The 57,671-nt window shown below is 59.5% G+C and carries 50 protein-coding genes and 1 tRNA gene (2 of these 51 only partly in view); 38 read left to right on the forward strand and 13 right to left on the reverse strand.

The features are described 5' to 3' along the window. The 19 genes from FY152_01145 to FY152_01235 form a co-directional block, all read left to right on the forward strand. Positions 1 to 885 carry the 3' portion of a flagellar hook-length control protein FliK gene (locus FY152_01145; GenBank protein ID UXS30759.1) on the forward strand. The gene continues 468 nt to the left of window position 1, outside the view, so 885 of the gene's 1,353 nt are visible here — the last part of the coding sequence; the start codon falls outside the window, past its left edge; its stop codon occupies positions 883 to 885. Further along, a complete protein-coding gene (locus FY152_01150) occupies positions 833 to 1,399 on the forward strand; it encodes a lytic transglycosylase domain-containing protein (protein UXS30760.1) in 567 nt (188 codons plus the stop codon). Before FY152_01145 ends, FY152_01150 begins: the two co-directional genes overlap by 53 nt. A 281-nt stretch (positions 1,400 to 1,680) precedes the next feature. Continuing rightward, complete coding sequence (locus FY152_01155; protein ID UXS30761.1) at positions 1,681 to 2,352, forward strand: response regulator transcription factor; 672 nt, start codon at positions 1,681 to 1,683, stop codon at positions 2,350 to 2,352. A gap of 104 nt (positions 2,353 to 2,456) precedes the next feature. Further along, a complete protein-coding gene (locus FY152_01160; protein UXS30762.1) occupies positions 2,457 to 3,752 on the forward strand; it encodes a flagellar hook protein FlgE in 1,296 nt (431 codons plus the stop codon). Between the two features lie 22 nt (positions 3,753 to 3,774). Then, complete coding sequence (flgK, locus tag FY152_01165) at positions 3,775 to 5,253, forward strand: flagellar hook-associated protein FlgK (protein UXS30763.1); 1,479 nt, start codon at positions 3,775 to 3,777, stop codon at positions 5,251 to 5,253. A 3-nt stretch (positions 5,254 to 5,256) separates the two neighbouring features. Continuing rightward, entirely contained in the window at positions 5,257 to 6,360 is a 1,104-nt protein-coding gene (locus FY152_01170) for a flagellar hook-associated family protein (protein UXS30764.1), read from the forward strand. A gap of 34 nt (positions 6,361 to 6,394) precedes the next feature. Beyond that, the gene (flaF, locus tag FY152_01175; protein UXS30765.1) at positions 6,395 to 6,739 is read left to right on the forward strand and encodes a flagellar biosynthesis regulator FlaF; all 345 of its coding nucleotides are present in this window, start codon (positions 6,395 to 6,397) and stop codon (positions 6,737 to 6,739) included. Then, on the forward strand, positions 6,736 to 7,185 hold the full coding sequence (flbT, locus tag FY152_01180) for a flagellar biosynthesis repressor FlbT (protein ID UXS30766.1): 450 nt from the start codon (positions 6,736 to 6,738) through the stop codon (positions 7,183 to 7,185). The genes flaF and flbT overlap by 4 nt, the downstream gene beginning before the upstream one ends. Next, positions 7,176 to 7,646, forward strand: a complete 471-nt coding sequence (gene flgD / locus FY152_01185; protein ID UXS30767.1) for a flagellar hook assembly protein FlgD — start codon at positions 7,176 to 7,178, stop codon at positions 7,644 to 7,646. The genes flbT and flgD overlap by 10 nt, the downstream gene beginning before the upstream one ends. A gap of 49 nt (positions 7,647 to 7,695) precedes the next feature. Beyond that, positions 7,696 to 7,962, forward strand: a complete 267-nt coding sequence (gene fliQ / locus FY152_01190; protein ID UXS30768.1) for a flagellar biosynthesis protein FliQ — start codon at positions 7,696 to 7,698, stop codon at positions 7,960 to 7,962. A 158-nt stretch (positions 7,963 to 8,120) separates the two neighbouring features. Beyond that, complete coding sequence (gene flhA / locus FY152_01195; GenBank protein ID UXS30769.1) at positions 8,121 to 10,208, forward strand: flagellar biosynthesis protein FlhA; 2,088 nt, start codon at positions 8,121 to 8,123, stop codon at positions 10,206 to 10,208. Further along, entirely contained in the window at positions 10,205 to 10,960 is a 756-nt protein-coding gene (gene fliR, locus FY152_01200; protein ID UXS30770.1) for a flagellar type III secretion system protein FliR, read from the forward strand. The genes flhA and fliR overlap by 4 nt, the downstream gene beginning before the upstream one ends. A gap of 12 nt (positions 10,961 to 10,972) precedes the next feature. After that, positions 10,973 to 11,392, forward strand: a complete 420-nt coding sequence (locus FY152_01205; GenBank protein UXS30771.1) for a hypothetical protein — start codon at positions 10,973 to 10,975, stop codon at positions 11,390 to 11,392. A 113-nt stretch (positions 11,393 to 11,505) separates the two neighbouring features. Beyond that, positions 11,506 to 12,063, forward strand: coding sequence for a rod-binding protein (locus FY152_01210; GenBank protein ID UXS30772.1), 558 nt, complete (start codon positions 11,506 to 11,508; stop codon positions 12,061 to 12,063). Between the two features lie 29 nt (positions 12,064 to 12,092). After that, positions 12,093 to 12,461 carry a hypothetical protein gene (locus tag FY152_01215; GenBank protein UXS30773.1) on the forward strand — a complete coding sequence of 123 codons (369 nt, stop codon included), beginning with the start codon at positions 12,093 to 12,095 and terminating at the stop codon, positions 12,459 to 12,461. Beyond that, positions 12,461 to 13,003, forward strand: coding sequence for a flagellar basal body-associated FliL family protein (locus FY152_01220; GenBank protein UXS30774.1), 543 nt, complete (start codon positions 12,461 to 12,463; stop codon positions 13,001 to 13,003). Before FY152_01215 ends, FY152_01220 begins: the two co-directional genes overlap by 1 nt. 202 nt (positions 13,004 to 13,205) lie before the next feature. Continuing rightward, on the forward strand, positions 13,206 to 13,880 hold the full coding sequence (locus tag FY152_01225) for a teichoic acid biosynthesis protein (protein ID UXS30775.1): 675 nt from the start codon (positions 13,206 to 13,208) through the stop codon (positions 13,878 to 13,880). Positions 13,881 to 13,993: 113 nt separating this feature from the next. Further along, positions 13,994 to 15,781, forward strand: a complete 1,788-nt coding sequence (locus FY152_01230; protein UXS30776.1) for a hypothetical protein — start codon at positions 13,994 to 13,996, stop codon at positions 15,779 to 15,781. Between the two features lie 77 nt (positions 15,782 to 15,858). Further along, the gene (locus tag FY152_01235) at positions 15,859 to 16,758 is read left to right on the forward strand and encodes a bifunctional methylenetetrahydrofolate dehydrogenase/methenyltetrahydrofolate cyclohydrolase (protein ID UXS30777.1); all 900 of its coding nucleotides are present in this window, start codon (positions 15,859 to 15,861) and stop codon (positions 16,756 to 16,758) included. A 93-nt stretch (positions 16,759 to 16,851) separates the two neighbouring features. On the opposite strand, the gene FY152_01240 is transcribed toward FY152_01235, so the two are convergent. Continuing rightward, the gene (locus FY152_01240; GenBank protein ID UXS30778.1) at positions 16,852 to 17,877 is read right to left on the reverse strand and encodes a LacI family transcriptional regulator; all 1,026 of its coding nucleotides are present in this window, start codon (positions 17,875 to 17,877) and stop codon (positions 16,852 to 16,854) included. A gap of 276 nt (positions 17,878 to 18,153) precedes the next feature. Here FY152_01240 and FY152_01245 point away from each other — a divergent pair, with 276 nt between their 5' ends. The 6 genes from FY152_01245 to FY152_01270 all read left to right on the forward strand — a co-directional run bounded on the left by FY152_01245 (position 18,154) and on the right by FY152_01270 (position 25,195). Beyond that, positions 18,154 to 19,515, forward strand: a complete 1,362-nt coding sequence (locus FY152_01245; protein UXS30779.1) for a carbohydrate ABC transporter substrate-binding protein — start codon at positions 18,154 to 18,156, stop codon at positions 19,513 to 19,515. Between the two features lie 105 nt (positions 19,516 to 19,620). Next, a complete protein-coding gene (locus FY152_01250) occupies positions 19,621 to 20,634 on the forward strand; it encodes a sugar ABC transporter permease (GenBank protein UXS30780.1) in 1,014 nt (337 codons plus the stop codon). 1 nt (position 20,635) lies between these two features. After that, positions 20,636 to 21,796: a carbohydrate ABC transporter permease gene (locus tag FY152_01255; GenBank protein UXS30781.1), complete on the forward strand. Its 1,161-nt coding sequence runs from the start codon at positions 20,636 to 20,638 to the stop codon at positions 21,794 to 21,796. Between the two features lie 37 nt (positions 21,797 to 21,833). Further along, on the forward strand, positions 21,834 to 23,489 hold the full coding sequence (locus FY152_01260) for an alpha-glucosidase (protein UXS30782.1): 1,656 nt from the start codon (positions 21,834 to 21,836) through the stop codon (positions 23,487 to 23,489). 20 nt (positions 23,490 to 23,509) lie between these two features. Beyond that, positions 23,510 to 24,598, forward strand: coding sequence for a sn-glycerol-3-phosphate ABC transporter ATP-binding protein UgpC (ugpC, locus tag FY152_01265; protein ID UXS30783.1), 1,089 nt, complete (start codon positions 23,510 to 23,512; stop codon positions 24,596 to 24,598). A 183-nt stretch (positions 24,599 to 24,781) separates the two neighbouring features. Beyond that, positions 24,782 to 25,195, forward strand: a complete 414-nt coding sequence (locus FY152_01270) for a hypothetical protein (GenBank protein ID UXS30784.1) — start codon at positions 24,782 to 24,784, stop codon at positions 25,193 to 25,195. Positions 25,196 to 25,217: 22 nt separating this feature from the next. On the opposite strand, the gene FY152_01275 is transcribed toward FY152_01270, so the two are convergent. The 6 genes from FY152_01275 to FY152_01300 form a co-directional block, all read right to left on the reverse strand. Then, the gene (locus FY152_01275) at positions 25,218 to 26,582 is read right to left on the reverse strand and encodes a bifunctional metallophosphatase/5'-nucleotidase (protein ID UXS30785.1); all 1,365 of its coding nucleotides are present in this window, start codon (positions 26,580 to 26,582) and stop codon (positions 25,218 to 25,220) included. 216 nt (positions 26,583 to 26,798) lie between these two features. After that, positions 26,799 to 28,619: a phosphogluconate dehydratase gene (gene edd / locus FY152_01280; GenBank protein ID UXS30786.1), complete on the reverse strand. Its 1,821-nt coding sequence runs from the start codon at positions 28,617 to 28,619 to the stop codon at positions 26,799 to 26,801. A gap of 124 nt (positions 28,620 to 28,743) precedes the next feature. Next, a complete protein-coding gene (gene pgl, locus FY152_01285; protein ID UXS30787.1) occupies positions 28,744 to 29,442 on the reverse strand; it encodes a 6-phosphogluconolactonase in 699 nt (232 codons plus the stop codon). Positions 29,443 to 29,452: 10 nt separating this feature from the next. Continuing rightward, on the reverse strand, positions 29,453 to 30,928 hold the full coding sequence (zwf, locus tag FY152_01290; protein ID UXS30788.1) for a glucose-6-phosphate dehydrogenase: 1,476 nt from the start codon (positions 30,926 to 30,928) through the stop codon (positions 29,453 to 29,455). A gap of 136 nt (positions 30,929 to 31,064) precedes the next feature. After that, positions 31,065 to 32,351: an FAD-binding oxidoreductase gene (locus tag FY152_01295; protein ID UXS30789.1), complete on the reverse strand. Its 1,287-nt coding sequence runs from the start codon at positions 32,349 to 32,351 to the stop codon at positions 31,065 to 31,067. A gap of 12 nt (positions 32,352 to 32,363) precedes the next feature. Further along, positions 32,364 to 33,800 (reverse strand): glutamine synthetase, encoded by a 1,437-nt coding sequence (locus FY152_01300; GenBank protein UXS30790.1) that lies wholly within the window; start codon positions 33,798 to 33,800, stop codon positions 32,364 to 32,366. Positions 33,801 to 33,923: 123 nt separating this feature from the next. Between FY152_01300 and FY152_01305 the strand changes: the two genes are divergently transcribed. Beyond that, positions 33,924 to 35,108, forward strand: a complete 1,185-nt coding sequence (locus tag FY152_01305; GenBank protein ID UXS30791.1) for an NAD(P)/FAD-dependent oxidoreductase — start codon at positions 33,924 to 33,926, stop codon at positions 35,106 to 35,108. A gap of 313 nt (positions 35,109 to 35,421) precedes the next feature. Here FY152_01305 and FY152_01310 read toward each other — a convergent pair whose 3' ends face one another. Further along, positions 35,422 to 35,769 carry a hypothetical protein gene (locus FY152_01310; protein UXS30792.1) on the reverse strand — a complete coding sequence of 116 codons (348 nt, stop codon included), beginning with the start codon at positions 35,767 to 35,769 and terminating at the stop codon, positions 35,422 to 35,424. An 85-nt stretch (positions 35,770 to 35,854) separates the two neighbouring features. On the opposite strand from FY152_01310, the gene FY152_01315 reads away from it, so the two are divergent. Next, complete coding sequence (locus FY152_01315) at positions 35,855 to 36,727, forward strand: LysR family transcriptional regulator (protein UXS30793.1); 873 nt, start codon at positions 35,855 to 35,857, stop codon at positions 36,725 to 36,727. Between the two features lie 13 nt (positions 36,728 to 36,740). On the opposite strand, the gene FY152_01320 is transcribed toward FY152_01315, so the two are convergent. Beyond that, positions 36,741 to 36,998 (reverse strand): hypothetical protein, encoded by a 258-nt coding sequence (locus tag FY152_01320; GenBank protein UXS30794.1) that lies wholly within the window; start codon positions 36,996 to 36,998, stop codon positions 36,741 to 36,743. 84 nt (positions 36,999 to 37,082) lie between these two features. After that, positions 37,083 to 38,372, reverse strand: a complete 1,290-nt coding sequence (gene aceA / locus FY152_01325) for an isocitrate lyase (GenBank protein ID UXS30795.1) — start codon at positions 38,370 to 38,372, stop codon at positions 37,083 to 37,085. 254 nt (positions 38,373 to 38,626) lie between these two features. On the opposite strand from aceA, the gene FY152_01330 reads away from it, so the two are divergent. From FY152_01330 to FY152_01350, 5 genes are all read left to right on the forward strand, one after another. After that, a complete protein-coding gene (locus FY152_01330; GenBank protein ID UXS30796.1) occupies positions 38,627 to 40,042 on the forward strand; it encodes a helix-turn-helix domain-containing protein in 1,416 nt (471 codons plus the stop codon). 152 nt (positions 40,043 to 40,194) lie between these two features. After that, positions 40,195 to 41,292, forward strand: a complete 1,098-nt coding sequence (locus FY152_01335) for a polyamine ABC transporter substrate-binding protein (GenBank protein ID UXS30797.1) — start codon at positions 40,195 to 40,197, stop codon at positions 41,290 to 41,292. Between the two features lie 174 nt (positions 41,293 to 41,466). Beyond that, positions 41,467 to 42,624 carry an ABC transporter ATP-binding protein gene (locus FY152_01340; protein ID UXS30798.1) on the forward strand — a complete coding sequence of 386 codons (1,158 nt, stop codon included), beginning with the start codon at positions 41,467 to 41,469 and terminating at the stop codon, positions 42,622 to 42,624. An 11-nt stretch (positions 42,625 to 42,635) separates the two neighbouring features. After that, entirely contained in the window at positions 42,636 to 43,544 is a 909-nt protein-coding gene (locus FY152_01345) for an ABC transporter permease subunit (GenBank protein UXS30799.1), read from the forward strand. Positions 43,545 to 43,548: 4 nt separating this feature from the next. Continuing rightward, positions 43,549 to 44,361: an ABC transporter permease subunit gene (locus FY152_01350; protein UXS30800.1), complete on the forward strand. Its 813-nt coding sequence runs from the start codon at positions 43,549 to 43,551 to the stop codon at positions 44,359 to 44,361. Between the two features lie 311 nt (positions 44,362 to 44,672). On the opposite strand, the gene FY152_01355 is transcribed toward FY152_01350, so the two are convergent. Next, a complete protein-coding gene (locus FY152_01355) occupies positions 44,673 to 46,337 on the reverse strand; it encodes an iron ABC transporter permease (GenBank protein ID UXS30801.1) in 1,665 nt (554 codons plus the stop codon). A gap of 77 nt (positions 46,338 to 46,414) precedes the next feature. Further along, positions 46,415 to 50,233, reverse strand: coding sequence for a PAS domain S-box protein (locus FY152_01360; protein UXS30802.1), 3,819 nt, complete (start codon positions 50,231 to 50,233; stop codon positions 46,415 to 46,417). Between the two features lie 353 nt (positions 50,234 to 50,586). Here FY152_01360 and FY152_01365 point away from each other — a divergent pair. From FY152_01365 to FY152_01375, 3 genes are all read left to right on the forward strand, one after another. Continuing rightward, a tRNA-His gene (locus tag FY152_01365) sits at positions 50,587 to 50,663 on the forward strand. A 219-nt stretch (positions 50,664 to 50,882) separates the two neighbouring features. Next, complete coding sequence (locus FY152_01370) at positions 50,883 to 52,514, forward strand: Ppx/GppA family phosphatase (protein ID UXS30803.1); 1,632 nt, start codon at positions 50,883 to 50,885, stop codon at positions 52,512 to 52,514. Then, complete coding sequence (locus FY152_01375; GenBank protein UXS30804.1) at positions 52,511 to 53,251, forward strand: RlmE family RNA methyltransferase; 741 nt, start codon at positions 52,511 to 52,513, stop codon at positions 53,249 to 53,251. The genes FY152_01370 and FY152_01375 overlap by 4 nt, the downstream gene beginning before the upstream one ends. Here FY152_01375 and FY152_01380 read toward each other — a convergent pair whose 3' ends face one another. Continuing rightward, on the reverse strand, positions 53,252 to 54,649 hold the full coding sequence (locus FY152_01380) for a multidrug efflux MFS transporter (GenBank protein ID UXS33175.1): 1,398 nt from the start codon (positions 54,647 to 54,649) through the stop codon (positions 53,252 to 53,254). It abuts the gene before it with no gap. 210 nt (positions 54,650 to 54,859) lie between these two features. Here FY152_01380 and FY152_01385 point away from each other — a divergent pair, with 210 nt between their 5' ends. The 3 genes from FY152_01385 to FY152_01395 form a co-directional block, all read left to right on the forward strand. Then, entirely contained in the window at positions 54,860 to 55,861 is a 1,002-nt protein-coding gene (locus FY152_01385) for an MBL fold metallo-hydrolase (protein UXS30805.1), read from the forward strand. Between the two features lie 179 nt (positions 55,862 to 56,040). Continuing rightward, positions 56,041 to 57,546 carry an IMP dehydrogenase gene (guaB, locus tag FY152_01390; GenBank protein ID UXS30806.1) on the forward strand — a complete coding sequence of 502 codons (1,506 nt, stop codon included), beginning with the start codon at positions 56,041 to 56,043 and terminating at the stop codon, positions 57,544 to 57,546. Between the two features lie 112 nt (positions 57,547 to 57,658). After that, on the forward strand, positions 57,659 to 57,671 hold the start of the coding sequence (locus tag FY152_01395; protein UXS33176.1) for a hypothetical protein. 389 nt of this gene lie beyond the right edge of the window; only the first 13 of its 402 coding nucleotides appear in the window; the start codon lies at positions 57,659 to 57,661; its stop codon lies off the right edge, out of view.

The raw sequence follows: 57,671 nt of genomic DNA on the forward strand, positions 1-57,671 counted from the left end.
GCGAAGACCCCGCTTGAGGAAATCGCGCAGGCCATTGCCGGCAAGGCAGATGCCGTCAAGTCGGACAAGGCCGATATGCCTCGGGGAAAAACGGAGCCTTCGCTCAAGGACATGCACACGGGCATGGAGCCGGCCGGAAACGACGCCGGATCGGGTGCGGACAACGGCAACGATGCCTCGGCATTCCGCTTTTCGTCGCCGCGATCCGGTGCGGCCCGCGGGCTCGATATGAGCACGGTGCAGCGTGATGGCCGTGTTGAGTTCGATACCCGGGAAAGCACCGGAAAGGCGACCGATACGATAACGGTTCTCGATTCACGGCGGTTCATCGGTCTGGCGCCGTCGACCAACGCATCGGCCCTGACCGGCCTCATCGCCAATGACCCCGAATGGGTCAGCGCCATGCAGCCCGGTTCGTCGCTCTCCAACGCAGCGGCGCAGAGCAGCACTGGCAAGGTCGTGCATACGCTGAAGCTGCACATGACGCCGATCGAGCTTGGATCGGTGACGATGTCGCTGCGTCTGGCCGGTGATGAGCTCGCCGTTCACATGACGGTGGAGAGCGTTGCTGCCTATAAAAAGCTCCAGGAAGACAGCAAGAGCATCCTTGATGGTCTCAAGGCGCAGGGTCTGACGGTCGATAACATCACCATCAGCATCGCTTCTTCCGACAAGAGTGACCAAACGGGCACACAGGGCAACAATCAACAAAATCAGCAGGCGCAGCAGCAGGGCCAGCAGGCCGCGGCGGGGCGCAACCGTGACGAGTCCGGTGCACGGGACGGCCGACAGGGCAATGGTGAGAATTTGGGGGTGCATAATGAAGGCATGGATGGTGCTCTTGGCTCTGCCCGTTCTTCTGCTGACAATGGCGTCTACCTCTGAAAACGCCTCGGCTTCGGCAACATCAGGCGTGTGTGAAAGGGAGATCCAGTCCGCTGCCCGCAAATATGGGGTGCCGGAGGGAATTCTCTATTCCGTCGGCCTGACCGAGACGGGCCGCAAGGGGCGGCTCGACCCCAATGCCATGAATATCGAGGGAAAACCGGTATTTGCCGCCTCCACCGAGGAGGCATTGACCACTTTCGAGGCGGCAAAACGCAACGGCGCCAAGCTGATCGACCTCGGCTGCATGCAGATAAACCATTATTTCCATGGCGAAAACTTCACATCCGCGCGCGAAATGTTCGATCCGCGCCGCAATGTCGAATATGCCGCCATGTTCCTGCGCAATCTCCACAACAGGCATGAAACCTGGACCATGGCGGTCGCCCGCTATCACGCCGGCCCCAACAATGACCCGGCCCAGAAGAAATATGTCTGCCGGGTCATCGCCAATCTGGTGGCGACGGGCTACGGAAAATGGACTGCCAACGCGAAAAACTTCTGCGATGGGTAGCAATCTTTGGTTGTGCAAACGTGCCTGAGACTCGCAATTTGAAATGTGGCGATAGATTGATTGAAAAAAGGCGCTTCAAGCGATTTTTTCGGAATTTTGAAATTTTTACACAAAAATTTTGTACCATATATGGTTAACAACCACTATATGTAGATCAAATCGGCACAAAATAGTTAATCAATTATTAATAACTATCGATGATTTCCTACAGTTGTCGCTGAATCCTCCGATTCGTACCAATGCCACATTGGAAAACACCACAGTGATTCGGAGGCGGACGAATGATCGTAGTGGTTGATGAGCGCGAGCTCGTTAAAGACGGCTATACATCTCTATTTGGGCGTGAGGGCATCCCCTCGACCGGTTTCGATCCGGTCGAATTCGGGGAATGGGTCTCGACGGCGGCGGACAGCGATCTTGCGGCGGTGGAGGCCTTCCTGATCGGTCAGGGCGACCGGAGCTTTTCATTGCCGAAGGCGATCAGGGATCGCACGACGGCGCCGGTTATCGCGGTCAGTGACCAGCCCTCGCTGGAATCGACGCTTGCGCTGTTCGACAGCGGCGTCGACGATGTCGTGCGCAAGCCGGTTCACCCCCGAGAAATCCTCGCACGTGCGGCGGCAATCCGTCGCCGGCTGCAGGTCATTTCTAACTTCACCGACGCGGGACCGATCCGGGTTTTCTCCGACGGCCGTGATCCGGAAGTCGGTGGTGAGGTATTTCCCCTGCCGCGCCGCGAGCGCCGCATCCTTGAATATTTGATTGCCAATCGCGGACGCCGCGTTTCCAAGGCGCAGATTTTCAACGCGATCTACGGCATCTTTGATGATGACGTTGAAGAAAATGTCGTCGAAAGCCACATCAGCAAGCTGCGCAAGAAACTGCGCAAGAAGCTCGGCTACGACCCTGTCGATTCCAAGCGTTTCCTTGGCTACAGCATTGATTGGCAATGATCTTCATTGACCCGCGTGGTCTTTTTCAAACGCGGTATTTCAGACAGCTTCACGCAAGCCAAACGCTTTACCTTCTCCCTGAAGATGACCACGAGGGTTTTTGAATGAGTATTTTCGGCACTATGCGAACCGGTGTGTCCGGCATGAATGCGCAGGCGAACAAGCTGGGAACCGTTGGCGACAACATCGCCAATGCAAGCACCACCGGCTACAAACGCGCATCGACGTCGTTCTCTTCGCTCGTCCTGCCCTCCTCGTCGGGCAGCTATGCGTCGGGCGGCGTGCAGTCCAACGTTCGCTACAGCATTTCGGAGCAGGGCAACCTCTCCTACACCACCTCGAGCACCGACCTTGCCGTTCAGGGCAACGGCTTCTTCGTGGTTCAGGATGGTGCCGGCACGCCTTATCTGACAAGAGCCGGCTCTTTCCAGAAGAACTCGGAAGGGTATCTGGAGAATGCAGCTGGTTTCCTGCTGATGGGTTACCCCTATGGTACCAACCCGCCGGCAGCGGTCGTCAACGGATTTACTGGCCTTGAGGCCATCAACATCAACGACTTCGGCCTGACGGCATCTCCTTCCACGCAAGGCAGCTTCCCGGCCAACCTCAATCGTGACGAAGCGATTGTTGCGGCGGGCTCGCGTCCGAGCGACAACGTCGCCACCTCCAAGGTTGGCGCCAAGACCTCGCTCACGGCGTTCGACAGCGGTGGCGCTAAGGTCCTCTACGACTTCTATTACACGCGTATCGACAATGATGCTTCCGGCAATCCCCAGTGGGAAGTGAGCGTCTATCGTCAGGATCAGTCGACCGATGGCGGGTTCCCGTATACGGCAACTGCCCCTGCAACGCTCGTAAAAGAGACGGTTACGCTGGCCTTCGATCCGGCCACGAACAAGCTCACGACGGCGTCGCCCAAGGCTATCACGATCAATGACGACAACAGCGGCGTGGCGCAGGCGATCGAGATCGACCTGTCGCAGATGACGCAGTTCTCGTCGAAGTTCACGCCCGGCACCGCGGTTCTGAACGGTAACGGTCCGAGCCAGATCAAGGACGTCGAAATCGGCAAGGACGGCCTGGTGACGGCGGTTTATCAGGATGGCGGCCGCCGCAACATCTACCAGCTGGCGCTGGCAACGGTGCCGAGCGTCGACAATCTGAGCCCGCAAAACGGCAACGTCTATCTGCCGAGCAATGAATCTGGTGTCGTTACCATCGGCTTCGCGCAGACGGGCAGCTTCGGTTACATCCAGAAGGGCGCGCTCGAAGGCTCGAACGTCGATATCGCCAGCGAACTCACCGACATGATTGAATCTCAGCGAATCTATACTGCGAATTCGAAAGTCTTCCAGACCGGATCGGATTTGATGGATGTCCTGATCAATCTGAAGAGATAAGAATTCTCACGAGGACAAATGAATGTCGCTCACGTCAGCAATGAATACTGCGCAGTCGATTTTCAATAATACAGGTAAGCAGACTGACGTTACTTCGAAAAACATTGCCAATGTCGGTAATGCGAACTACGTCAAGCGAACCGCCATTCTCGGCACGACCATGGCTGGAGCGAGTATCGTCTCCAACGGTCGTGCCCAGAATGATAGCCTTCTCAGGCAGACCATCTCCAGCGCTTCGCTTGCTTCCGGTCAGAGCACCGTTCTGACCGGTCTCCAGGAGATGAAGAGCCTTTTCGGCGGCAATGATTATGAGAGCTCGCCGGCAACCTACATGAAGGAATTGCTGAAGAGCCTTGACGGTTACGCCGCCAAGCCGAGCGATGCTGCACTGGCCGCAACGGCAGTGACTGCGGCCAGTGACGTTGCCAATTCCCTGAATACGGCCTCTGCCGAACTGCAGGCCATGCGGCTTCGTGCCGACAAGGAAATTTCCCTCCAGGTCGACAAGCTGAACGGCCTTCTCGCAAAATTCGAAGAGGCCAATAACGAGGTCAAGGCGCAGACCGCGATCGGCGGCGATCCGAGCGATGCGCTTGATCAGCGCGAGACGCTGCTGAAGGACATTTCCTCCATCATCGGGATCAATGTCGTCAGTCGTGAAAACAACGATGTGGCGCTTTATACGACAGAAGGCGCAACGCTGTTCGAGGTCGTGCCGCGCAAGGTGACCTTCAAGGCGCAGCCCGGTTATGATGCGACAACCACCGGCAATGCGATTTATGTCGACGGCGTGGCCCTCAAGGCAGGCAGCGGCAGCAATTCGACGGCGGCAGGTTCGCTTCAGGGCCTGATGCAGGTGCGCGATGACCTGGCGCCGACGATGCAAAGCCAGCTCGACGAAATCGCGCGCGGCCTGATCACCATGTTTGCGGAAAAGCCTGCGGATCCGGCAAGCGGTCTGCCGAACATGCCGGGTCTGTTCACCTATGGCTCACCGGCGGCGACCACCATTCCGGCGGCCGGCGTTGTCTCTCCCGGGCTCGCAGCCAGCATTACCGTCAACCCGGCGTTAATTATTTCCAAAGGTGGCAACCCGGAATTGTTGCGCGATGGCGGCATCAACGGTACCGCTTATGTGATCAATACCACAGCGACGGGCGGAACAGGCTTTTCCACCCTGATACGCAGCTATGTGACCGCATTCGACGCGCCCATGAGCTTTGACGCGTCGACACGTATCGATACGAATACCAGCATCCTGAAATACGGCACCAACTCCATGGGTTGGCTCGAACAGGAACGCTCCGGCGCAACGTCGGCAAACGAGGCGAAAAGCGCGCTCTACGAGCGCTCCGCCGCTTCCTATTCGAACAACACCGCCGTCAGCCTGGATGAGGAGCTTTCGCTGCTCATGGACATCGAGCAGTCCTACAAGGCGGCTACGAAGCTGGTGACCACCATCGATGAAATGCTCAAGTCGCTGATGGATATGGTGAGGTAACAGATGAAAACGTCCTTCATTTCATCGCTGGCGATGCAGAACAGCATGCGCAGCACCATCCTGAAGGCTCAGCTTGAGATGACCAATCTCAACACCGAGCTGACGACCGGCAAACACGCGGATATTGGCGCCACGCTCGGTGCCAACACGGCCCGCAGTCTCGACCTCAATCGCGATATTGACCGCATCACCTCGCTTGTCAGCGTCAATTCCATCGCCACACAACGCCTCAAATCGTCCCAGACGGCACTTGATGGCATGGCGAAGGCGGCGCAGGAAATCCAGAAGGTTCTTGTTCCCAATACGAGCAGTGAAGCGCCGACGCTGACGACAGTTGCCAAAACCATCTCGAATGCGTTCAACAATTTTACCAGCTTCGCAAACACGGCGGTCAATGGCGAGTTTCTGTTTTCCGGCATCAATACGGATGTGAAGCCGGTTGACGACTACTTCGCCGAAGGCTCGACGCTGAAGGCAGCCTATGAGGTGGAACTGAACGCATTCATGGCGGCGCAGACGCCACCGGTCGGCAATGTCGAGAGCCTGTCGAAGGATCAGGCCGCGGCGTTCATGACCCATATTGAAGGTGTGTTCAACGGCACCACGACCGTGACGAACCCGCCGCACGCCGACCTGACGGCTGGCCAGAACTACGATTTCTGGACGACCTACGGTTCCAAGGCGAGCGACACGAACATGACGAGCCGCATCAGCCAGAACGAGGTGGTCGAGACATCGACCAACAGCAATTCCCAGGGCATGCGTTATTTCGCGATGACGGCCATGACGGCGATGACCTTCCTCGACGAAAAGGTCAGTAGCGACGTTCGTGAAATGGTGGCGACCAAGTCGGTGACCAATATCGGCACTGCCATCAGCGGCCTGAACCAGCAGCAGAGCCAGCTTGGCCTTTCCGAAAGCCGTGTTTCGAAAGCCAATGATTCACTGGCCGCGCAGAAAAAGATCATCGAAACCCACCTGCTGGATATCGAGGGGATCGATACCTACGAGGCGAAGACCCGTCTCGATCTACTCCAGCAGCAGATTGAAATCGCATACAGTCTCACGTCGCGTCTGCAAAAAATGAGTCTGGTGAACTACCTCTGATGAACAGAGGTGGCGGCAGATAAAGGATACATGAATGTACCAGTTTTCCTACGCCGAAATCATGGAGGATGGTGTCGCCAACGCGAAAGATCGCGAGCGGCAGGCGTTGACAAAATCGATCGAACTTCTGGTGGAGGCAAAGGATTCCTCTTCCCAGCGCCATACGATCGAAGCGCTTTTTTACACTCGAAGGGTCTGGATCCGCTTCATTGAGGATCTGAAGCAACCCGACAACCAGCTTGCCACGGAACTCAGGGCCAACCTGATTTCGATTGCAATCTGGATATTGAAAGAGTGCGAACTGATCCGGAAACGTCAGTCGACGAATTTCCAGGGCATTATTGACGTGACAACCATCATCAGGGATGGACTGAAATGAAAAGTACACTTCGAATTTCGCTGAAATCGGGCGAAAAGATTTTCATCAACGGCGCGGTCTTGCGTGTGGATCGCAAGGTGGCGCTCGAATTCCTGAACGATGTCACGTTCCTGCTTGAGAACCACGTGTTGCAGCCGGAGCAGGCGACGACGCCGCTCAGACAGCTTTATTTCATCGCGCAGATGATCCTCATCAACCCGGAAGGGCGCGAACAGTCGACCAACATGTTCCGCAAATCCGTGAGCATGCTGTTGAACTGCTTCCAGCATGATGAGGTTCTGGCCGAACTCAAGCGGATCGACGGGCTGGTTGCCTCCGGCAAGGCTTTCGAAGCGCTGAAGGCCATTCGCGGCCTCTATCCGCTCGAGGAGAAAATCCTCAACAATCAGGAAATGACCCCGGCAACGATCGAACACATTCGCAAGGAGATAGCACCATGGCGGTAGATGCAGTCAGTTCGGCAGCGTCAAATCCCTGGGCCAATGCCGGTGCGAACAGCACTGACGGTAACGCGGCATCGTTAAACTATGACAGCTTCCTGAAGCTCCTCATCGCCCAGATGAAGAACCAGGACCCGACCAGCCCGATGGATGCCGGACAGCAGATGTCGCAGCTGGCGAGCTTCTCGCAGGTCGAGCAGACGATCAAGACCAACACCCATCTGAAGAGCATGTTGCAGGCTGAAGCCCTGACGCGCGCTTCCGATCTGGTCGGCAAGACGGTCAAGAGCGCTGACGACAAGGTCACAGGCGTGGTGAAGGAAGTCGAAGTTTATTCGGATGGCGTTGTCGCCATCACCGAAGCTGGTGACAAAGTGCTGTTGCAGGCCGGCGTGACCTTCTCGAACGGCCCGATCGCGACTACACCTGATAGCGATACCGATTCGAATACGCCTGCCGATTCGTGATAGTGAAGGGGCGGTATGATGCCGCCCTTCCGGAATAAAGGATGCGACGATGAACGAGGCCGATGCGCTTGATATCATGCAGGCTGCAGTCTGGACGGTTCTCGTCGCGGCCGGTCCGGCGGTTCTCGCCGCCATGGTCGTGGGTGTCGCCATCGCCTTCATCCAGGCCCTGACCCAGGTTCAGGAAATGACCCTGACCTTTGTCCCCAAAATCGTGACGATCATGCTCGTCCTTGGCATCGCCGCTCCTTTTGTAGGCGCGCAGATCGCCCTTTTTTCCAATCTCGTCTTTTCGCGCATTCAGTCCGGATTCTGACCTCCATCCGGGGCAGATGCCACCCTCGCGCAAGCTTCAGCGGCTAGGGATAGGCTGAAGCATCGGACCGAACTGCGTTTATATCCTTGCGATCCGGTGCCGCGAACCGTGCGGCGGCTTTTCCGTCGCCCTTCTCATGAAGAGACAGGACGATTTTTATGGCGCAACCACCAGTCATCTCCTTGCCCAAGGTAACCCCGAGCATGCGGGATATCGGTTTCGCCCTGGGCATCGTGGCGATCCTCTGCGTTCTGTTCCTTCCCATTCCGGTCGTTCTGGTGGATATCGGCCTGGCGTTTTCGATCGCGCTTTCGGTCCTCATCCTCATGGTGGCGCTGTGGATCCAGCGCCCGCTGGATTTCTCGTCTTTCCCGACCGTGCTGCTGATCGCCACCATGATCCGCCTGTCGCTGAACATTGCGACGACACGTGTCATCCTTTCGCATGGCAATGAGGGGCCGACGGCGGCGGGCGGCGTGATCGCCGGTTTCTCCAGCCTCGTCATGTCCGGCGACTTCGTCATCGGTCTGATCGTCTTTCTGATCCTGATCACCGTCAACTTCATCGTCATCACCAAGGGCGCGACGCGTATCGCTGAAGTCGGCGCGCGCTTCACCCTGGACGCCATCCCCGGCAAGCAGATGTCGATCGATGCGGATTTGTCCGCGGGCATTATCGATGAAAAGGAAGCGCAGCGCCGCCGCCGCGAACTGGAAGAGGAAAGCTCCTTCTTCGGTTCGATGGACGGTGCCTCGAAATTCGTGCGCGGCGACGCGATTGCCGGCCTGATCATCACTGCGATCAATGTTTTCGGCGGCATCATCATCGGTTACTTCCGCCATGGCATGCCGATCGGCGAAGCGGCCGATGTCTTCGTCAAGCTTTCGGTCGGTGACGGTATCGTTTCGCAGATCCCGGCGCTTATCGTCTCACTGGCGGCCGGCCTTCTGGTGTCGCGCGGCGGCACTGCCGGTTCCACCGACCAGGCGGTCGTCAACCAGCTGAGCGGATATCCGCGGGCGCTGATGGTCTCGGCCATGCTGATGGGCCTGCTGGCGATTATTCCGGGCCTGCCCTTCCTGCCCTTCATCATGCTGGGCGGCATCATGGCTTTCGGCAGCTGGTATATTCCCCGCCAGGCAGAAGCTGAAAGCACGCTGCGCCGCCAGGAGGAAGAGAACAAGGTTCTCCAGACCACCGAAGCCGAAAAGGATTCGGTCAAACAGGTCCTCAAAACCTCCGAAATCGAGCTGGCCCTCGGCAAGCAGGTCTCGACCCGCCTTCTCGGCGCACATCAGGAACTGGCTTTCCGCGTCGGCAAGATGCGCAAGAAGTTCGCGACCCAATATGGCTTTGTGGTGCCGGAAATCAAAGTCTCCGATGACATCATGATACCGGAAAAAGCCTACCAGATCCGCGTCCACGGCACGACGATCGCGTCAAGCAACCTGCGTGTCGGCGATGTCCTTGTCGTAACGGGGGCAGGGCGCAAGCCAAGCATTCCGGGCGACGAAATCCGCGAACCCGCATTCGGCATGCCAGCAGTCTCCATTCTCGAGACCTTTACCGAGGATTTGAAGCGCGAAGGCTTCCACCCGATCGACAATGTTTCGGTGGTACTGACGCATCTGAGCGAAGTCATCCGCAACAATCTTCCGCAATTGCTGTCCTATAAGGACGTCAAGATTCTCATCGACCGGCTCGATCCCGAATACAAGAAGCTGGCCGATGAAATCTGCTCGTCGCATATGTCCTATTCAGGCCTGCAGGCGGTCCTGAAACTGCTGCTTGCCGAACGTGTGTCCATCCGCAACCTGCATCTCATTCTCGAAGCGGTCGCCGAACTTGCCCCGCATGTGCGCAAGACCGAGCAGATCGTCGAACATGTGCGGGTGCGCATGTCGCAGCAGCTCTGCGGCGATCTTGCCGACAATGGCGTGTTGCGTGTGCTTCGCCTCGGCAACAAATGGGATATGGTCTTCCATCAGGCGCTCAAGCGCGACCAGAAGGGTGAAATCGTCGAATTCGACATCGATCCGCGTCATCTCGAGGAGTTCTCAGAGCAGGCATCGAAAGTTATCCGTGAATTCATGGATCGCGGACTGCCCTTTGTCCTTGTCACATCGCCGGAAACACGGTCCTATGTGCGCATGATTATCGAGCGACTCTTCGCGACCCTGCCGGTTCTTTCGCATGTGGAACTTGCCAAGGGGCTGGAGATCAAGATCTTGGGCGCCATTTCATGATAACCGACCCGCAAGGGACAATTATCGCATTGTTCCTTGCCATTTGCCGTATCGGCGCCTGTTTCATGACCATGCCGGGCTTTTCCAGTTCGCGCATTTCACCGCAGATTCGCATGTTGCTCTGCGTCGCGGTGTCCATGGCGCTCCTGCCGGTGCTGTGGGACGGAATTTATCCGAAAGTCTCCGGCTCAAGCCAGGGCACCGTCGTCGGCCTTATCTTCACGGAAATCGCCATCGGCGCCATGTATGGGCTGATCGCACGGTTTTACACCCTCGGTTTCCAGTTCACCGGTGCGCTCATCGGCTCCTCCATCGGCCTGAGCGCTCCGGGTGGCGCGGATGTCATCGAAGACGTGCAGGAAAACCAGATATCCAACTTCATCACCTTCGGTGGTCTGCTGGTGCTGTTCATGCTGGATTTCCACCATATCGTTCTGAAGGCGCTGGTCGATTCCTACACCGCGACGCCGGTGGGCGCGCTCATCAGCGGCCAGAAGATGCTGATTACGCTCACCGACACGCTGCGGGCGTCCTTCTCCATCATGCTGCGGCTTGCCAGCCCTTTTGTGATCTACGGGTTGATGTTCAACGTTGCGGTCGGTCTCATCAACAAGTTGGCGCCACAGATACCGGTCTATTTCATCTCGACGCCCTTCGTTCTGGCGGGCGGTCTTTTCATGCTCTATTTGTCGATTGCGGCCCTCATCCGCCAGTTCGTGGATGGTTTCGGCCCGGTCTTCATCGGTTTTTGATCTGGAGAAACCATGGCTTCGGACAAGCGCTCTGCAAAACTGAAACGCCTGGTAACGGTCCAGCGCCACATGGAAAAAATGGCCGAAGTGGAACTGGCCGACACCACCCGCGTGCGAACCGAGGTGGCCCAATCCATGGACAACGTGCTGGAAGCCATGAGCTCCATGGAGCCGGTCCATCAGATGTTTTCCAAGCATTATTCGGATCGTTACGGCCGCCTTGTCGTCAAGGATCGCCAGCTTGCCGGCGTGCAGCAATTGCAGGAAAACAAGGTCCTCAAGGAAAAGACCAAGGCCGACCGGCTCGAGGACAGGATGCATATTGCCCGCGATCTGGAAGACCGCGAGGCCGACGACAATGCAATCTACGATCTACTTGAAATGACGAGCGCATCCCGGACACCAGCCTCCAGCAAGGTTGGCGATTCATAATCTGTCCCATTGTTGCATCGCAGGCGTTTCGAAAGAGGTCTCCGGCGATGTTTCTTGATTGAGTAAACGTGCAGGCTGCTTGCCGCGTGTTTATCAGCTCGGGAGATCGGGACGTGGCGATATCGATTATAAGCGATCTGGTGATGGATGTGGTTCGCGCTGCGGACCCCCAGGAAGTGCAGGTCGCCCAGGAAAAACTGAAGGCGAACAAGGCGGCCTTTGCCGCAACCAGCCTTGCCGATGCCGGCAAGGGCTTTGGCGCCGCTGTCGATATGCTGGATGGCGCCTCCTCGAAAGCGGGCCTTGGCGATACCAACATCCGCTCGGCCCGCACGGAAATTCCGGAAACATATCGCAAATACGAGGCTTCCGTACTCCAGACCTTTGTTGCCAACATGCTGCCGAAAGACAGCGAAGAGGTCTATGGCAAGGGCAATGCCGGCGAGATCTGGAAAAGCATGATGGCGGAACAGTTTGCCGACACGATCTCCAGAAATGGCGGCGTCGGCATTGCGGAACAGGCTTACAAGGATGCGTTGCGGAAAGCCGAAAGCAAGGGGATTCCCGACGTATCCATGAATGAAAAAGACCACAATGCTGCAATTCGGATGGTGGCGGAGTTCGAGCGGCAGGTCCTCGGCGTTTCCAATGAGAAAACGGACGAGGCTTGAAAATGAAAAATCGTAACGAGGAGACAAGCATGGACCTTATGTCGAACGACCACCGCATCAAATCCGTTCTCGGCCGTCTTGAAATGATCATCGACAATGAGAACGATAATATCGGTAAGGACCCCCAGTTCGATTTCAAGGTCTCCAATGCCCATAAAAGCCGTTGCCTTTATGAGCTGACGATGCTGTTCCGCGATACGCCCCACGAGGAAATCGCTGCGGGACATCTCGATCAGGTACAGGGCATCAAGTCCAAGCTCGCGACCAATGCCAGCCGTGTCGAGGCGCATCTGAACGCGGTTCGCGCCGTTGCGGACCTGCTCAAGAACGCGATCCAGGAAGCCGATACAGACGGCACCTATTCGCAGGAACAGTTCATGTATGGTGCCGCCTCCTGATGTTGAAGCTTCTTCTCACCGGCGTCTGGGTTTGCGCCGTCACGCTCGGCGCGGTGTATTTCTCCGTCCAGATGGCGACAGCACCCGCGCCGGGGGATGAGGCGGGCGCGAAAAAGGCCAATCTGCAATTGGTCAAGGGTGAGAGCATCACCATTCCCGTCATCAATGATGGCGGGGTGAACGGTTATTTCCTCAGCCGTATTTCCCTGCGCGTCGACAAGGAAAAGATGGCAAAGATCGAACTGCCGGCCACGCAATTGATGACCGACGAATTGTTCACGCTGCTGGCGGGTTCATCCATGGTCAACATCGCCAATATTTCCACCTTCGATCCCGAGGCATTCAAGCAGCGCATTCGTGAAGGGCTGAACAAGAAGCTCGACGACGAGGTGGTCGAGGATGTGTTGATCGAGCAGCTCGACTATCTGTCGAAGGCCGACATTCGCGAGCAGAACGGCAATGGCACGCCACGCTCGGTCAAGATCGTCGAAGGCGAGAAGCCCGAGGCGGGCAAAGAAGCGGCCGCCGCCCCGAGCCATTGATACTGCGTGGGCGCGCATCCCCTGCGCGCTATCATGGCGAACATCGATCTGGTTAATCGTTCCTTGCTATTTCCCGTGACATTCGAGAGGTTGCCTTCAAGGTAACTTCAACCTGCACCTGTATAAATAGGCCTATGAGCCGCTATCCCGCTAATGAAGCGCCGGACTGGTGGCAGTAGGCTTGGCATTCGGGGGTTGGCAAATGAATTTCGCGGCAGGTAGTGCGCAGTCGGGATCGCAACGGAATATCCACGGACTGCGCGTTTGTGATCTCGACTGGAATGGGGCGCTCGAGCTGGTCAGCGGCAGGGCTTCGGCCTGCGACGGGCATACCATGCTCTCCTTCCTCACCATCGAGAAGGCAAAGCTTTCTTCCAGGGATATTGCCTATCGGCAGATTCTGGAAAGTTACCTGCTTCTGCCGCAGGGCAAGGCGATGAATAGCGCCGCACGCGCCGAAAATGGCAGATCTCTGCCTGTCGTCATTGATGGCGTCGCCTTCACCATGGCGCTTCTGACCTATATGGCCGTACCGAAACGGATCGGCGTTGCGGGTGATGATGCGGCACAGGTCGGGGAGGTCCTCACCAAGCTGCGCGCACACGCACCCTGGCATGATTTCGTGATGCTGAACCGGGATATGTCCGGTGTGAAGGTGGATGTCCTTCTGGCCGGCATGGTCCGGGAAGATCAGGAAAGGTGGCTGCACCACACTGTCAGCCGTGACGGTGCGCGCGTCGCCATCGCGGTTGGCCCCTTGTTCAAGGTTCTGTCATCCGAAGTGGCCGGCATGCCTGAAATCTTCCGCAAGCTCCATATGAGCTGGCTATACAGCCTTTGTGCCGAGCCCTGGCATATCGCACTCGGCAAGGGCTGAAACCGGTCCGCCGAGAACGCGTTAACCATTTGTTTGCCACGATCCTTTAACCTCTCGTAAGGTTTTGACAGTCGCCCGTTGCGGGCGGCGCCCAGCGTGGCAGACGGCTTCAGATGGTTGATGACAATCCGGATATGATGGCGACACGCCCTGATGAGGATGACGTCGCTGTGCCCACGTCGCAATGGCGCAAACATTGTCTGCGGCTTTTGACCGCCAGTTGCGTGGCCGCCGCCACCATTGCCGGCGCAGCCCTTCCGCTGATGCTCATCGATTCCGGTTTTCGCGGTTATGTTTCGCAAGCACATGTCGAGGTCACCCAGAGCAGCTATGATGCGCCGGATTCGGCCCGCTTTCTTGCCATGGCCCGCCGTACCCTGCTTTCACCCTCCGGGCTGGACCGGGTAACCACCGACCTCAAACTCAAGCCGGCCGATATGGTCGGCGTCCGCAATCAGGGCGAGCTTGGCCTGCTTCTTGATCTCCTGACGGGGGCGGATGCACGTCCGCTTTCGCCACGTGAAGCGCTCAACGGTGCGGTGGGCGAGGCGATCCGGCTGGAACTGACGCCGGATGAAAATACGCTGATCGTGACCGCCAAGGCCGCAACGCCGGAAGCCGCGATGCGGCTGACCGATTATCTCTCGATGCGGATCATGGCGGATGGCAAGGCTGGCACCATGACACCCGCCATGCGCGAGACGGAGAGGGCGCGGACCCGGCTGGACGAGGCGGAAGCGGCGCTGAACGGTTTCCAGATGCGCCACGGCGATGCCGTCCTGTCGGAAGTGCAGCAGCTTGAACAGCAATTACGCGACGTCAATAATAGTCTTGCAGGCGCTACACAGCAGCAACAGTCGCTTCAGGTGGATCTGGCGGCGGCCTCCGCCCTGAAGCCGAATGATGTGTGGTCGAAGCCGTTGCCGACAGGGACCTCTTTTTCCGCACTCGAGGATATCAGGCAAAGACATGCCAGCGCCAGCATGGCGCTTGCCGGCGTCTCGGTCGATTATGGACCGAAACATCCGCGCCGCATTGCCGCCCAGAATGGCGTGGATGCCGTGCAGTCGCTGGCCGCCCCGGCGCTCCGCCAGCTGGTCGACGGTTTGCGGACGGATGAAAAACGCGTTGCCCAGGAGATCGCAACAGCGACTGGCGAACGTACCAGATACCTCGATCGCCTGAACAGCCTCGGTGTCGCCCCCGGTGACCTTTCCAGATTGCAGGGTGAGCTGGAAACGGCGAGAAGTGCCTATCTCGAGGCGAGCGAACGCCGCGATCTCGCTTCATCCACCACACCCGCCATTGAAACCCGTCTTGCGAAGAAGGCCGGACCGGGCGAATTGTCGCGTGATCTGACGCAAGCTGCGATGATGGCGGGTGGCGGCGCCTTGATCGGCCTGCTGGGCAGCCTTTATCTCCTGAGCTACCGCCGCCACGACGAGGAAGAGGCGGCCGCGCCGATCCTCGAAAACGACGAACAACTTCCGCTCTCCATGGAAGCGGACGAGGAATTCCGGCAGGAGCAATCCCCGCAATTTGCCGAGTTCGAGCCAATCGAGCCGGATGTGTTCCACGATATTGAAGAACTTGCCGCAGATGGCGATGTCGAACCAGAGGATGCTTTCGCCGATTATTACGCCGGGGCGGCGAATGATGCCGATGACATCCCGCTGGACGAGCGCGTGCGGCAGGTGCTGATGGGCAATCGTAGCTTCCAGACGGCCGATCAGCCGCGACCTGAGCTTCCGTCCCTGTTGAGCGAAGCCCTTGCCGGACACTTCGATCACGAACAGGCCGAAGCCGAGGAACTGGCGGAATTGAGACGCGAGCTGGCGCTCTTGAGGGAGCGTCTCGCCGATTACGCCGATCATCGCGACGGCTACCGCAAAACAGCCTGAAAACGCCGCATTTTCGCTTGCATTCCTGCGAAGGGGGCACCATACGGAGCCTACGTAACCCAGCAGGAGCAGGACGCATGGCAGTTGTGATTGACGGGAAGGCGAAGGCGGCTTCGGTCGTGGAGGAAGTCCGCAAATCGGCAGAAGCGCTTGAGGCGGAAAAGGGTGTGAAGCCCGGCCTCGCGGTCGTCATCGTCGGCAATGACCCCGCCAGCCACGCCTATGTGAATTCCAAGAGCAAGATGGCCAAGCAATGCGGCTTCAACTCCATCCAGCACACGCTGCCGGAGGAAACCACGCAGGCCGCACTCCTGAAGCTTGTCGGCGAATTGAACGCCGATGCCTCCATCCATGGCATTCTGGTGCAGCTTCCCCTGCCGAAACACTTCAATTCCGATGAGATCATCCAGTCGATCCTGCCGGAGAAGGATGTCGACGGCCTGAGCGTGCTCAATGCCGGCAAGCTGGCAACCGGCGATCTCGCCACCGGCCTCATCTCCTGCACGCCCGCCGGTGCCATGCTTCTGGTGCGCGGCATTCACGGCGATGACCTTTCCGGCCTGAATGCCGTTGTCATCGGCCGCTCGAACCTGTTCGGCAAGCCGATGGGCCAGCTTCTCCTGAATGCCAATGCCACGGTGACGATGGCGCATTCACGCACAAAGGACCTCGCCACCGTCTGCAAGACGGCGGATATTCTGGTGGCGGCGGTCGGCCGCGCGGCGATGGTGAAGGGCGACTGGGTGAAATCCGGCGCGACCGTCATCGATGTCGGCATCAACCGCATCCCCGCACCGGAAAAGGGCGAAGGCAAGTCGAAGCTGGTTGGCGACGTCGCCTTTGACGAGGCAAGCGCCGTTGCTGCCGCCATTACCCCCGTTCCCGGCGGCGTCGGCCCGATGACGATCGCCATGCTGATGGCCAACACCGTCATTGCCGCTCATCGCGCGCTGGGTCTGACCGCGCCGAAGTTCTAAGCCTGTCGCGTTCAATCGAACTACACGGCACAGGAATTTTTGTGCGCTGCCCCCTCACTTCCGTCATTCCGGCCTTGAGCCGGAATCCAGCCTTTACGTTTTCGGAGCCGGCCCCGTCGAGGCGCGCACCACCAGTTCCGCCTTCCAGAGTTCCTGATGCGGTTCCGTCTGGTTCAGCTTGATCCGGTTGATCAGGCGCTGGCCCACGCGCACCCCCGCCGCCCGGAGTGACGAACGGGTGGTGGTGAGCGGCACGGAGAAATTATCGGGCTTCAGCAGCGGCAGCACGTCGTCATGGGCGATCAGCGAAATATCCTTACCCGGTTTCAGGCCGCGTTGGTTGAGCGAGCGGATCGCACCGAGCGCAAGCGCGGTACTGGCGCAGAGAATGGCGGTTGGCTTTTCCGGGCGTGACAGCAAGGCTTCCATGCCGAGATAGCCTTCCTCATCGGTCATGCTGCTGTGTCGCTTGTTGTTCGCATGCAATGTCAGACCATTTGCCGAAAGCGCCTTTTCCACCCCGAGACAGCGCCGATAGGTGAAATCATAACCCTCCGGGCCATTCAGAAGCCCGATCCGCGTATGGCCAAGCTGGAGGAGAAGCTGGGTCGCATCGCGGAAGGCGCCCTCATTGTCCACGTCGAGATAGGGATAATCCTCTTCCACGCCGACGGAGCGGCCATGCACGAGGAAGGGCAGGGAGAGCGATTGCATCATGGCGATGCGCGGGTCGTTCTTCTTCATATAGGCGAGATAGATGCCATCGACGCTGCCGCTTGCGGCGAGCCCTCGCAGGGCCTCACGTTCCTTTTCCGGCTCGGTCGGCATGATCACGAGATGAAAGCCGCTGCGCGATGCCTCTTCACCGAGGCCGCTCAGGAATTCGCCGAAATGCACGTCGGAACGATGGTGTTCGCCAATCGGCATGACAAGCCCGATGGAGCCGACCTTACCCGTCGCCAGCCGTTGCGCTGCCGCATTCGGGCGATATCCCGTCTTTTCGGCAGCCTCCATGACGCGGCGGCGCGTTTCGGCGCTGACCTCGGGATAGCCGTTGAGCGCCCTGCTGATGGTCGTCTGCGAAATGCCCAGCAGTTGCGACAACTGTTTCAGGTTCATGTCTCTCATTTCCTCCATGCGTGCGCTCTGGAAACGGTAAAACCTCTCCCCAAGGCTTCCAAAGCGCTTTAGATTTTTACCAGCCTCTGCCGCTTTTCTCAATCGAAAACGATAGCCGCCTTTCTAAATAAATATGATTATTCACGAGGCGCTGCAACGTTTCCGCAGAAAGAGCCTCTTGACTCCTTCTTGATGACAGTGAGATGAATAGGCAGCCAAAGCGCTTTGATTGAACGAGGACGCTTTGAGCCTTTTATGTGATGGGAGGTAAATCACATGCAGAAGACTCTTTTGGCGACGGCTGCTGCAATAGCGCTGCTGTCCGGTGCGGCCTCTGCCGCAGACCTGAAATTCGCGCCCGGCGGTGACGCCAAGTTCAACTGGAAAAGCTACGAGGACTTCAAGGCGGCCCATGCCGATCTGAAAGGCCAGACGCTGACGATTTTCGGCCCATGGCGCGGTGAAGACGAGGCCCTGTTCCAGTCGGTGCTCGCCTATTTCGCCGATGCGACCGGCGTAAATGTCCGTTATTCCTCGTCGGAAAATTACGAGCAGCAGATCGTCATCGATACGCAGGCGGGCTCGCCGCCCAATATCGCCATTCTGCCGCAGCCAGGCCTTCTGGCCGATCTGGCCGCCAAGGGCTTCCTCGTGCCGCTCGGCGACAAGACCGCCGACTGGGTCAAGGAAAATTACGGCGCGGGCCAGTCCTGGGTCGATCTCGGCAGCTACAAGGGCAAGGACGGCAACAAGGCCTATTTCGCCTTCCCCTTCAAGGCGGATGTGAAATCTCTCGTCTGGTACGTGCCTGAGAACTTCGAAGAAGCGGGCTACAAGGTGCCCGAGAGCATGGAAGACCTGTTCAAGCTGACGGACCAGATCGTCGCCGATGGCGGCACGCCCTGGTGCATCGGTCTCGGTTCCGGCGGGGCAACCGGCTGGCCGGCAACGGACTGGGTGGAAGACCTGATGCTGCGCACGCAGCCGCTCGACGTCTATCAGAAATGGACGACCAACGAGGTCAAATTCACTGATCCGGCCGTGGTCGAGGCGATCAACGAATTCGGCAAATTCGCCAAGAACGAAAAATATGTCAGCGGCGGCGTCGCGGCCGTGGCCTCCACCGACTTCCGCGACAGCCCCAAGGGCCTCTTCGACATTCCGCCGAAGTGCTACCTGCATCATCAGGCGTCGTTCATTCCGTCCTTCTTCCCGGAAGGCACCAAAGTGGGTACGGATGCGGATTTCTTCTACATGCCGACTTACGCGTCCAAGCCTGATCTCGGCAAGCCGGTTCTCGGCGCCGGCACGCTCGTCACCATCACCAAGGAAGCGCCGGCCGCCAAGGCTTTCGTCGAATTCCTGCAGACCCCGATCGCCCATGAGGTCTGGATGGCGCAGTCCAGCTTCCTCACGCCCTATAAGGGTGTGAATGTCGAAACCTATGCCAATGAGCAGATGAAGCGACAGGGCGAAATCCTGACGACCGCGACAAGCTTCGGCTTCGATGGTTCCGACCTCATGCCCGGCAAGATCGGTGCCGGCGCATTCTGGACCGGCATGATCGATTTCGTCGGCGGCAAGTCCGCCGATCAGGTCGCGAGCGATATCCAGAAGGCCTGGGACGGCCTGAAGTAAAGATATCGGATCAGGCCCGGCGGTTTGCTGCCGGGCCCTTACCAACGGCGCTGCCCCGACGACCGCATAAATCAGCGCGGCGCGGAGAGGATCAAGGGAGGGAACATGGCTCAACAACTCGTTTCGGCCATCGGCGTGATGGTGGCGGGGGTCTTTGCCTGCGCTGCTTATTACTGGCTATCCGATAAAGTGCTTCAGGCGATCTTTCCTGTCCGCGCGGGAGACGTGTTGCAGGCATCCCGCAACCTCAATCGCCGCGCGGCGGTCCGGCCCTGGCTGTTCATCGGCCCGGCTTTGATCCTCCTGCTGGTCTATCTGGTCTACCCCGTCATCGCCACGCTGATCCTGTCCTTCTATGACCGGACCGGCAGCGAATTCGTCGGTCTCGCCAATTATCGCTGGGCGTTTTTCGATGCCGGTTTCCGGCAGTCGATCTTCAACAATATTCTCTGGCTCGCCGTCGTGCCGGCCGCCTGCACCTTTTTCGGCCTCGTCATCGCCGTCATGACCGATCGCATCTGGTGGGGCAACATCGCCAAATCCATCGTCTTCATGCCGATGGCGATTTCCTTCGTCGGTGCCTCCGTCATCTGGAAATTCATCTATGAATACCGTGCCGAAGGGCAGGTGCAGATCGGCCTCTTGAACGCCACCGTCGAGTTTTTCGGCGGCAATCCCGAAGTCTGGATTTCCATGCCCTTCTGGAACAATTTCTTCCTAATGATCATCCTCATCTGGATCCAGACCGGTTTCGCCATGGTCATCCTGTCGGCGGCGCTGCGCGGCATCCCTGAAGAAACCATCGAGGCCGCCGTCATCGACGGGGCCAATGGCTGGCAGATCTTCTGGAAGATCATGGTTCCGCAGATCTGGGGCACCATCGCCGTCGTCTGGACGACGATCACCATTCTCGTGCTCAAAGTTTTCGACATCGTGCTGACCATGACCAACGGTCAATGGAACACCATGGTTCTCGCCAATCTCATGTTCGACTGGATGTTCCGCGGCGGCGGCGACAGCGGCCGAAGTGCGGTCATCGCGCTCATCATCATGGCGGCCGTCACCCCCATCATGGTCTGGAACATCCGCCAGGCAAACCGCGAGATGGAGGGCCGCTGAGATGAATATTTTCAAACGCCTTCGCCGCGTCGGCCTGCCACGCCTCATCGTCCATGCCAGCGTTCTGGTCGTCGTGCTGCTCTGGCTCCTGCCAACCCTCGGCATTCTGGTCAGCTCGCTGCGCGACAAGGACCAGATCACGGTCTCCGGCTGGTGGACGGCCTTCTCCAGTTCCGAACAGACCTCGGCGGTTCGCCTCGCCGATGCTTCGGTGCAGAAGCAGGATGGCAGCCGCTATGTCATATCAGGCAATGTTTTCGAAAGCGGACAGGGCGGCAAGGTTGCAGCCTTCGGCGTTCGCGTACAGGAACCCACGGCGTTCAAAGCCGGCGAGGCGGCCGATATCGGTGACGGCGAAACATTGCTCGTTAATACGGACGGCACCTATGAATACAGCAAGGCCGCGAGCTTTGAAGGTTCTCGCGGCAAGCGCGTCTATATCTCCGTCGCGACGCCGCCCGTCTTCACACTCGATAATTATCGCACGGTCCTGACCTCGGAAGGCATCGGCCAGTCCTTCGTCAACTCACTCACCGTGGCTGTGCCGGCAACCGTCATCCCTATCCTCATTGCCGCCTTCGCCGCCTATGCGCTGTCATGGATGAGCTTCTCCGGCCGCAATCTGCTGATTGCCATGGTGGTGGGCCTGATCGTCGTGCCGCTGCAAATGTCGCTGATCCCGCTTCTCAGGCTCTATAATGAAATCGGCACCATCTTCGGTGTGCCGTCCAAGACCTATGCCGGCATCTGGCTGGCGCACACCGCCTTCGGTCTGCCGCTCGCCATCTATCTGCTGCGCAACTATATTTCCGGCCTGCCGAAGGAGATCATCGAAAGCGCCCGTGTGGATGGCGCGAGCGATTTTGAAATCTTCGTCAAGATCATCCTGCCGCTCTCTTTCCCGGCGCTCGCCTCCTTCGCCATCTTCCAGTTCCTGTGGACCTGGAACGACCTGCTCGTCGCCATGGTCTTCCTCGGCACGCAGAAGGACGAGCTGGTGCTGACCGGCGCGCTCAATGCGCTGCTCGGTTCGCGCGGCGGCAATTGGGAAATCCTCACCGCCTCGGCCTTCGTCACCATCGTTGTGCCGCTCAGCGTTTTCTTCGCCCTTCAACGTTATCTCGTGCGTGGCCTGCTCGCAGGCTCCGTCAAGGGAGGCTGATCATTCCATGAACGCCCATACCAGACAGGACACTTCCATGACCGCTTCGGTGACTTCCGCTTTGACGCCCAACAAGGACTGGTGGCGCGGCGCTGTTATCTATCAGATCTATCCGCGCTCCTATCAGGACTCCAATGGCGACGGCATTGGCGACCTCAAGGGCATCACCGACCGTCTGGCGCATATTGCCGGCCTTGGTGCCGATGCAATCTGGATTTCGCCCTTCTTCACCTCGCCGATGAAGGATTTCGGTTACGACGTCTCGAATTATATCGATGTTGATCCGATGTTCGGCACGCTTGCCGATTTCGACGGGCTGATTGCGGAGGCCCATCGCCTCGGTATCCGCGTCATGATCGACCTCGTCATGTCGCACACGTCGGACCAGCATCCGTGGTTCGTGGAAAGCCGCGCCAGCCGCAGCAATCCGAAATCGAACTGGTATGTCTGGTCGGATAGCAAGCCGGACGGCACGCCGCCCAATAACTGGCTGTCGATCTTCGGCGGTTCCGCCTGGCAGTGGGATCCGACCCGCATGCAATATTACATGCATAACTTCCTGACCTCGCAGCCGGACCTCAACCTGCATAATCCGGAAGTGCAGGAAGAGCTGCTGAACATCACCCGCTTCTGGTTGAAGCGTGGCGTCGATGGTTTCCGCCTCGACACCATCAATTTCTATTTCCATGACCTTGAGCTGCGCGACAACCCGGCGCTGGCGCCGGAGCGCCGCAATGCCTCCACCGCCCCGGCGGTCAATCCCTATAACTTCCAGGAGCATCTCTACGACAAGAACCGCCCGGAAAATATCGCCTTCCTGAAGCGCTTCCGCGCGGTGCTGGACGAGTTTCCGGATATCGCCGCCGTCGGCGAAGTCGGTGACAGCCAGCGCGGTCTCGAAATCGTCGGCGAATATACATCCGGCGATGACAAGATGCAGATGTGCTACGCCTTCGAATTCCTGGCGCCCGATGCGCTCACACCGCAGCGCGTCGCCGATGTGCAGGCGGATTTTGCAAAGGCCGCACCGGAAGGCTGGGCCTGCTGGGCCTTCTCCAACCACGATGTCGTGCGCCATGTCAGCCGCTGGGGCGAGCATGTCGAAGATAAGGACGCCTTCGCCAAGGTGCTTTCGGCGCTGCTGATGACGCAGCGCGGCTCCGTCTGCATCTATGAGGGCGAGGAGCTCGGCCTCACCGAAGCGGATATCGCTTTCGAAGATTTGCAGGATCCCTACGGCATCCAGTTCTGGCCGGAATTCAAGGGCCGCGACGGTTGCCGCACGCCGATGGTGTGGGATGCCGGTCATGCGCAGGCGGGCTTCTCGACGTCGGAAAAGACGTGGCTGCCCATTCCGGCCGAGCACAAGCAGCGCGCCGTCAGCGCCCAGCAGGGCAACGAGGCCTCGGTGCTGGAACACTACCGCCGTTTCCTGAGCTTCCGCAAAAAGCACCCCGCTTTTGCCAAGGGCGGCATCGAATTCCAGCCGGTTGAGGGCGAGGTGCTCAGCTACACCCGCACGCTCGGCAACGAAACCGTGCTTTGCCTCTTCAATCTGTCCGCAACGCCGGCAAAGGCCACGTTGCCGGAAGGGAACTGGGAGGTTCTCGAAGGCCACGGCTTTGCAGGCGGTCTTGAAGGCAGAAGCGTAGAACTTCCGGCATGGGGCGCATTCTTCGCCCGTTACGCCTGACAGATGAGGGAGGAACACCCATGACAAGTCTCGTTCTCAAGGATATCCGCAAATCATACGGGCAGGTGAAGGTCCTGCACGGCATCGATCTTCAGATCGAACAGGGCGAATTCATCGTTTTCGTCGGTCCCTCGGGCTGCGGAAAATCGACGCTGCTGCGCATGATCGCCGGTCTGGAGGAAATCACCGGCGGCGAGATGTATATTGACGGCCAGCTTGTCAATGAAATCCCGCCCTCGCGGCGGGGCATTGCCATGGTGTTCCAGTCCTATGCGCTTTATCCGCATATGACCGTCTATGACAACATGGCCTTCGGCATGAAGATCGCGAAAGAGAACAAGCAGGAGATCGACCGCCGCGTTCGCGCCGCCGCTGAAATCCTGCAACTGACGCAATATCTGGAGCGTCTGCCCAAGGCGCTCTCCGGCGGCCAGCGGCAGCGTGTCGCCATCGGCCGCGCCATTTGCCGCAATCCCAAGGTCTTCCTGTTCGATGAGCCCTTGTCGAACCTCGATGCGGCGCTGCGTGTCGCCACCCGCATCGAGATCGCCAAGCTCAACGAGCAGATGGCCGATACCACGATGATCTACGTCACCCACGACCAGGTGGAGGCGATGACGCTGGCGGATCGTATCGTCGTTCTGAATGCCGGTCGTGTGGAGCAGGTGGGTGCGCCGCTCGAACTTTACGAAAGGCCGGCCAATCTCTTCGTGGCGCGCTTCATCGGCTCGCCCGCCATGAACATCATCGCTGCAAAGATCACCGGAACGGGTGAGCGGACCTCAATCGAACTTGCCGGCGGCAAGACGCTCGCCGTTTATGTTCCCACGCCCGCAACCGAAAAGGGCAAGGCGGCAAGCTTCGGTGTGCGGCCGGAAGATCTGAGCATCGTCACCGGGGACGATTATCTTTTCGAGGGAAAAGTCGCGATCGTCGAGGCGCTCGGCGAAGTGACGCTGCTTTATCTCGAAGCGCCCAAGGGGCAGGAACCGATCATCGTCAAGGTGCCGGGCATCGTTTCCGTCGGCAAGGGTGAAACCCTGCGTTTTGCCGCACCGCAGGAAAAGCTTCATCTCTTCGACGCCGACGGCAAGACCTATCGCAGGTAATTGCCATCGATACCGAACCAAGCCCCGGAAAGCCTTTGTTCCGGGGTTTCCTCTGGCCTTTTTTGCCGCTGTGGAAAAACGTTGAAAATGTCCCGCTTCCGGTCTGTTTAAGCCTGCGCTGATATGAATTGTTAAAGACTATGGCCTAGTTTCTATCCATTGATAGAGCATGGGAGTCCGGGCGTGCAGAGCAGTGCGGGTGTCATCAGGAATAACTACCTGAGCAAGGAAGAATCCTTCATGTACGACCGCGAAAGCCGGTTTCGCATGGAAGATACCATGAATGCGGCGCGCATCGAATATACTGAAAAGGCCGTCATGCACATGGCGGCGCGGCGCTGCGACGTCATCCGCATCTCCCAGACGGAAGCCGTGCTGGCGCTGATAACGAAATACAATCTCCCCAACCAGTTCTATCTCGATATTCCCGACGCCCGTATCAGCAAAATCGGCTGCGTTCTGTTGCGCGTCAACGCGAACAACACCATCCACGTCCGCTTCCTGCGCATGCTGACGCAGAAGGAACTGGACCGCATCTTCGTGTTCAGCACGCATCCGGCGCATAGGGACCGGAAGCTGGATATCCGGTCGTTCTAAAATCAGATGATCGGCGACGGTCTTAAGAAAGCCCGCCCAAAACCGTCTGCTTCAGCTTCACATCCGGCACCTCGGTGAACGCAAGGTCGCTACGGCCGAAATAGGATTTCTGGTTGGTGGCGGACCAGTCGTTGCAGACCAGCTTGTAGCGCTCTTTCACTTCCGGCTTTTCCGGCATGGCGTAGAGATAGTCGCCGGTGCGTGCGGTGAGCGGAATGTCGCCGTCCTGATTGCAGCGCTTGAGGATTTGGGCGAGAGCCTCGCCATCCACTTCCGCCACCATCAACTTGCCGTCGAAACGCAGCGAGGCGTTGAAATCGTAACGCCGAATATCGCCTTCGGGCAGGCCGGCGCCAAACGAAGTGTGGCCGACGAAGCCGACATCCGCGCCGGTTTTTGCGGCGATGAGCTGCGCCACGTGGCGGCCCGCCTCATCGACGGTCATTGCCTTCGCGGATTTGCCGACGATTGCCCGTTCTTCTGCGGTCAGGTGCTTTTCGAGTGTCTGTTCGATCAGCGTCTTGAGAGCCGGGGAGGCGGGAGCGCTGCGATCGATCGTGACGGTCTCGATGGCCGCAGCCTTGCCGGGAGCCGCAATCGTCGCCACCGTCATGGAGGTGCACCATGAGCCGGTATGGACATAGCGGGTAGCGCCCTGTTCATGCACGAAGTTCAGATGGTCATGGCCACCCACCAGCAGGGTGCCGTCCGGCAGCAGCGGCAGTATATCGCGGTCGGCGACGACGCCGGCATGGCTGAGAACGATGTTGATCGCATCCGGTTTGACGATCCCAGGCAGATTGGCCTTCGCCCATTCGACCGGCTGCGGAATGTCCAGCATCTCGCGTGTGGCCTTCGGATAGGTGTTGATCGCATTGGTGGCGAGACCAGCCACAACGACCTTCCGTCCGCCGACGCTTACTTCGGCGCTGGCCGCCGCATAGGGTTTGCTGTTGCGCTTGTCGATGATGTTGGAAAGCACGGTGATGCCGAGCGCCTGCGCGCGGCTGACGAAATTGGCGAGATCATTGTCGATATCGGGCTCATGATTGCCGATATTGATAACGGTGGGGGCGAGTTTTGCGAGCGCTGCCAGGAATGTCCATTCGATCTCGCCGGCCGAACGCGCGGCCACGGCATTGCCGATCTCAAACAGGTCGCCGTTCAGCAAGATGATATGGGACGCCTTGTCGGCAGCGATGCGCGTTTCGATGGCTGCGAGAAGTTGGCCGATGCGCTCATAGGCCGAATGCAGGTCGGAGATGACGATTGCACGCAGCGCCACGTCCTGCGCCATCGCTGGCTTTGCAGCCACCATCAGCGGCAACAGGGCGGTGCCCGCCATAAGCTTCAGCACATCGCGGCGTTTGCTCGAGAAAATCGTCATGTCAGGCCCCATCATCCGAAACTGCACCGCCGTCCCGCGGCTGGCTGAGAAGGCCCTAAAGGGCGATCATCACAGCCGCATGACAAGTCTGACGTTTAAGGCATGGGAAATAAAGCGGTTTCTGCGCCAGCTCTCGGCGATGAGAGGTGCATTCAGGCGATGCCGCAAAGTGGGGTTGAAAGGCGAAAGCCGCACCCGGCCTTCGCCCATCAAAAATCAATGGAACAGGACGCTGGCGCCCTGATCGGCTGGACCGGCATTGCGGCGGAAGGGGGCGAAAAGCTCGCGGCCCATGCCCCATTCATTGCCGGAAAGATCGGCGCGCGCCGGTTCGCGTTTCGCCAGTTCAGCGGCCGAAACGAGCACTTCCAGCGTGCCTGAGATTGCGTCCAGACGGATGATGTCGCCATCGCGGATAAGCGAGATCGGGCCGCAATCGGAAGCTTCCGGCGTGACATGGATGGCGGCCGGCACCTTGCCGGAAGCGCCGGACATGCGCCCGTCGGTCACCAGGGCCACCTTGAAGCCGCGATCCTGCAGCACGCCGAGCGGCGGCGTCAGGCGGTGCAGCTCAGGCATGCCATTGGCCTTCGGCCCCTGGAAGCGGACGACGGCGATGAAGTCGCGGTTGAGCTTGCCATCCTTGAACGCGTCCTGAAGCTCCTGCTGGTCGTGGAACACGATAGCCGGCGCTTCGATGATGTGGCGTTCCGGCTTGACGGCGGAAATCTTGATAACCGATTTGCCGAGATTGCCCGTCAGCATCTTCAGTCCGCCGGTCGGCTGGAACGGGGTCTCGATGCTGGAAAGCACCTTCGGATCGTGGCTTTGCTCGGGCGAGGGCTGGCGGGTGACGGCGCCCTTTTCATCGAGCTTCGCATCCACGGTATAAGCTGAGAGGCCCTGTCCGAAGACGGTGCGCACATCATCATGCACGAAGCCCTGTTTCAAAAGCTGCTTGATAAGGAAGCCCATGCCGCCGGCGGCGTGGAAGTGGTTCACATCGGCAAGACCGTTGGGGTAAACGCGGGCGAGCAGCGGCACGATGTCGGAAAGATCGGAAATATCCTGCCAGGTGAGGATGATACCGGCGGCGCGCGCCATGGCGATCAGATGCATGGTGTGGTTGGTGGAACCACCCGTCGCATGCAGGCCGACGACGCCGTTGACGACGGATCTTTCATCGATCATCTCGCCTGCCGGCGTGAATTCATTGCCCTGCGCGGTAATCGCCAGCGCCCGCTTCGTTGCCTCGCGCGTCAGCGCATCGCGCAGCGGCGTGCCGGGATTGATGAAGGAGGAACCGGGCATGTGGAAACCCATGATTTCCATCAGCATCTGGTTGGAATTGGCGGTGCCGTAGAAGGTGCAGGTGCCGGGGCCGTGATAGGATTTGGATTCCGCTTCCAGGAGTTCGGCGCGGCCGACCTTGCCTTCGGCATAAAGCTGGCGGATGCGGGATTTCTCGTCATTCGGCAGGCCGGATGTCATCGGGCCGGCGGGAACGAAGACGGCGGGCAGATGGCCGAAGGCGAGGGCGGCAATGACGAGACCGGGTACGATCTTGTCGCAGACACCGAGATAGACGGCGGCGTCGAACATGTTGTGCGACAGGCCGATGCCGGCCGCCATGGCGATGGCGTCGCGGGAAAACAGCGAAAGTTCCATGCCGGGCTGGCCTTGCGTCACGCCATCGCACATGGCGGGAACCGCGCCTGCCACCTGCGCTATGCCGCCCGCTTCTTTGGCCGCATCGCGGATGATCGCCGGGAAAGTCTCATAGGGCTGGTGCGCCGAGAGCATGTCGTTATAGGCGGTGATGATGCCGAGATTGGGAACCCGGTCGCCGGCAAGGATGTCCTTGTCGGCGGGGGAACAGACCGCAAATCCATGCGCGAGATTGCCGCAGGAAAGCACGGAGCGGTGAACGCCTTTTGAGACCTGCAGCCGCAGCCGCTCGAGATAGGTCTCGCGGTAAGGCTTGGAACGTTCGACGATGCGGGCGGTGATGGCCTGAATGCGGGAATCGGCGGACATGGGCGTTCATCCTGTTCGTTGGTCGGCAACCGGCGTTCCGGGAGGTGAACGGCCGGTTGTCGTGTTTCGGTATTCATGTCTTCGGGGCGCTTTCGCAGGCCGCGGAGGCGGCAACCGCGTTGGCTTATGGCGCCCAGTATATATCCACGGGCGTTTCAGCGCGATTCAGCACGGCGCGGATCGGCATTTCATCCTCATCCTCGCCCGACTGTGCTTTTTCCAGCGTCGCCTTCTTGGCAGCACCTTCGATATGCAGCACCAGAAACTCGGCATCGTGCAGGCTGGAGAAGTTGAAGGTCAACCGCTCCTCTCCCGCATTCTCCGCCGCCATGGTCAAAACGCCGCGCGGTTCATCGAGGTCCAGCGCTTCGTAGAGATTGTCTCCACCGGGGAAAAACGATGCCGTGTGGCCATCCGTTCCCATGCCGAGAATGACGACATCGAAGGGATCGCAGATCGCCTCGGTCTTGACGGTCGCAAGCGTCGCGGCGTCTTCCGGCGAGGCCGCCGGTTGGAACAACGGCACGAAATAGGCCGACTTCGCCTTGTCCTGCAAAAGGTTCTCGGCAACGAGGCGGTGGTTCGAACGGTCGCTTTCCGGCGGCACGAAACGCTCGTCCACCAGCGTCACGCTGATATTGGGCCAGTCGAGATCGTGTTTGGAAAGCGCCTGAAAGAACAGCTTCGGTGTCGAACCGCCGGAGACGGCAATGCTTGCCGCGCCGCGATTCTTCGTTGCCGCATCAAGGCGTTTTGCAACCTCCGCCGAAAGAGCGGTTGCCAGTTCGGCGGCGGTGTCGAAGACGTGGATCGTTTCGCTCATCGCCAGGCCCTCAATCGGCATCGTGCCAGGTGCGGCCGTCGCGCTCGATCAGCGCAATGGAACCGCTCGGGCCCCAGGTTCCGGCAGTGTAACCCTGCACGCCCTGCGCCAGATCTTCCCAGCTCTTGAGAATGGGATCGACCCAATCCCACGCCGCTTCCACTTCGTCGCGGCGCATGAACAGCGTCTGGTTGGAGCGGATCGTGTCCATCAACAGCCGCTCATAGGCATCCGGGCTGCGCACGTTGAAGGCTTCGGCAAAGCTCATGTCCAGCGAGACCTGACGCAGACGCATGCCGCCCGGGCCGGGGTCCTTGATGAGGAGCGACTGCTTGACGCCTTCGTCCGGCTGCAGGCGGATGACCAGCTTGTTGGCCTCAATCTTGCCGGCCGCATCGTCGAAGATCGAATGCGGGATCTGCTTGAAGGTGACGACGATTTCCGAAACGCGGGTCGCGAGGCGTTTTCCGGTGCGGATGTAGAAGGGAACGCCGGCCCAGCGCCAGTTGGCGATTTCAGCCTTGATGGCGACGAAGGTTTCGGTGTTGGAAACGCCGCCTTCCAGCTCTTCCAGATAGCCCTTGACCGGGCCGCCTGCGGAAGCGCCGGCGCGATACTGGCCGCGAACCGTCTGCTTTTCGACATTGCTGGTGTCGATCGGCTTCAGCGAGCGCAGAACCTTGAGCTTTTCATCACGCACGGCTTCCGCATTCATGGATGCGGGCGGCTCCATGGCGACAAGGCAAAGCAGCTGCAGGATATGGTTCTGCACCATGTCGCGCAGTGCGCCGGCCTTGTCGTAATAACCGGCGCGGCCTTCAAGACCGACCGCTTCTGCAACCGTGATCTGCACATGGTCGATATGGGCGGAATTCCACAGCGGCTCATAAAGCGCATTGGCGAAACGCAGCGCCATCAGGTTCTGCACTGTCTCCTTGCCGAGATAGTGGTCGATACGGAAGATCTGCTCTTCCTTGAAGACGTGGCCGATGGTGTCGTTGAGTTCCTGCGCGGAAGCCAGATCGCGGCCGATCGGCTTTTCAACCACGATGCGGGTCGAGCGGGTGATGAGCTTGTGCTCGCGGATCTTGTCGGCAATATCGCCGAAAATGCCCGGGGCGACGGCCAGATAAAAGGCGCGCACGCGCTCCTTGCCCTCGTCCAGCAGCTTCTTCAGCACGTCCCAGCCATTGCTGCCCTTGGCATCAACAGGCACGTAGAAAAGCCTGTTCAGGAACACTGCAACCTGCGCATCGTCGTATTCGCCGGCCTTCAGGTGCTCCTTCAGCGCGTCCTGCGCGAATTTGCGATATTCCTCGTGGCTCATGACCGAACGCGACGCGCCGATGATGCGTGTCGGCTCCGTGAACTGGCCTTCGACCTGGCGGTGATAAAGCGCCGGCAGAAGCTTGCGCTCGGCAAGATCGCCCGTGCCGCCGAAAACGACACAATCAAAAGGTTCAACAGGAATGATCTGACTGCTCATATCGATTCTCTCGATCTTCAAAGGTTGGGGCATCAATAATCTAATCGATTTAAAAATGCCAGACTCAGTTATGTGAAATTATGAATTTTGGTGTCGCCCGGCCGTTTCGTTTCGGTAACTGGCTGTAAACATTATCCTAAAACCTATCCCGCAACGCGTACCAAGAGAGCGCCAGAAATAGCAGCGGCGCGCGCAGCGACGCCCCGCCGGGGAAGGCGGGCACCTTCAACTGCGCGAAGGGCGCCAGCATGTCCTTTTTGCCGAGAACGAGATCGGCATAGAGCTTGCCGCAATAATTCGACAGCATCACCCCATGGCCGGAATAACCGCCGATGGAGGTGACGCCCGGCATGACCTCGCGCACGAAGACTTTTCGCGGCAGGGTAATGCCGACGGAGCCGCCCCAGGAATGGGTAATTTCGACGGCTTTCAGCTCGGGATAGATTTCGGCGATCTGCCGGCGGATATGGCTGGAAATGTCACGCGGTGTATCGGCCGTATAGGCTTCGCGCCCGCCGAACAGCAGGCGGTTGTCGGCTGTCTTGCGGAAATAGCGCACCACGAAGCGGGAGTCGGCAACGGCTTCCTTGCCGGGAATGATGTCGGGATAGGCGTCGAGCGGTGCGGTGGCGCCGATAAAGGAGCGGATGGGCATGATATGGGCCGCGGTCACCGGTTCCAGATTGCCGATATAGGCATTGGTCGCGATCAGCACCCGCGTCGCGGTGATCGTGCCCGAGGGTGTTTCGATGATGGTCTTGCCGCCCGCCTGGCGGATGGATTGCGCCGGCGTCATTTCGTAAATGCCGGCACCCGCATCTTTCGCCGCTTTTGCCAGCCCGACCAGCAGTTTCAGCGGATGGATATGGCCGGTGCCGGTATCGCGCGTGCCGCCGAAATAATGGGTGGACCCCACACGTTTGCGCGCTTCTCCGCGTTCCATGTAGGAAATATGCGGATAGCCATAACGATTATTCATCGCATCGACGCTTCTGCGATAATCGTCCTCATAGGCAGCCTTGTGCGCCACATAGAGCTGCCCCGGCAGATATTCCATGTCGATGCCGCGGCGGCTGGCAAAGTCACGCACGTAATTCTTGGCGTTCTCGGCAATATCGAACAAAAGCTTCGATTGCTCGAAGCCGATCTCGCCTTCCATCTCGTCCGGAAAGGAGCGCTGCCCGGTGCCGAATTGCCCGCCATTGCGGCCAGAAGCGCCATCGCCGAAGCGATGCGCTTCGATCAGGGCGACGGAGACACCGTTTTCGGCGAGGTTACAGGCGGCCTGGAGGCCGGTATAACCGCCGCCGATAATGGCGACATCCGCTTCTCTCGATCCGTCGAGGGCGGGATAGTCCGGCCGCTCGCCGACTGTTGCCTGATACCAGGAAATTCCCGGCGCAATCGGGCTTTGCCATGTCATGCTGCGAACCCCTTACACGTTGAGAAGCAGGAATTCCCGCTCCCAGGGGCTGATGACCTGCATGAAGGTCTCGAACTCCCCACGTTTCAGGCCGGCATAGAGGCCGACGAATTCATGGCCGAACACCCGGTCGAACTGTTCTTCGCCTTCCAGCAGCGCGACCGCCTCAAGGAGCCCGCGCGGCAGGTCGATGGAGCCTTCATTGGCCGTATCGGCGGTGGGTTCTGTCGGTTCGATATTGTTGACGATACCGAGCCAGCCGCAGCCGAGCGAAGCGGCAAGCGCAAGGTAAGGATTGGCGTCCGAGCTCGGCAGGCGGTTTTCGACGCGCCGCGCCTGCGGGCCGGAAATCGGCACGCGGAAGGCGGTGGTGCGGTTGTCGTAACCCCAGGCATTGTTGACCGGGCAGGCCATGTCGGGCGTCAGGCGGCGATAGGAATTCACATAGGGCGCGAGCATGACGAGCGCGTTCGGCACATAACGCTGCATGCCGCCCACGAAAGCGAAGAACTCCTTGGAAGGGCCGCCATCCTTGTTGGAGAAAATATTGCGGCCGCTGTCGATCTCCACCACCGACTGGTGGATATGCATGGCCGAACCCGGCTGGCCCTGCATCGGCTTAGCCATGAAGGTGGCGTAAATGCCGTGTTTCAGCGCCGCTTCGCGGATGGTGCGCTTGAACAGGAATACCTGGTCGGCAAGCTCGATCGGGTCGCCATGGCGCAGGTTGATCTCCAGCTGTGCAGGGCCTTCCTCGTGGATCAGCGTATCGATCTCGAGGCCCTGCTTTTCGGAGAAGTGATAGATGTCGTCGATCAGCTCGTCGAATTCGTTGATGCCGGCGATGGAATAGCTCTGCCCGCCGACGATGGAGCGGCCTGATCGACCCTTCGGCGGATGCAGGGGATAGTCCGGGTCGTCATTCATGGCGACGAGGTAAAATTCGATTTCCGGCGCGACAACCGGCTTCCAGCCCTTTTCGGTATAGAGCGAAAGCACGTTTTTCAGCACGTTGCGCGGCGTATAGGGAACGAAATTGCCCTCGGCGTCCACGACGTCGCAGATCACCTGCGCGGTCGGGTCGCTCTCCCACGGTACGACGGAAAGGGTGGAAAGATCAGGCACCAGCTTCAGATCGCTGTCGCGCGGCTCATAGCGGAAGTTTGCTGTCTCGTCAGGATATTCGCCTGATATCGTATGGCGGTAGAGTGCGGATGGCAAAGCAAGCGAGGTATCCCCCGTAAACTTCGCCGTCGGCATCATCTTGCCGCGCGCAACGCCGGCAAGATCGGGGGTGATGCATTCGATGTCCTCGATACCGCGCGCCCTCAACCATTGCGCGGCTTCGCGCCAGGAGGAAACGCCACGGGTGGAGGAAAGGTCGAGGGGAGGTGTCTTTGCCATGGTTGCCTGTTTCTTCGGGCGGAGCATGGTTTTCTTCGGGGGCATGTATCACCGGGTCTGTGTTTCGACTGGCGCCATCATAACCGGAGTTTGGCAATTGGCGAGGGGGAAAGCGCCATTGACAAGCGGCGGCACTTCGAAAAGAGGAGAGGAAACGGATCGGATGGAATGATGACAGAGAAATGTGACGTGCTGATTTTGGGGGCGGGCGCCGCCGGCATGATGTGCGCCATCCGCGCCGGCCAGCGCGGCCGCTCCGTCGTCATTCTAGACCATGCGAAAGCGCCGGGCGAAAAGATCCGCATCTCCGGCGGCGGCCGCTGCAACTTCACCAATATCCATGCCGGGCCGAAGAATTATCTCTCCGCCAATCCGCATTTCGCCAAATCCGCACTCGCCCGTTATACACCGCGCGATTTCATCGCCCTTGTCGAGAAACACCGCATCGCCTGGCACGAAAAAACGCTCGGCCAGCTCTTTTGCGATGACAGTGCCAAGGACATCATCCGCATGCTGCTTGGCGAAATGCAGGCGGTGAATGCGAAGCTGCGGCTCGAAACGTCTGTTTCGGCCGTCACCCATGATGGCGCCCGTTTTCGCGTCACGACATCCGGCGGCGTCATCGAGGCGGAAAGCCTCATTGTGGCGACGGGCGGCAAATCGATCCCGAAAATGGGGGCGACGGGTTTTGCCTATCAGATCGCCGAACAATTCGGCCTCAAACTCATCGAGACGCGTCCGGGCCTCGTGCCGCTGACACTCGATCCCGCCTTGCTGGAAAAGCTGAGCCCGCTTGCCGGTGTGGCGGTTCCAGCCGAGGTCTATCACGGCAAGACCTCGTTTGAGGAAGCGCTGCTCTTCACCCATCGCGGCTTGAGCGGTCCTTCCATCCTGCAAATCTCCTCCTACTGGCGTGAAGGCGATGCCATCCGCCTGAAGCTTGAGCCGCATCGCGATATAGCTGCGCTGCTGAAGCAGGCGAAACAGAAGAACGGTCGCCAGTCGCCCCAGACGGCCCTGTCGGAAATCCTGCCGAAGCGTCTTGCCCAATACGTCGTCGAACAATCCGGCCTCGCCGGCCATCTGGCGGATATGTCCGACAAGGCTTTGGCAAAGCTGGCGGGCGAGGTACAGGACTGGCAGATCAAGCCCGCCGGTTCGGAGGGTTATCGCACGGCGGAAGTCACGCTCGGCGGCGTGGACACAACCGGCCTCGATTCCCGCAGCATGGCGGCGAAATCCTTGCCCGGCCTCTATTTCATCGGCGAATGTGTTGATGTGACCGGCTGGCTCGGCGGTTATAATTTCCAGTGGGCCTGGGCGTCCGGGCAGGCGGCCGGCGAATTCGCGTGATACGGTCTCGGACTGTTGAAGTATTCTCTCTTCCGTCATTCCGGCCTTGAGCCGGAATCCAGCAACGGCGCGTCTGCGCCGTGAGAAGAGTCTCTTGCGATCAAGGATTTGATCGCGCTGGACCCCGGATCTAGTCCGGGGTGACGGCGTGCGGATGCGACCTGTTCGCCGACTTCATTTCCAGTTGGTAGAGTTTGTGGTTCTGCCTCGCCCTTTAACATTCTGTTAACGGGCGCGGAGTCATCCTGAGTGAATGCCAGCAAAGCCGGTTTACTCAAGTGATCCCGCTGCACATGATGTCCTGCTGGAGGCCTTAACAGGGCATGGGTCGGTTGAGTTTTTCGTCAGGAACCCGCGCATGAACAGATTTGCACATCGCCGCCCTCGCGCCATTGCCATCGCTCGCACTGACAACGAGAGCCGACAACTGGCCTTTCGCCTGAGCCTCATCGCCGCCGGTGCTCTGGCAGCCCTGATCGCCCTCTTTTACTGATCGGCGGCCCTTCGCTTTTATCAAGCTGATGAGCGCGCTGAAAAGCCGCCATGGCCGAGATGCCTCGGCCATATCAGTATAAAACTTCTCTTCCTGCAAAACGGCTTCGCGCCGCGTGCGCGGCTGCTGGTTTTCGATGATGGCCCGGGCTGCAAAAATCGCGTGCATGTCGCTCTCCTTCTAATGCGGAGGGCCATGATGCGCGCCGTTTTTTGATTTATCTGCGCAAGAAAATGCGCTACCTTTTTCACCCATGAAAAACGTCACCTGGGATTCCTACCAGCTTTTCCTCGATGTGTCACGCAGCGGCGGTCTGACGGGTGCTGCGGCGCTGACGGGTTTGAGTCCCGCGACGGTGGGGCGGCGCATGGTCGAGCTGGAGGAGCGTATCGGCAAGGCGCTGTTCCAGCGCAGCCAGACGGGATACGCCCTCACGGCGGATGGCCGCACGCTGTTTGATCGACTTCAGGCGATGGAGAATGCGGCAAGGGACATTGAGGGATGGCAGAAGGCGTCGTCGGCCTCGTCTGTGGTGCGTATTGCCGTCGGCACCTGGAACGCCTGGCTGCTGACCGGGAATTTCTCGGCCATCTGCACGGATCGCGACGATTTCCGCATCGATCTTTTCATTGCCGAACAGAGGGCGTCTCTGGCCCATCGCGAAAATGATATCGGCATTCGCGCTTTCGAACCGCAGGAAAAGAACCTTGCCGCCATCAGGACGGGGGAGGTGGCCTATGCTCCCTACAGGCTGCGCAACGCCGCCACTACCGTTGCTGATCGGTGGCTGGCGGTGGCGGAGGAAAACGCTATTTCAACCTATCTGCGCTGGCCGCATGAAAATCGTAACAACGAGATTGTGGTAACGGTGAACCGGCCGACGGCGCTTCTCGATCTGGTCCTGGCCGGGGCAGGGGTCGCCGTGCTTCCCTGTTTCGTGGGCGATGCCGATGCGCGCCTCGTTCGGGAAGGTGACGAGCTGGAGAGCCTTCGCCACAATCAATGGATCGTCATGAACAATGACGATCGCCACCGCCGAGATATCAGGACGGTGGCGGATCGGATGACCCGTCTGATCAAGAGCCATTCCGATCTGTATGCCGGGCGCAAGAGCCGCCCGGCATAGAAAGGAGGCCGTTTCAGGCGGCGGCATTTCCCTGCGCGACGATGACGGGGATAAGCAGATCCCCCCAGTTGCCGCCGCCGCCATGGTGGCGGGCCGAGCGGACCAACTCGACGGAAACGCCGGCCTCGACGGCTTTCATGACGGCCTGGTTAAGGCGGTGCAGATCGTTGGCCAGCATGCGGATGGCGGCCTGCTGATCCTGCGTCATGGCGGAGGACTGTTCCTCGGCGCGTTCCTTGACGTGGGTCTTGATGGGATTGTGGGCATTCATGGCATTTCTCCTCTCATTATTGGTTGGGGTTCTTGATCCGGTTTGCAAGCCCTTCCCGTCACCGGGAAGGGCAGTTTTTCGATTTTATTCGGCCGCCGGGCGGAACTGGTCGTGCTCGGTGGATTCCTTCATGGCTGTCGTTGACGACGTGCCGCCAGAGATTGCCAGAGACACGGCGTCGAAATAGCCGGTGCCGACTTCGCGCTGGTGCTTGGTGGCGGTGTAACCATTGGCCTCGGCTGCGAATTCCGCTTCCTGAAGCTCGGAATAGGCCGCCATCTGCCGGTCCTTGTAACCGCGCGCCAGTTCGAACATGCCGAAATTCAGCTGGTGGAAACCGGCAAGCGTGATGAACTGGAACTTGTAGCCCATCGCGCCCAGCTCGCGCTGGAACTTGGCAATCGTTGCGTCGTCGAGGTTCTTTTTCCAGTTGAACGACGGTGAGCAATTGTAAGCGAGCTTCTTGCCCGGATGCACCTTGTGCACGCCTTCCGCAAACCTGCGCGCCTGTTCGAGATCCGGCTTGGATGTTTCGCACCAGATCAGGTCGCAATAGGGCGCATAGGCAACCGCGCGGGCGATGCAGGGCTCAAGACCGTTCTTGACCTGATAGAAACCCTCGACGGTGCGGCCGGCATCGTAATCCACGAAGGGCTGGTCGCGCTCATCGATGTCGGAGGTCAGGAGCTTCGCGGCCTCCGCATCCGTGCGGGCGATAACAAGCGTCGGCACACCCATGACATCGGCCGCAAGCCGCGCCGCCGTCAGATTGCGGATATGCGCTGCCGTCGGGATCAGAACCTTGCCGCCGAGATGGCCGCATTTCTTTTCCGATGCCAGCTGGTCTTCATAATGAACACCCGCCGCACCTGCCTCGATGAAGGCCTTCATGATTTCGAAGGCGTTGAGCGGCCCGCCAAAACCGGCCTCCGCATCAGCAACGATCGGCGCGAACCAGGTGTCGACCGAAAGGCCCTTGCCCTCCGCCGTCTCGATCTGGTCGGCGCGCTGCAAAGTGCGGTTGATGCGCTTGGCAAGCTCCGGTGCGGCATTGGCGGGATAAAGCGACTGGTCCGGATACATGGCCGACGCTGTATTGGCATCCGCCGCAACCTGCCAGCCGGAAAGATAGATCGCCTTCAGCCCGGCGCGAACCATCTGCATGGCCTGGTTGCCGGAAAGCGCGCCGAGCGCGTTGACGAAATTTTCCTCGTTGATCAGCTTCCACAGCCGGTTCGCGCCCATCTCGGCAAGCGAATGGCGGATGTCGACGGAGCCGCGCAGCCGCTCCACGTCGGCGGCGGTGTAGGTGCGCTCGATGCCGTCGAAACGTCCCTGCGGTGCGCCCGGAACAAGTTTGTAAAAATCCGTCATACTTCTCTCTCCCATGATAAATGCGGTTTCTGTAACAGGCCATCTTCAACATCATGTGGCGCCGTTTGATGTGACTACATTTACATTTTTCGAGATTTGAGTACCAGAACAAACATAAAAACAGTGACTTGAAAGAGGTTATCCTGTAGAGTGCGTGACAGGGTGGAGATGTAAAATTGTAAATTTTGTAAAAGTCCTTCACCCCGCGAATTTGTAACAGACTTGTATGAGTCGCAGGCACGGGAGGCGAGGCGGTGTCGGAAAACAAGATTTTTGCAGGCCCGCGCGTGCGCCGCATTCGCAACGGTCTTGGGTTGACGCAGACGGCCATGGCCGAGGCACTGGCGATCTCGCCGTCCTATCTCAATCTCATAGAGCGCAACCAGCGGCCGCTGACGGTGCAGCTGCTTTTGAAGCTTGCCTCCGTCTACAAGGTCGATCTGGATGACCTGCAGGGCGAAAGCGCCGGTTCCGCCGGGCAGCTGCGTGAGGTCTTCGCCGATCCGTTGCTTTCGGGTGAAGTGCCATCACCGCAGGAACTGATCGAGGTTGCCGATGCCGCGCCCAATGCGGCAAGCGGTGTCCTCAAGCTTTATCGGGCCTATAGGGAGCAGGCGCAGCGCCTTTCCGACCTCTCCGATCTTCTGGCGCGGGAAGGGCATGAGACGGCACTCTCCTCCACACGCCTGCCGATTGACGAGGTGCGACATGTCTTTGAAAACCGGCCGGCCTATTTCCATGCCATCGATGCGGCGGCGGAAGAACTCCACAAACACCTGTCGGCGGGCGACGATCTCGCCTCCGGCCTTCGTGCATGGCTTCAGAAAAACCACGGCATCGTGGTCCGCACCCTGCCCGTTCATGCCATGCCAAATCTCAGGCGGCGTTATGACCGCCATTCGATGCGGCTGTTTTTATCCGAACGCCTGTCGCAGCCGGACCAATTGCGGGAAATGGCGATGGAGACCTGTCTTCTGGCGCTTCGCGAAGAAATCGGCACGGAGCTTGAAGGGCTTGGCCTGAAAGGGGAGGAGGCGAGGCGCATCGCCCGCTTCGAACTGGCGCGTTACGCCGCCCATGCGTTGATGATGCCCTATGGCGCATTCCTGAGCGCCGCCCAACGAGCCAGATATGACCTTGATGTCCTGCGCTCGCGCTTCAACGTTTCTTTCGAACAGGCTGCCAACCGCCTCGTCAGCCTGCAACGGCCGTCAGCCGCGGCGATCCCGTTTTTCCTGATGGAGATCGACAATGCCGGCAACCGTTTCCGCCTCGCGGGGGGCAGCGGTTTTCCAAGGGCGCGTTTTGGCGGCCTCTGTCCGCGTCTCAACATCCATGCCGCTTTTGCCCAGCCGGGACAGGTGCTGGTGGAAGCGGTGGAGATGCCGGATGGTGACGCTTTCCTGACCGTTTCGCGCACGCTGGAAGGTCCGCAGGCGGGTTTCGGTGAAAGGGTGAGGCGCACGGCCGTGCTTCTCGGCTGCGATCTCGCTCAGGCGGGAGAGACGGTCTATGGCGGCGCCGCTTCGGGTGCCGCGCCCGTCGCCGTCGGCCCCTCATGCCGGCTGTGCGAAAGGCAGGGCTGTCTGTCGCGGGCCGAAGCGCCGCTCACAAGGCCGCTCGGGCTCGATGAAATGGTGACCGGCCTCAGTGTTTTCGACTTCCAGTAGGTGTTTCCATTCGCTTTTTCCCGGCCGGAACACATTTGGTTGAAAATGCTGTGCTGCACATTTCCCGCTTGCTCCCTTCTGTTTTCCTTTCTAGTCTCTCCCAAAAAAGGGGATCACGCTCCCATCGTGAGGATGCGTAAACAGGAGACATCATGAAAAAGCGTTCGCTCCGTCTGACCTTGGCTCTCACCACTGCGCTCGTTGCGGCAGGCTCGGCAATGGCCCAGGAGAAGGTCGTCCACGTCTATAACTGGTCGGATTATATCGACGAATCGGTCCTTACGGATTTCACGAAGGAAACCGGCATCAAGGTCGTTTACGACGTGTTCGACAGCAACGAACTCGTGGAAACAAAGCTTCTGGCCGGTAGCTCCGGTTATGACGTGGTGGTGCCGACCGGCCCCTTCCTTGCCCGCCAGATCAATGCCGGCGTGTTCCAGAAGCTCGACAAGTCCAAGTTGCCGAATCTGAAGAACATGTGGCCTGAGGTTTCCGAGCGTCTGGCCAAATACGACCCCGGCAACGAATATGCCGTGAACTACATGTGGGGTACCACCGGCATCGGTTACAACGTCGCCAAGGTGAAGGCTGCCCTCGGCGATGTTCCGGTCGATAGCTGGGATATTCTGTTCAAGCCGGAAAATGCCGAAAAGCTCAAATCCTGCGGCATCAATATCCTCGATGCGTCGGACGAAACCTTCGCCATCGCCATGAATTATCTCGGCAAGAACCCCGACAGCAAGGAAACGGCCGATCTGGAAGCCGGCGGCGAGGTCTATTCGAAGATCCGTCCTTATGTGAAGACGTTCAATTCCTCCGCCTATATCGACGAACTGGCGAATGGCGACAGCTGCATCACCATCGGCTGGTCGGGTGACATCCTCCAGGCCAAGACCCGTGCCGAGGAAGCCAAGAATGGCGTCGAGGTGAATTACGTCATTCCGAAGGAAGGCACCTATATGTGGTTCGACAACCTTGCCATCCCGGCGGATGCCAAGAATGTCGAGGAAGCGCATGCCTTTATCAATTATCTGATGCGGCCGGAAGTCATCGCCAAGGCATCGAACTATGTTCAATATGCCAATGGCAACCTTGCCTCGCAGGCGCTGATGGACGAGTCCGTTTCCAAGAATCCCGCCGTTTATCCCGATGCCGAGACGATGAAGAAGCTCTTCACCATCTCGCCATACGGACCGAAGGAACAGCGTGTTTTGAACCGCGTCTGGACGCAGATAAAGACCGGCAGCTGACACCGCAGTCCGCTGGTTGAGAAACGGCCGGCGGGCCTGTTTCTCTGATGCTTTTGCCGGCAGGTCACTTCACCTGCCGGCGTTGCCCGCCCCAGGCATCCGACCGAAAAATATAAGCGGTTTTCGGTCCGATGCTCAAATCGACAAGACCAACGGGATTTGAGGGTAGGGTGCATGGCGAAAACTCTGGGGCCGGTCAAACGTAAATTCAGCCCGTGGGACAACCCCGATGCGGTGCCCTTCATCCGTTTTGAAAACGTCACCAAGCGTTTCGGCGATTTCGTCGCGGTCAACAATCTGACGCTCGATATTTACGAGCGCGAGTTCTTTTCGCTGCTCGGCCCTTCCGGTTGTGGCAAGACCACGCTGATGCGCATGCTGGCCGGTTTTGAGGAGCCGACGGAGGGCCGTATCCTGCTTCAGGGCAAGGATATTTCCGGCGTGCCGCCCTATAAGCGTCCCACCAACATGATGTTCCAGTCCTATGCGCTTTTCCCGCATATGTCGGTTGAAAAGAACATCGCCTTCGGGCTCGAACAGGACGGCCTGCCAAAAGCGGAAATCGCCTCGCGCGTCGAGGAGATGCTGCGGCTCGTCAAACTCAGTGAATTCGCCAAACGCAAGCCCAGCCAGCTTTCCGGCGGCCAGCGGCAGCGCGTGGCGCTCGCCCGGTCGCTTGCCAAGCGGCCGAAGGTGCTTCTTCTCGATGAGCCGCTCGGCGCGCTCGACAAGAAGCTGCGTGAGGAAACGCAATTCGAGCTGATGGACATTCAGACCAATCTCGGCCTCACCTTCCTGATCGTCACGCATGATCAGGAAGAGGCGATGACGGTGTCGGACCGGATTGCGGTGATGGACAAGGGCAATGTCGTGCAGGTGGCGACGCCGGCCGAGATTTACGAAGCGCCGAACACCCGCTACGTGGCTGACTTCATCGGTGACATCAATATTTTCGACGCCAGGGTTGTCGCCAACGCCTCGGATGTCGGCAAACCCGGTCTGGTGACGCTTGATTGCGATGGGCTGAAGGTTGCGGTGGAGCAGGAATGTGCTGCCGCAAACGGTAGTCAGGTGGCTTACGCCATCCGCCCGGAAAAAGTCCGCATCTCGCTCGACCAGCCCGCCGACAGCAGCGTCAATTCCGCCTATGGCGAGGTCTGGGATATTGGTTATCTCGGCGACTTCTCGGTTTTCATCGTCAAGCTTGCCGATGGCCGTGTCATCCGTGCCGCGCAGGCGAATGTCTCGCGTCTCGTCGATCGCCCGATCACCTTCGGCGATATGGTGTGGCTGAACTGGAAACCGGATTCAGGTCTTGTCCTGACACGCTGAGGGAGGCTTTCATGGCGATCACCACTCCCGAAAACCGGCAAAGCCCCTGGCGCTGGCTGGTCGTCGCGGTTCCCTATTTCTGGCTGCTGCTGTTCTTCGCAGCACCGTTTTTCATCATTCTCAAGATATCGCTGTCGGATACGGCAATCTCCATGCCGCCCTATACGCCGGTCTTCGAAGGGTTTTCGAAGCTCGGAGCGTTCTTCTCCGAACTGGATTTCGAAAACTACCTCTTCCTGACGGAAGACCCGCTTTACATCGACGCCTATCTGTCGTCGCTGCGCATCGCCTTCATCTCCACCTTCCTGTTGCTGCTGATCGGTTATCCCATGGCGCTTGCCATGGCGCGCGCGCCTTCAGCCGTGCGGCCGACGCTGGTGATGCTGGTGATCCTGCCGTTCTGGACCTCGTTCCTGATCCGCGTTTACGCCTGGATCGGCATTCTGAAGCCGGAAGGCCTGTTGACGGTGCTGTTCCAATGGCTCGGTTTTCTCGGACCCGACCAGCAGGTCAATATCTTCCGCACCGAGACGGCGATCTTCATCGGCATCGTTTATTCCTATCTGCCCTTCATGGTGCTGCCACTCTATTCGGCGCTGGAAAAGCTGGACAATACGCTGCTGGAAGCGGCGGCCGATCTCGGCTGCCCGCCATGGAAGGCCTTCTGGAAGATTACTTTCCCGCTGTCGCTGCCGGGCGTCGTCGCCGGCTCGATGATCTGCTTCATTCCGATAACAGGGGAATTCGTCATTCCCGATCTGCTTGGCGGCGCGCAGACGCTGATGATCGGCAAGACGCTGTGGACGGAATTCTTCGGCAACCGCGACTGGCCATTGGCCTCCGCCGTCGCCGTGCTGCTGCTGCTATTGCTGGTGGTACCCATCGCCATCTTCCAGAACCAACAGAAGAAGGTGGGGTGAGGCCATGAAGCGCGGAAAATTCGACATCACCGTCCTCACCCTCGGTTTTGCCTTTCTTTATATCCCGATCATCATCCTGATCGTTTATTCCTTCAACGCTTCCAAGCTCGTCACCGTCTGGGGCGGCTTTTCCCTGCAATGGTACCGCTCCATGTGGTCCAACCAGGGGCTGATGGATGCCGCCTGGGTGACGCTGCGCGTCGGCATCCTCAGCGCCACCATCGGCACCATCCTCGGAACGCTGGCGGCGCTGTCGCTCACCCGCTTCGCGCGCTTCCCGGGACGCGTGCTGTTTTCCGGCATGATCTATGCGCCGCTCGTCATGCCTGAGGTCATCACCGGCCTGTCGCTGCTGCTCCTGTTCGTGGCCGTCGGGGTGGATCGCGGTTTCTGGACGGTGGTCATCGCCCATACGACTTTCACCATGTGTTACGTGGCGATCGTCGTGCAGTCGCGCCTGTTGACCTTCGATCGGAGTCTGGAGGAGGCGGCGCTCGATCTCGGCTGCCCGCCGGTCAAGACGTTCTTCCGTATCACCCTGCCGCTGATCTTCCCCGCCGTCATCGCCGGCTGGATGCTGGCCTTCACCCTGTCGCTCGACGATCTCGTGATCGCCAGCTTCGCAACCGGCCCCGGCGCAACCACGCTGCCGATCAAGATCTATTCCCAGGTTCGCCTCGGCGTGACGCCGGAAATCAACGCGATCTGCACGATCCTCATCGGCCTCGTCACCATCGGCGTGATTGTCGCTTCCATCGCCTCCAAACGCACCGAGCTCCAGCGGATGAGGGACGAGCACGCGGCCGCGCGCCACTGATGGAATGGTCCGTTTCGATTTCTGCGCGTTACTGTTGTAATCGCAAGGAAATTAGAAACTCATAATTTAATTTTGGGCCTCTAAGGTCTAAAAATAGGAATTATCGTCGGTAATTGATCGATTTTGGTTTTAACCGCTTGTTAATAGGAGTTGGCGGAAAGTAAACCCAACGCAGGGCTGTCAAAATTTTGATAGCCGGGATTGATAATTTCCATATGGCGAGGTTGTCCCCCTTTCTCTCGTTGAAAAAGCACAACTAATACAGGCGGTCGCAAGGCCGCCTTTCTTTTTGTCGCCAGTCCGGGTGCCGTTCAGCGGTTTTCCGGGTGATCCATCGATTTTGAGACGAGAAGCACGGGTATAAGACCGGCGAGAATGATGATGATGGCCGGCACGGCGGCATCCTGCACCCGCGAGCGGGAGGCATCCTCATAGACCAGTGTGGCAAGCGTGTTGAAGCCGAAAGGCCTGAGCAGGATCGTGGCCGGCAGCTCCTTCATGGATTCGATCAGGACCAGCAGAAAGGCGGTCAGCGCCGCAGGCCGCATATTGGGCAATAGCACCTTGAACAGCGTCTGCGCCCGGTTGCGTCCAAGCGTCCGCGAGGCCATGTCGATATGCGGCGAAAGCTTCTGGAAACCGGCATCGAGCGTGCCTTCCGCCATGGTCATGAAGCGCACGCTATGGGCGTAGATGATGGCGAAGGCAGTGCCGGAAAGCAGCAGGCCGCTTGAAAACCCGAAATGTGACCGGATGAGCCCGTCAACGCGATTGTCGAGACCGGCCAGCGGGATGAGCACGCCTATCGCAAGCACCGTTCCCGGCACGCCATAGCCCATGGAGCCGAGGCGCGCGGCCACCTTTGAAGTGCGGGAGCGCTCGGTGCGGATGGCGTAGGAGAAGACGAAAGCCGCAATCAGCGTCACGAAAGCGGCGGAAAGCGAGACCTCAAGACTATGCCCGAGCGCTTTCAGAAGCTTCGGTGAAAACAGCGCATCCAGCCTTTTCACGGCGTAACCGCCAAGAACGATCACGGGAATAAGGAAGCCGCTCAAAACGGGAAGCAGGCAGAACAGGCTCGCGGACCAGCGCCGCCAGCCTCCAAGCTGTTTCAGCCGGTGGCGCTGCGCCATGCTGGTGGCTTTCGGTGCGGCAAAGCGCTGTCTTTCGCGGGCATTGCGTTCAATGACGATCAACACACCGACAATGAGCAGGATGACGGCGGCGATCTGCGTCGCATTGGCGAGGTTGCCGCGATTGAGCCAGGTCTCATAGATCGTGAAGGTCAGCGTCTGCACGCCGAGATATTCGACCGCGCCGATATCGTTCAGCGTTTCCATCAATACCAGGGAAAGCCCTATGGCGATTGCCGGCCGCGCCATCGGCAATTGCACGGAAAAGAACACATTCAGCGGTTTTGCGCCGAGCGTGCGTGCGGCCTCGGCCGCAAACCGCCCCTGCATGGAAAACGCTGCCCGGGCCGAAAGATAGACATAGGGGTAAAGCACCGAACTCAGCACCACGACCGCGCCACCGAGTGAGCGTATGTCCGGAAACCAGTAGTCGCGGATACTGTGATAACCGAAGGCGGCGCGGACGGCGCTCTGCACCGGGCCGGTGAAATCCAGAAACTCGCCGAATGCATAGGCCGCCAGATAGGAGGGAATGGCAAGTGGCAGGACGAGTGCCGCAGAGAGTACCCGCCGCAGCGGAAATTCGAATGTGGTGACAAGCCAGGCGCAGACGATGCCGAAGAATGTGGTCATCGCTGCTGTCATCCCCAGAAGCAGAAAGGTGCGAAATCCGGCGCGCGGCAGAACATTGGCAAGAAGATGCTGCCATCCCTCGGTGCTGCCGGTCAACGCCAGCCAGAAGATCGCCAGAATGGGCATGGCGGCAATGGCTGCGACAATGACCGCCGTTATGGGCAACAATGAAAAGCGTCTTGTTGCCGGAAGGGAAACCGTCATGGACATGCCAGTCTACTGTCGTGCAAAGGCCTCAACCGGCATCATTGCGCCGGCGGCTTTCGCATTGCTACGCCCGCATGGCCTCAGTTGGCAAGAACCCGCTGTGACGGAAAGGTGATTTCCACCAGCGTTCCTTCATTTGGTGTCGAGGTGATGGAAAAGTTGGCGCGATTGGCATCCACCATGGCCTTGGTCAGCGGCAGGCCGAGCCCGGTGCCGTCGCCGCGCACGCGCTTGCCTGATGATGCCACCTGCCGGAAGGGTTTCATCGCCTGCTCCAGTTCAGCCCGCGTCATGCCGATGCCGGTGTCGCGAATGCGCAGCGACACGCTGCCATTGGCCTCATAGGCGGTGGAAACGACGATCTGGCCGCCTGATGGCGTAAAGCGGATGGCGTTCGACAGGATGTTGAGCACGATCTGCTTGATCGAACGCAGATCGGCGACGATCTGCGGCACGGATTGCGAAAGTGCCGTGCGGATAATGACACGCTGGTTATTGGCCTGCGGCTGCACCAGCGAGACCGCTTCGGCCACCGTCTCGTTCAGCGGCACGGCGATGAAATCCACGTCCATCTGACCGGCTTCGATCTTGGAGATGTCGAGCAGATCGTTGACGATGTCGAGCACGTGCCGGCCCGAACGGCCAATATCATTGGCATATTCCACATAACGCGGATTGCCGATCGGCCCGAAACGTTCGGTTGCCATCATGTCGGAGAAACCGATGATGGCGTTGAGCGGCGTACGGATTTCATGGCTGACGCGCGCCAGAAAATCGGTCTTGTGGGCATTGGCGGTTTCCGCCGCCCGCTTGGCATTACGCAGCTCTTCTTCCGTGCGTTTCCACTGGGTGATGTCACGGATGACGGCGCAATAACCATGCGAGGACTTGAGCCGGCCAATGGTCATGAACAGCGGCAGAAAACCGCCGGAAGCCTCACGGCCGATCACTTCGCGGCCATCGTTCAGCACGCTGGCCACACCATTATTGGCAAGGCCGGAGAGATAGTCCAAAACGGCTCGCTGGCTTTCATGCGCAAACAGCGTGACGAAGGGTTTCCCGGCGATCTCGCCATTGTCATAGTTGAACAGCGCACTGGCGGAACGGTTAAGCGAACGGATTTCGCCCTCGTCGCCCAGAAGCACCACACCGTCGGTCGCCGTTTCCAGAATGGAATGCAGCTCCTCGACTTCGCCCTGCAGCAGGGAAAGGCTACCGGCCTCCGCATTCGCCGTTTCGGCGGCTGCCGTATTTTCATTCGCCGCTGCAACCGGTGCCTGCTTCTCTTCCAGCGGTACCAGCGACAGCATCAGCGCTTTGGTCTCTTCCCAGCGGATGGATTGCAGCCGTGCCTTGACCGGAATGATATCGTTTTCGGCGCTGACGACGACCATGCCGCCTTCATTGTCGGGCATATTCTCCAGCTCCTGCCGTTGCAGCAGTGCCTCCAGCCCGCCGACCTCATGCAATTCATCGAGAGAGCCGTAACCCGTCAGCCGCAGGAAATCAGGATTGGCGTGGATCAGCCTGTCGCCGGCATGCACCAGCAGCGCCACGGGCATCTGGTCCAGCGTTTCAGCGCTCAGCGCATCGGCGGGGCGCAGCGGCGGGCTGACCATTGCAGCAGCAATATCGGCCACCGGCTGCACGTCCGTTGCGACTTCTTCCTTCTCGTCGCTATCGATCGGGGTCGTGGGCGCGTGAATGGGTGCCGGGCCTTCGCCGCGAACATAGTCCGCGAAGAGATCGTCTTCCTCGGCCGCTTCCGTCGTCCTGACGTCTTCTTCCGCGGGTGGCCTGTCCACCGGCGTTCCGGCATCGATATCGTCGGCAACATCCTGCACGACCGGCTCGGCGGATACATGCGACTCCGTGAAAAGAGCTTCTTTCTCCGACGTCGGATTTTCGTCCGAAACAGCATCCGTAGGTGCCAATGTCCGGCCGATTTCCCGGAAGGCGGCCTGTTCGCCTGCGGTCAGCCCCTCGCGGGAGCGCGAGCGGCGCTCTTCAAGATGCACGATCTTGTCGGAATAAGCGGGTTCCGGTTCTGGCTCCGGGGTTGGCGCTGTTGCCAATACCGGCACTTCGAATTCCGGCGGGCTGTAATCGTGATGCTCTGCCTCGGCCGAAACCTCGGGCAGTGCCGTCTCAGATATATCGGCCGCCGTTGCCGGGGCTTCATCGTCTTCCGCCACGTCGGCCTCGGCCTGCGCCGCGTCCAGCTCATCGCCATCATCAAGAAATGCCAGCAATTCGTGGCTTTCATCCTCGATGGCGGGCTGCGGTAAAACCTCAGTCGGAGCAGCCTCTGCGCCTTCCAGGAAGGTCAGGCCGATAGCATGGGGATCTTCAGTGGCATCGGCGAGCCGCACGATGCCGAAACCGCGAAAACCGTCGAATTCGCGCGAGCGCGTATAGGTGGGCAGGGCGGCTAGATCGATGGGCACCATGAGGGAAGTGCCCTCCACCGGCCAATAGATCGTCTTGCCCGACCAGGTGTCGCGACGACCGAGAAGCTCGCGAATCTTACCATCCGGATCGAGGTTGAAAAGCGCTGCGACATCGGCAAAGCCCATGCCTTCGACAGCCGCCGCCTTTGCGCCAACGGCCTCCGCAAATTCATGCGAGATGGAGCTGAAGCGCCCCTCCGCATCAATTTTCCAGACGAAGCGGGATGCGCGTGCGCCGGCATTAAAGACAAAAGGCTGAGCCTCTTCTGTTGGGTCTGTTGCCGCCGAGGTGTCGTCTTCAGGCGATAAAGCGATATCCGCCGTCACCGTTTCAGCGACTTCAACGTCTGCCGCTTCGCTCTCTGCTTCTTCGAGCGCCTCGCCAGCATGGTCCTCGCCAATGATGCGGTCGGTCGCCGGAACCTCCAGCTCATCCGCATCGAGTTCGAAGAGATCGGCAATATCGTCGGTCATCGCCTCGTTCGCCGCTGTCTCCGTGTCCTCCACGAAGATATCCAGCGGGGCCTCCGCCTGTTCCTCTGCGGCAACCGGCAGGACGGTGGCTTCTTCCTGTTCCGCCACCATCTCGTCTTCGGCGTCGGAAGACAGTTCCGGTACGTCGTCCACATCCTCGATGTCAGCGACCGCGTCGAGGACAGAATCGAAGGAGGCGACCGATGCGGCAACCGGCGTAGCCTCCGCAACCGGCAAAGCGGGCTCGGCGTCAGGCGCGGCTTGCTGCGGCCTGTCTTCGGCAAAACCGTTTACGGGGTCGAGCGTCCCAAGTGCGGTCTCGACCACGAACAGCAGGTTGAGTTCGGGCGAGGTTGTGATCTGGCCGGTGGCTGCGGGCAAATAACCCTTTCCGGTCGGCACGGGCCGTTTGACGAGATGGCCGGATTGTCCTGCGGCCATCCGCACCAGCGTCCTTGCCGTGTGCGGCGTGATGCCGAGCGACGCAAACCTGGCCGAGGCGGCGACAATCTCGTTTTCGCCGTCGATGACCGCAATATGGATGTCCGGATCGTCAAAACCTTCGATCATGCGCCGGGCGCATTCCGCCACGTCGGGCGCGGTCTGGTCGGTAAGGGCGGAAAACAGAATGGCGGGCTGGCCCGGCTCGGCCTCGATGATTTCTGCTTTGGCGGTGACCGCAAGGCTGCGGAAACCGGCATTGATGCGAATGGTAAACGGCAGGCTGTCGCCCGCCTTGGAAAGCCGCGCCGCCGTCGCCGCCAGCTGCCGGAAGGTCACGTCCTGCCGCTTCGGGCCCTGTTCCAGAAAATCATAGACCATCGGCGTGCCGAACAGCGCGGCACCCCGCCCGTTTGCCCAAAGGGCGTTCTGGAGGTCGAGGGAAAACAAAGCCATCGCCTCGCCTCGCCCGAAACCTTCACGCACCCGTTCATGCACTGCGATATCGATAAAGGGATACTGGACGGCGGGCATGTCGAAACCTATTCTGGCACTACCGGACCTTGCGGGGCTTTGTCAGCCTCCTCATGAAGCTGAAACGTAAACCCGCTGAGGCACCACGTTAACAGAATTTTAAATAACTTCACAGCGCGGCGCGGTCCACCATCCGGCGGATGAATCGCCAAACAGAGTTAACATGAACAGGCCCGCAGTCAGCCCCTTGCCAATGACGTGGGACACCCCCGGCCGCCACCTGCCATCGGGCTCCACGGTATGAAAAGCACTTGCCTTTCGATGCCTTTTTTCGCAAAATTCAATGAGGCACTTGCAAATGGGGGAAACTCCTTTTATGTCACCCCCCGTGACGCCGCTTCGGCGTTTCATGTGCGGTTGTAGCTCAGTTGGTTAGAGCGCAGGTTTGTGGCACCTGAGGTCGGTGGTTCGACCCCACTCAACCGTACCATTCCCTTCTCCCGATAAGTTCAAATGCTACAAGGACTTACCGGGAGATGGGAGTATTTTCCCGTTTCACGGTTCCCGAAAATCCCCAGAAATCATTGCCGCGATTTTGCCAGCCCGCGCACAGCCTCTGCTGGCGTGTGAACCCCCTGCCGTTTTCAGACCCCCAAAAACCATTTGGCTAAAATCTCTTGCGCTGGTATTGTCGGCCCAACGAAACCTTATGAAAGCCAGCAGCATAGCTTCTACGCTTGTGCGCGGCGAAATGGACAAGATAGTGATCGACCCCGGAAACGGCCCAAAGCCGTCGGACCAAGGGGCGTCGGTGGCAAACAAAGGGAAAGCGAAGCGATCCCGTCGTGGCAAGAAACACAAGCGTGACGGTAAGCCCCGTGACGCCGCTGTGCTGTCGCATGATGTTGCCGCAGATGTTCCGGCCGGTTCCCCTCATGTATCGGCTCTCGAGCCGGATGCAGAACCGCGCAAGAGAAAGCGCCGCCGTCGTTCTCGCGGCAAAGGTGCTTCACAGCAGACGCCGTCTGCGCCCGGCGAGCAGGTGCAGGCCTCAACCGTACCCGATGTTACCAACCCATCCCCGGTGCCTCCAGGTGGCGGTCGCAAGTCGCGCAACCGCAAGCGGGCTCATCGCGATCCACGCGGTCGCGATCCACAGGGCAGGCCGCTCGTCCCCTCGCACGCGCCGCGACATGTCGGCAAGCAGAATGGCCGTGCCAATGGGGCGGCTCAGGAGCCGCATCGTCAACAATCTGAAATTTCTGCCCGTCACGCCACGCGCCAGCACGATCATGGTGCGGAACCGGCGACGGATATGTATGCGGCGCTCGATCTCGGTACCAATAATTGCCGTCTGCTGATTGCGCAGCCGACACGGCCCGGCCAGTTCCGGGTCGTCGACGCCTTTTCGCGCATCGTCCGGCTGGGCGAGGGCCTGGTGTCGAGCGGTCGCCTTTCCGACGATGCGATGGACCGCGCGGTGGAGGCCCTCAAGGTTTGCTCTTCGAAACTTGCCGGTCGCCCGATCAGGCGCATGCGGCTGATCGCCACCGAAGCCTGCCGGGCCGCATCCAATGGCGAGGCGTTTCTGGAGCGGGTCACCCGCGAAACCGGGCTCAGGCTTGAAATCATCAGCCGCGAGACGGAAGCCCGCCTTGCGGTATCGGGCTGCGCCTCGCTTGTCGGGCGCGAGGCGCGTTCGGTCGTGCTGTTCGATATCGGCGGCGGATCTTCGGAAATCGCGGTTATCAAGGTCGGTGAAAACCGTTCCAACCGGCTCGCCAACCATATCACGCATTGGACATCGCTTCCGGTCGGCGTCGTCACGCTCTCTGAACGCCATGGCGGCCGCGATGTGACGCCTGATGTCTTCGCGGCCATGGTGCGGGAAGTCGAGGGGCTGCTCGATGCGTTCCATTGCCCGCCTCTGGCGCCGCAATTGCATCATGAGGATTTTCATCTCATCGGGACCTCGGGTACTGTAACGACGCTTGCGGGCGTTCATCTCGATCTGCCGCGATATGATCGCCGCAAGGTGGATGGCCTCTGGCTTTCCGACGCCGAAGTGACGGCCATGCAGGACAAGCTTCTGGCATGGGATTTCGCCGGCCGCGCCGCCAATGCCTGCATCGGTCCTGATCGGGCCGATCTGGTTCTGGCCGGTTGTGCGATCCTCGAGGCCATTCGCCGCCGCTGGCCGTCGCGCCGCATGCGCGTGGCCGATCGCGGTCTTCGCGAGGGCCTGCTGACGGATATGATGGCGGATGACGGCGCATGGCGGCGCAACCGCATAAGGCGCATGCAGATGGCACGGCAGGACAGGACGGAAGGTTTGACATGAGCAAGGCGCCCACAAGCACCAATCGCACCGGCCGAAAGATCGGCCAGAAGGTCAAGAAGACCAAACTCAAGGCCTCATCGCGCCGTTGGCTTGAACGTCATATCAATGACCCCTACGTCCAGCGCGCCAGGCTTGAGGGCTATCGCGCCCGCGCCGCCTTCAAGCTTCTGGAAATCAACGATAAGCACCAGATATTGAAGGGTGCGACCCGCATCATCGACCTTGGTGCGGCACCTGGAAGCTGGTCGCAGATCGCTTCGAAGGTGACGGATTCCACCGAAGACGATATTCGCGTCGCCGCCATCGATTTCCTCGAGATCGATCCCATTCCCGGCGTGAAAATCCTGCAGCTCGACTTCCTCGACCCCTCCGCACCCGAAAAGCTGATGGAGGCCGTCGGCGGCACGCCCGATCTGGTGCTGTCCGACATGGCGGCGCCAACCACGGGCCACCAGAAGACCGACCACATCCGCACCATGCATCTGTGTGAAGTCGCAGCCGATTTCGCGGTTCAGGTGCTGGCGGAGGGCGGCCATTTCCTTGCCAAGACCTTCCAGGGCGGCACGGAAAAGGCCCTGCTGGACATGCTGAAAAAGAACTTCAAGCAGGTCCTGCACATCAAGCCTGCCTCGTCGCGCTCGGAATCGGTCGAAATGTTCCTGCTTGCCAAGCACTTCAAGGGCCGCAAGGGCGAGCCGCAAATCGATGCGGACGCCACTGAGGCCGCCGAAGACTGATCATTCCGCCGGTTGCGAAACCTTGCCGCGGTGGCCGGAGACGGCCGCTCCCGCCTGTGCGTCCATGCGGATGATCGGCACGATGGCGAAGAGCGAGACGAGCGCGACGATGGTGAAGGCGATGTGGAAATCGGCAAGCTGAAGATGCGTGCCGGACATCATGCTGCTGACTTCCAGAATGGAAGCGGCGAAAGCCACGCCAAGCGCCAGGCTGATCTGCTGCATCACCGACGCCATCGAGGTCGCCTGACTTGCCTGGCTGTCTTCAATATCGGAATAGCTGAGCGCGTTCGACCCGGTGAAGAAGAACGACCGGGCAAATCCCGCCGTGACCAGGAAGATCATAATCAGGGGGTAGGGGGTCTCAGGCGTGAAAAAGCTGTTGGCGAGCGTCGTGCAGGCGCCGACGATGCCGGCCCCGATCAGCGTCGATCGGAACCCCGTTGCCGCAAAGACGCGCTTGGCCATGAATTTGGTGGTGATAGCGCCAATCGCGCCCGCAAAAGTGATCATGCCGGATTGGAACGGGTTGAGCCCGAAACCGATCTGCAGCATCAGCGGCATCAGGAACGGGATGGCGCCCGTCGAGATGCGGAAGATGGTGCCGCCAACGGAGGCCGCCCGGAAGGTCGCATTCTGGAAGATGCGAAAGTCCAGAATCGGGGCGGGGTGACGGGCGGCGTGGCGCAGGTAAAGAAAACCGCAGATAAACCCGATGATCGTCGAGGCGATGCCGATGGCGGGCGGCAATGCCGGAAGGCTGACGACCGAAACGCCGAAGACAACGCCCGAGGCGGCAATGCCGGATAACACGAAACCCTTGCCGTCCATCGGCGGCGGATTGGTGGTTTCGATTTCTGGCAGGAAGATCGTCGACAGCCAGATGCCGATGACGCCGATGGGCACGTTGATCAGGAAAATCCAGTGCCATGAAAAATAGGTGGTGATGAAGCCGCCGATCGGCGGACCGGTGAGCGGGCCGACAAGCGCCGGTATCGTCAACAGCGCCATGGCGGAAACAAGTTCGGTCCGCTTTGTTGTCCGCAGCAGAACGAGACGGCCGACGGGCGTCATCATCGCCCCGCCCATGCCCTGCAGGAAACGCGAGAGCACGAATTCGAACACCGACGACGATACCGCGCAACAGATGGACCCGACAACGAAGACGCCGATGGCGAAACGGAAGATTTTCTTCGCGCCATATTTGTCGGCCATCCAGCCGCTGATCGGAATGAAGATCGCCAGAGACACCATATAGGCCGTCAGCGCGAGCTTGAGCGTGATCGGGCCGACATTGAGGTCGGCTGCAATCGCCGGAAGCGAGGTTGCAATGACGGTGGAGTCCATCTGCTCCATGAAGAGAGCGACTGCCAGGATGAGGGGAATGATGCGGTTCATGAGGCTGCCTGCGGCTTTCCGCTGCGACAAAGGATATCGCCGTTCCTCCTACGCCTGATAAGCGGGCTTGCCAACACGTTAATTATCAATTTCTCAAGTTCCGATCAAACCTGCGTGAGGCCGATTTCCTTGCAACTTTCTCGCTCTATTGTCCGTTGGGCACAGTTCAGTTGGCGATCATGGCCAGTTGGCGCTATCGGGAGAAAGATGATGACCCAATCCTTGAACATGAGCAGGCGCGGCCTCATTGGTGCGGCCGGCGCAAGCGTCCTCGGCGCGCCGCTGTTGATGGCGCGCACCGCGACCGCCCAGACAAACCAGCCGCAAACTTCCATGGAGATCAAACACGCCATGCCGCCGGAAACCAATCGCTTCAAGCTCGGCAATTTCGAGGTGCTGGTGGTGAAGGATGGCGCCCGCGCCGCGCCCAATCCCGGCGAGACCTTCGGCACGGACCAGTCGGCGGAAACCGTTGGAAAGCTTCTGGACGATAATTTTCTGCCGAAGGACCAATTCGTCAATTCCTTCTCGCCGGTCCTCGTCAACACCGGCACGGACCTCGTGCTGTTCGACACCGGTTTTGGCGAGGCCGGCCGCGGCGCGGGCAATGGCCGCCTGATCGAAGGCATGGCGGCTGCCGGTTACACGCCGGAGGATGTAACCGTGGTGGTGCTGACCCACATGCACGGCGACCACATCGGCGGACTGATGGAAAAAGGCTCACCGGCCTTTTCAAAGGCGCGTTATGTGGTCGGCCAGGCGGAATATGATTTCTGGACGGATGAGAAGCGCGTCGGCACGCCTGCCGAAGGCGGCCACAAGGGTGTCATCGCCAACGTCAAGCCGCTGGCGGAAAAGGCGACCTTCATCGGCGATGGTGCCAATGTGGTCTCCGGTATTACCGGCATTGCCGCTTTCGGGCATTCGCCGGGGCACATGATCTTCCGGGTCGAATCGGAAGGCAAACAGCTGATCCTGACGGCGGATACGGCCAACCATTTTGTCCTTTCGCTGCAGAGGCCGGACTGGGAGGTGAAGTTCGACATGGACAAGGCAGCAGCGGCAGCGACCCGCAGGAAGGTCTACGACATGATCGCCACCGACCGGCTGGCCTTCCTTGGCTATCACATGCCTTTCCCTTCTGTCGGTTACGCGGAAAAGCTGGATACGGGTTACCGTTTCGTGCCGAAATCCTATCAGTTCGACATCTGATATCTGCTGCAATGCAGCAACAAAGAAAGCCCGGAAGGCAATTCCGGGTTTTTTCTATTCCCTTCCTGTCATGAACGTGTTACCAGCCCTCGCCAACTTCCAAGCAATCCTTGCAGGGCGCCGGGGTGAACTTTTCGTTCCGGAACGGCCACGCATTTTCATTATGAAGGAATTTGGTCATGGCACGCATCATTCAAACACCCACTGGTTTGGACGCTCTCACATTTGACGATGTGTTGCTGCAGCCCGGGCATTCCGAAGTCATGCCGGGACAGACGAATATCGCCACCCGCATCGCCCGTGATATCGATCTGAACCTGCCGATCCTGTCTTCGGCCATGGATACGGTCACCGAAGGCCGCCTTGCCATCGCCATGGCCCAGGCCGGCGGCATCGGCGTCATCCACCGTAACCTGACCCCCATCGAGCAGGCCGAAGAAGTCCGGCAGGTGAAGAAGTTCGAAAGCGGCATGGTCGTCAACCCGGTCACCATTGGCCCGGATGCGACGCTTGCGGAAGCACAGGCGCTGATGAAGGCGCATGGCATTTCCGGCATTCCGGTCGTGGAAAACGGCGGTTCCGGCGGCCACAAGAACGGCCGCCTCGTCGGCATTCTCACCAACCGCGACGTGCGCTTCGCCTCCGATCCGCAGCAGAAGATTTACGAACTGATGACCCGCGAAAACCTGGTCACGGTCAAGGAAAGCAGCGTCGATCAGCAGGAAGCACGCCGCCTGCTGCACAAGCACCGCATCGAAAAGCTGCTGGTGGTGGATGGAAAGGGCAATTGCGTCGGCCTCATCACCGTCAAGGATATCGAAAAGTCGCAGCTGAACCCCAACGCCACCAAGGATGCGCAGGGCCGCCTTCGCGCCGCTGCCGCCATCAGCGTCGGTGCTGACGCCATCGAGCGCGCCGAGCGCCTCATCGATGCCGGCGTCGACCTTCTGGTCGTCGATACCGCGCATGGCCACTCGCAGCGCGTGCTGGATGCCGTCTCACAGGTCAAGAAGATGTCGAACTCGGTTCGCATCATCGCCGGCAATGTCGCAACCGCCGATGGCACCAAGGCGCTGATCGATGCCGGCGCCGATGGCGTCAAGGTCGGTATCGGGCCCGGCTCCATCTGCACCACCCGCATCGTCGCCGGTGTCGGCGTTCCGCAGCTCGCTGCCATCATGTCGTCGGTGGAAGTCGCCAATGCGGCTGATATCCCCGTCATCGCCGATGGCGGCATCAAGTTCTCGGGCGATCTGGCCAAGGCAATCGCCGCCGGCGCTTCCGCCGTCATGATCGGCTCGTTGCTTGCCGGTACGGATGAAAGCCCGGGCGAAGTGTTCCTTTACCAGGGCCGCTCCTTCAAGGCCTATCGCGGCATGGGTTCCGTTGGCGCCATGGCGCGCGGTTCGGCAGACCGTTATTTCCAGGCGGAAGTGCGCGACACGCTGAAGCTCGTTCCGGAAGGCATCGAAGGTCAGGTTCCCTATAAGGGTCCGGTCTCCGGCGTCCTGCACCAGCTGGCAGGTGGCCTCAAGGCAGCCATGGGTTATGTCGGCGGCAGCAACATCAAGGAATTCCAGGAACGCGCCACCTTCGTGCGCATCTCCAGCGCGGGCCTGCGCGAAAGCCACGCCCATGACGTGACGATCACCCGCGAAAGCCCGAACTACCCCGGCGCGGTTTGATCTTTCGAGGCGAATCCGTAAAAGGATACTGAGTATTTGGCGCTCCCCGATTCATGCCGGATCGGGGAGCGTTTTCATGATTGGAGGAGAAAGCATGTCACCGACGACCGCAATGTTCTGGCCGA

The sequence above is a fragment of the Agrobacterium tumefaciens genome (assembly GCA_025560025.1).
Taxonomy (GTDB): Bacteria; Pseudomonadota; Alphaproteobacteria; order Rhizobiales; family Rhizobiaceae; genus Agrobacterium.

Excerpts from the sequence above, each read along its gene's own strand:
- FY152_01150 (UXS30760.1), top strand. The coding sequence starts at position 833 with ATGGTGCTCTTGGCTCTGCCCGTTCTTCTGCTGACAATGGCGTCTACC.
- FY152_01155 (UXS30761.1), top strand. The coding sequence starts at position 1,681 with ATGATCGTAGTGGTTGATGAGCGCGAGCTCGTTAAAGACGGCTATACA.
- FY152_01160 (UXS30762.1), top strand. The coding sequence starts at position 2,457 with ATGAGTATTTTCGGCACTATGCGAACCGGTGTGTCCGGCATGAATGCG.
- flgK (UXS30763.1), top strand. The coding sequence starts at position 3,775 with ATGTCGCTCACGTCAGCAATGAATACTGCGCAGTCGATTTTCAATAAT.
- FY152_01170 (UXS30764.1), top strand. The coding sequence starts at position 5,257 with ATGAAAACGTCCTTCATTTCATCGCTGGCGATGCAGAACAGCATGCGC.
- flaF (UXS30765.1), top strand. The coding sequence starts at position 6,395 with ATGTACCAGTTTTCCTACGCCGAAATCATGGAGGATGGTGTCGCCAAC.
- flbT (UXS30766.1), top strand. The coding sequence starts at position 6,736 with ATGAAAAGTACACTTCGAATTTCGCTGAAATCGGGCGAAAAGATTTTC.
- flgD (UXS30767.1), top strand. The coding sequence starts at position 7,176 with ATGGCGGTAGATGCAGTCAGTTCGGCAGCGTCAAATCCCTGGGCCAAT.
- fliQ (UXS30768.1), top strand. The coding sequence starts at position 7,696 with ATGAACGAGGCCGATGCGCTTGATATCATGCAGGCTGCAGTCTGGACG.
- flhA (UXS30769.1), top strand. The coding sequence starts at position 8,121 with ATGGCGCAACCACCAGTCATCTCCTTGCCCAAGGTAACCCCGAGCATG.
- fliR (UXS30770.1), top strand. The coding sequence starts at position 10,205 with ATGATAACCGACCCGCAAGGGACAATTATCGCATTGTTCCTTGCCATT.
- FY152_01205 (UXS30771.1), top strand. The coding sequence starts at position 10,973 with ATGGCTTCGGACAAGCGCTCTGCAAAACTGAAACGCCTGGTAACGGTC.
- FY152_01215 (UXS30773.1), top strand. The coding sequence starts at position 12,093 with ATGGACCTTATGTCGAACGACCACCGCATCAAATCCGTTCTCGGCCGT.
- FY152_01220 (UXS30774.1), top strand. The coding sequence starts at position 12,461 with ATGTTGAAGCTTCTTCTCACCGGCGTCTGGGTTTGCGCCGTCACGCTC.
- FY152_01225 (UXS30775.1), top strand. The coding sequence starts at position 13,206 with ATGAATTTCGCGGCAGGTAGTGCGCAGTCGGGATCGCAACGGAATATC.
- FY152_01230 (UXS30776.1), top strand. The coding sequence starts at position 13,994 with ATGGTTGATGACAATCCGGATATGATGGCGACACGCCCTGATGAGGAT.
- FY152_01235 (UXS30777.1), top strand. The coding sequence starts at position 15,859 with ATGGCAGTTGTGATTGACGGGAAGGCGAAGGCGGCTTCGGTCGTGGAG.
- FY152_01240 (UXS30778.1), bottom strand. The coding sequence starts at position 17,877 with ATGAACCTGAAACAGTTGTCGCAACTGCTGGGCATTTCGCAGACGACC.
- FY152_01245 (UXS30779.1), top strand. The coding sequence starts at position 18,154 with ATGCAGAAGACTCTTTTGGCGACGGCTGCTGCAATAGCGCTGCTGTCC.
- FY152_01250 (UXS30780.1), top strand. The coding sequence starts at position 19,621 with ATGGCTCAACAACTCGTTTCGGCCATCGGCGTGATGGTGGCGGGGGTC.
- FY152_01255 (UXS30781.1), top strand. The coding sequence starts at position 20,636 with ATGAATATTTTCAAACGCCTTCGCCGCGTCGGCCTGCCACGCCTCATC.
- FY152_01260 (UXS30782.1), top strand. The coding sequence starts at position 21,834 with ATGACCGCTTCGGTGACTTCCGCTTTGACGCCCAACAAGGACTGGTGG.
- ugpC (UXS30783.1), top strand. The coding sequence starts at position 23,510 with ATGACAAGTCTCGTTCTCAAGGATATCCGCAAATCATACGGGCAGGTG.
- FY152_01275 (UXS30785.1), bottom strand. The coding sequence starts at position 26,582 with ATGACGATTTTCTCGAGCAAACGCCGCGATGTGCTGAAGCTTATGGCG.
- edd (UXS30786.1), bottom strand. The coding sequence starts at position 28,619 with ATGTCCGCCGATTCCCGCATTCAGGCCATCACCGCCCGCATCGTCGAA.
- pgl (UXS30787.1), bottom strand. The coding sequence starts at position 29,442 with ATGAGCGAAACGATCCACGTCTTCGACACCGCCGCCGAACTGGCAACC.
- zwf (UXS30788.1), bottom strand. The coding sequence starts at position 30,928 with ATGAGCAGTCAGATCATTCCTGTTGAACCTTTTGATTGTGTCGTTTTC.
- FY152_01295 (UXS30789.1), bottom strand. The coding sequence starts at position 32,351 with ATGACATGGCAAAGCCCGATTGCGCCGGGAATTTCCTGGTATCAGGCA.
- FY152_01300 (UXS30790.1), bottom strand. The coding sequence starts at position 33,800 with ATGCCCCCGAAGAAAACCATGCTCCGCCCGAAGAAACAGGCAACCATG.
- FY152_01305 (UXS30791.1), top strand. The coding sequence starts at position 33,924 with ATGATGACAGAGAAATGTGACGTGCTGATTTTGGGGGCGGGCGCCGCC.
- FY152_01310 (UXS30792.1), bottom strand. The coding sequence starts at position 35,769 with ATGCACGCGATTTTTGCAGCCCGGGCCATCATCGAAAACCAGCAGCCG.
- FY152_01315 (UXS30793.1), top strand. The coding sequence starts at position 35,855 with ATGAAAAACGTCACCTGGGATTCCTACCAGCTTTTCCTCGATGTGTCA.
- FY152_01320 (UXS30794.1), bottom strand. The coding sequence starts at position 36,998 with ATGAATGCCCACAATCCCATCAAGACCCACGTCAAGGAACGCGCCGAG.
- aceA (UXS30795.1), bottom strand. The coding sequence starts at position 38,372 with ATGACGGATTTTTACAAACTTGTTCCGGGCGCACCGCAGGGACGTTTC.
- FY152_01335 (UXS30797.1), top strand. The coding sequence starts at position 40,195 with ATGAAAAAGCGTTCGCTCCGTCTGACCTTGGCTCTCACCACTGCGCTC.
- FY152_01340 (UXS30798.1), top strand. The coding sequence starts at position 41,467 with ATGGCGAAAACTCTGGGGCCGGTCAAACGTAAATTCAGCCCGTGGGAC.
- FY152_01345 (UXS30799.1), top strand. The coding sequence starts at position 42,636 with ATGGCGATCACCACTCCCGAAAACCGGCAAAGCCCCTGGCGCTGGCTG.
- FY152_01350 (UXS30800.1), top strand. The coding sequence starts at position 43,549 with ATGAAGCGCGGAAAATTCGACATCACCGTCCTCACCCTCGGTTTTGCC.
- FY152_01355 (UXS30801.1), bottom strand. The coding sequence starts at position 46,337 with ATGTCCATGACGGTTTCCCTTCCGGCAACAAGACGCTTTTCATTGTTG.
- FY152_01360 (UXS30802.1), bottom strand. The coding sequence starts at position 50,233 with ATGCCCGCCGTCCAGTATCCCTTTATCGATATCGCAGTGCATGAACGG.
- FY152_01370 (UXS30803.1), top strand. The coding sequence starts at position 50,883 with ATGAAAGCCAGCAGCATAGCTTCTACGCTTGTGCGCGGCGAAATGGAC.
- FY152_01375 (UXS30804.1), top strand. The coding sequence starts at position 52,511 with ATGAGCAAGGCGCCCACAAGCACCAATCGCACCGGCCGAAAGATCGGC.
- FY152_01380 (UXS33175.1), bottom strand. The coding sequence starts at position 54,649 with ATGAACCGCATCATTCCCCTCATCCTGGCAGTCGCTCTCTTCATGGAG.
- FY152_01385 (UXS30805.1), top strand. The coding sequence starts at position 54,860 with ATGACCCAATCCTTGAACATGAGCAGGCGCGGCCTCATTGGTGCGGCC.
- guaB (UXS30806.1), top strand. The coding sequence starts at position 56,041 with ATGGCACGCATCATTCAAACACCCACTGGTTTGGACGCTCTCACATTT.